Here is a 57,222-nt window from a genome sequence, read left to right as displayed (position 1 = left end):
GAAGATGTCAACCCCACCCCCCAATACATGCATGGGGGGTCGGGTCGGGACAGCTGGTCCCGTACCTTCAGAACCGCACAGTGGACGCGACAACTCCTTGGTGAACACACTCGCAGGACATGTTGGGTGTGTGGTCAAGCCCTCGGCCTATTAGTACCGGTCAGCTCCACGTATCACTACGCTTCCACTTCCGGCCTATCAACCCGCTGGTCTGGGCGGGGGCCTTACCCCATCAAGTGGGTGAGAGACCTCATCTTGAAGCAGGCTTCCCGCTTAGATGCTTTCAGCGGTTATCCCTGCCGAACGTAGCCAACCAGCAGTGCTCCTGGCGGAACAACTGGCACACCAGAGGTTCGTCCGTCCCGGTCCTCTCGTACTAGGGACAGCCCTTCTCAAGTCTCTTACGCGCGCGGCGGATAGGGACCGAACTGTCTCACGACGTTCTAAACCCAGCTCGCGTACCGCTTTAATGGGCGAACAGCCCAACCCTTGGGACCTACTCCAGCCCCAGGATGCGACGAGCCGACATCGAGGTGCCAAACCATCCCGTCGATATGGACTCTTGGGGAAGATCAGCCTGTTATCCCCGGGGTACCTTTTATCCGTTGAGCGACACCGCTTCCACATGCCGGTGCCGGGTCACTAGTCCCAGCTTTCGCTCCTGCTCGACCCGTCGGTCTCGCAGTCAAGCTCCCTTGTGCACTTGCACTCAACACCTGATTGCCAACCAGGCTGAGGGAACCTTTGGGCGCCTCCGTTACATTTTAGGAGGCAACCGCCCCAGTTAAACTACCCACCTGACACTGTCCCTGATCCGGATCACGGACCCAAGTTAGACATCCAATTCGACCAGAGTGGTATTTCAACGACGACTCCACGAACACTGGCGTGCCCGCTTCACAGTCTCCCACCTATCCTACACAAGCCGAACCGAACACCAATATCAAGCTGTAGTGAAGGTCCCGGGGTCTTTCCGTCCTGCCGCGCGTAACGAGCATCTTTACTCGTAGTGCAATTTCGCCGAGCCTGTGGTTGAGACAGCTGAGAAGTCGTTACGCCATTCGTGCAGGTCGGAACTTACCCGACAAGGAATTTCGCTACCTTAGGATGGTTATAGTTACCACCGCCGTTTACTGGCGCTTGAGTTCTGAGCTTCGCCGCGTAAGCAGCTAACCCGTCCCCTTAACGTTCCAGCACCGGGCAGGCGTCAGTCCGTATACATCGTCTTTCGACTTCGCACGGACCTGTGTTTTTAGTAAACAGTCGCTTCTCACTGGTCTCTGCGGCCACCCACCGCTACCCGCAGCACGTGCGGTCACAGCAGATGGCCCCCCTTCTCCCGAAGTTACGGGGGCATTTTGCCGAGTTCCTTAACCACAGTTCGCTCGATCGCCTCGGTATTCTCTACCTGACCACCTGAGTTGGTTTGGGGTACGGGCCGCTAAGAACTCGCTAGAGGCTTTTCTCGGCAGCATAGGATCATCCAATTCGCCTCAATCGGCTATGCGTCAGGCCTCACCCACATGCAAGGCGGATTTACCTACCTCACGGGCCACACCCTTGCACCGGTACTACCACTCACCGGTAGGACTACCTTCCTGCGTCACCCCATCGCTTGCCTACTACCAGTCCAGGTCCCACGCTCAACCCCGATCATCCCGAAGGACATCACGGAGCATCGGATGGTTAGTATCGCTGGGTCCAGCATGGGCGTTCTTTCGCGGGTACGGGAATATCAACCCGTTGTCCATCGACTACGCCTGTCGGCCTCGCCTTAGGTCCCGACTCACCCTGGGCGGATTAGCCTGGCCCAGGAACCCTTGGTCATCCGGCGGGGGAGTTTCTCACTCCCCTTTCGCTACTCATGCCTGCATTCTCACTCGTGTGGCGTCCACGGCTGGATCACTCCGCCGCTTCCACCGCCACACGACGCTCCCCTACCCACCCCCACCCCTGGCCCAGAACCCGAAAGGTTCCGGACAGGACATGTGGGAGTGCCATAGCTTCGGCGGTGTGCTTGAGCCCCGCTACATTGTCGGCGCGGAATCACTTGACCAGTGAGCTATTACGCACTCTTTCAAGGATGGCTGCTTCTAAGCCAACCTCCTGGTTGTCTCTGCGACTCCACATCCTTTTCCACTTAGCACACGCTTAGGGGCCTTAGCTGATGATCTGGGCTGTTTCCCTCTCGACTACGAACCTTATCGCCCGCAGTCTCACTGCCACGCTCTCACTTACCGGCATTCGGAGTTTGGTTGACGTCAGTAACCTTGTGGGGCCCCTCGGCCATCCAGTGCTCTACCTCCGGCAAGAAACACGTGACGCTGCACCTAAATGCATTTCGGGGAGAACCAGCTATCACCGAGTTTGATTGGCCTTTCACCCCTACCCACAGCTCATCCCCCAGGTTTTCAACCCTGGTGGGTTCGGTCCTCCACGCGGTCTTACCCGCGCTTCAACCTGGCCATGGGTAGATCACTCGGCTTCGGGTCTAGAGCACGCGACTCAGGCGCCCTGTTCGGACTCGCTTTCGCTACGGCTACCCCACACGGGTTAACCTCGCCACGTACCACTAACTCGCAGGCTCATTCTTCAAAAGGCACGCAATCACCCCCACGCACAAAGTGCGCATAAGGCTCTCACGGCTTGTAGGCACACGGTTTCAGGTACTATTTCACTCCCCTCCCGGGGTACTTTTCACCTTTCCCTCACGGTACTTGTCCGCTATCGGTCACCAGGGAGTATTTAGGCTTAGCGGGTGGTCCCGCCAGATTCACACCGAATTTCACGGGCTCGGTGCTACTTGGGATACAACCCGGGAGAGACACGGTTTTCGTGTACGGGGCTCTCACCCTCTACGGCGACCCCTTCCAGAGGCCTTCCACTAACACGCGTCTTTTCTGACTCCCCGACAGTTCGGCAGAACCATCTGGATCGTCCCACGACCCCGACCACACAACGCCTGCCGGCTTGACATGCGATCGGTTTAGCCTCATCCGCTTTCGCTCGCCACTACTCACGGAATCACGGTTGTTTTCTCTTCCTGTGGGTACTGAGATGTTTCACTTCCCCACGTTCCCTCCACACGCCCTATGTGTTCAAGCGCGGGTCACACCACATGACTGGTGCGGGGTTCCCCCATTCGGAAATCCTCGGATCAACGCTCGGTTGACAGCTCCCCGAGGCTTATCGCAGCCTCCTACGTCCTTCATCGGCTCCTGGTGCCAAGGCATCCACCGTGCGCCCTTAAAAACTTGGCCACACAAACACGCCTACAAAATTGCTAACAAGATGCTCGCGTCCACTGTGCAGTTCTCAAAGAACGGGAAGTCGCCCCACAACCCCCACCGCCAGCCCCGGACCCCACAACAGGACACCGGGCGGTACGACGAGCATGAGACCCTCCACGAGGCCAACAACCCGACCCCAACCTCGGGGCCGGCCCGTTCCCTCAGGACTCAACAGCGTGCCTACCACCACCACCCCACCCCGATCCCGTTCCCTGCCACCCCCGAGAGGGCAGCCGTACTAGGCACCAGACATGAGCCGGCGGCCGAACTGGTCAGCGTTCCACCCTCGAGCTCCACCCCAGACACCCGAGGCCCCCACCACTGTGGGGACCTTCCCGGCCTGGGCGTGGCTCTGGACCACCACACACAGTGTGGCGGCCAGTGCTCCTTAGAAAGGAGGTGATCCAGCCGCACCTTCCGGTACGGCTACCTTGTTACGACTTCGTCCCAATCGCCGATCCCGCCTTCGACGGCTCCCTCCCACAAGGGGTTGGGCCACCGGCTTCGGGCGTTACCGACTTTCGTGACGTGACGGGCGGTGTGTACAAGGCCCGGGAACGTATTCACCGCAGCGTTGCTGATCTGCGATTACTAGCGACTCCAACTTCATGGGGTCGAGTTGCAGACCCCAATCCGAACTGAGACCGGCTTTTTGGGATTCGCTCCACCTCACGGTATCGCAGCCCTTTGTACCGGCCATTGTAGCATGTTTGCAGCCCTAGACATAAGGGGCATGATGATTTGACGTCATCCCCACCTTCCTCCGAGTTGACCCCGGCAGTCTCCTATGAGTCCCCACCATCACGTGCTGGCAACATAGAACGAGGGTTGCGCTCGTTGCGGGACTTAACCCAACATCTCACGACACGAGCTGACGACAACCATGCACCACCTGTGCACGACCCTAAAAGGACCTGCCATCTCTGACAGATTTCCGTGCATGTCAAGCCTAGGTAAGGTTCTTCGCGTTGCATCGAATTAAGCAACATGCTCCGCCGCTTGTGCGGGCCCCCGTCAATTCCTTTGAGTTTTAGCCTTGCGGCCGTACTCCCCAGGCGGGGCGCTTAATGCGTTAGCTGCGGCACGGAGACCGTGGAATGGCCCCCACACCTAGCGCCCAACGTTTACGGCGTGGACTACCAGGGTATCTAATCCTGTTCGCTCCCCACGCTTTCGCTCCTCAGCGTCAGTTGTTGCCCAGAGACCCGCCTTCGCCACCGGTGTTCCTCCTGATATCTGCGCATTTCACCGCTACACCAGGAATTCCAGTCTCCCCTGCAACACTCTAGTTTGCCCGTATCGACTGCAGGCCCGAGGTTGAGCCTCGGGTTTTCACAGCCGACGCGACAGACCGCCTACGAGCTCTTTACGCCCAATAATTCCGGACAACGCTTGCACCCTACGTATTACCGCGGCTGCTGGCACGTAGTTGGCCGGTGCTTCTTCTGTAGGTACCGTCACTTCCGCTTCGTCCCTACTGAAAGAGGTTTACAACCCGAAGGCCGTCATCCCCCACGCGGCGTCGCTGCGTCAGGCTTTCGCCCATTGCGCAATATTCCCCACTGCTGCCTCCCGTAGGAGTCTGGGCCGTGTCTCAGTCCCAGTGTGGCCGGTCACCCTCTCAGGCCGGCTACCCGTCGTCGCCTTGGTAGGCCATCACCCCACCAACAAGCTGATAGGCCGCGGGCCCATCCTCAGCCGATGAATCTTTCCACCACCAGACCATGCGGTCAGCGGTCACATCCGGTATTAGCACCAATTTCTTGGAGTTATCCCAGAGCTGAGGGCAGGTTGCCCACGTGTTACTCACCCGTTCGCCGCTAGGGCACCACCCCGAAGAGCGGGCCTCGCTCGACTTGCATGTGTTAAGCACGCCGCCAGCGTTCGTCCTGAGCCAGGATCAAACTCTCCGTAGATGAACTTGATCACGGCTGAGACCAAGAGTTGGCACTCTCGTCAATCAACCAAAGGAACCCACCAGACCCCCAAAAGGAGCCCGGACAGGGACTTGTTACTTGGCACTGACTTTCGGCACGCTGTTGAGTTCTCAAGGAGCGGACGCGCGGGGAACCAGACCTTGGTAGGTCGTCGTCTCCGGCGGCTTGTCCCACGTTACGCCGTGCACGGCTCGCTGTCACACCCGGGGGTCTGGCAGCGGCTCCCGGGTCTTGCGACCCGGTCTCGCTCGGCGCACCGATGAAGTTACGCGCCCCTGGAGGGCTCGTCAAACCCGTCGGGGTCCCGATGCCGTCGATCGGGGCCCTCCGGGCGACGGCGGTCCGCGTTTCCGCAGGTCGGTCGGCTCGGCAGGCTACGGAGATGCGAGCCAGGTCACGCTGGAGACCGGTCCGCGGGGCCCCAGGGGCCCCGGCGGTCCCGCGGAGGCCCGGTCAGAGACCGAGCAGCGACTCGATGCCGACGGTCAGGCCGGGCCGGGAGGAGATCTCCCGGACGGCCAGGAGCACACCGGGCATGAACGACGCCCGGTCGTAGGAGTCGTGGCGGAGGGTCAGCGTCTCCCCGGCCGAGCCCATCAGGACCTCCTGGTGGGCGACCAGCCCGGTGAGCCGGACGGCGTGCACCGGGATCCCCTCGACGTCCGCCCCCCGGGCGCCGGGCAGGGAGTCGGCCTCCCGGGTGGCGTCCGGCGCCGGCGGCACCGCGGCGGCGCGGCGGGCGGCGGCCACCAGACGGGCGGTCCGGGCGGCGGTGCCCGACGGGGCGTCGACCTTGCCGGGGTGGTGCAGCTCCACGATCTCCACCGACGGGAAGAACCGGGCCGCCTCCTGGGCGAAACGCATGAGCAGCACCGCGCCGATGCCGAAGTTGGGGGCGATCAGCACACCCAGCTCGGGCTTGGGCTCCAGCCACTCCACGATGGTGGCGAGCTTCTGCTCGTCGAACCCCGTCGTCCCGACCACGCAGTGGATGTTCTGGTCGATGCAGAAGCGGATGTTGTCCATCACCGCGTCGGGCCGGGTGAAGTCCACGACGACCTGGGCGCCGGCGTCGGCGACGTTGAACAGCCACTCGCCGTCGTCGACCATCGCCACCAGCTCGAGGTCGTCCGCGGCGTCGACGGCCCGGCACACCTCGCTGCCCATCCGGCCGCGAGCGCCCAGCACGCCCACCGACACGAGCGGCGCCTCCCCGGACGGCGGGGGCGGCGGCTGCGGCGAGGCGGTCGGCGTGCTGATGGTCATGCCGCGATGCTCACGAACCGGGGTCCACGACGCAAGACGGCCGCCGGGCGAGGGGCAGCCGCGGCGGGGATCAGGCCTGGGCGGTCGACCGGCGGCGGACGACGGCAGACCACAGCGCCAGGCCGGCGAGCACCCCCACGACGTCGGCCAGCCAGTCCGCGACCGAGGCACTCCGGCCGACCACCTCCAGGCCCTGCACCACCTCGCTCGCGGCGGCGTAGAGGACCAGCAGCCCGGCCAGTACGGCCCGGCCGATCCCGGCCCAGCGTCCGGTGAGCGCGAGCGCCAGGAACAGCGTCGCGTGCACGACCTTGTCCACGCCCGGGGCGCTGTCCGGCACGTCCGAGGGAGGCGCGAACAGCACCGCGAGGGACACCAGGACGGCGACCGCGAACACCCCCCGGGACAGCGCCCCGTGCTCGGACCACGGTGAGGTCATGCCGGCCTCAGGCGGCGAGCCGGTCGAGGTCGCGCTCCTTGTAGGGGCCGACCACGGCCAGGCACAGCTCCCGGGCGAGCAGGTCGGCGGCGACCGCACGCACCTGGTCGGGGTCCACCGCGTCGAGCAGGTCCAGCACGGTGCGCACCGGCAGGTACTCCCCGTAGGACAGCTCGCTCTTGCCCAGCCGGCTCATCCGGGACCCGGTGTCCTCCAGGCCCAGGACCATGCCGCCCTTGAGCTGCCCGCGGCCGCGGACCACCTCCTCCTCGGTGAGGCCGGCGGCCGCCACCTCGGCGAGTTCGGCGCGCACCAGGCGCAGCACCTCGGGGACCCGCTTGGGCGAGCAGCCGGCGTAGACGGAGAAGGTCCCCGCGCCGGCGTAGTGGGTCAACGACGAGCCGACGCTGTAGACCAGGCCGCGCTTCTCCCGGACCTCCTGGAACAGTCGCGAGCTCATGCCCCCGCCGACCGCGGTGTCCAGCACCGCCGCGGCGTACCGGCGGTCGTCCAGCCGCCCCATCCCGACGCTGCCGAGCAGCAGGTGCGTCTGCTCGGTGCGCCGGTGGATCAGCCCGGTGGGCCGGGCCGGACGCCGGAGGTCGGCGTCCTCGCCGCGGCGCAGCGGCTCCGGACGCGCCGGACCCGCGAGCCGGTCGCCGAAGGCGGCGGTGACCAGCTCGAGCACCTGGGCGTGGTCCACCCGGCCGGCCGCGGCCACCACGATCGAGGGGACGGCGTAGCGCTCGCGGTACCAGCCGTCGACGTCGTCCCGGGTCAGGGACTCGATCGACTCCACCGTGCCCAGCACCGACCGGCCGAGCGGGGTGTCCCCGAACAGCGTCTCGGCGAACAGGTCGTGCACCGCGTCGCTGGGCTCGTCGTCGCGCATGGCGATCTCCTCGAGCACCACCGTCCGCTCGGACTCCAGGTCCGGTGCGGTGTTCAGCGCGTCGGTGACCAGGTCACCGAGCAGCGTCACGGCCAGCGGGAGGTCGCTGGCGAGCACGTTGGCGTAGTAGCAGGTGTGCTCCTTCGCGGTGAAGGCGTTCATCTCACCGCCGACGGCGTCCATCGCCGTGGCGATGTCCAGGGCCGTCCGGCTGCGGGTGCCCTTGAAGAGCAGGTGCTCGAGGAAGTGCGAGGAGCCGGCCAGGTGCGGCGACTCGTCCCGCGACCCCACGCCCACCCAGATGCCCAGGGTCGCGGACAGGACGCCGGGCATCGTCTCGGTGAGCACCCGCAGGCCGCCGGGCAGCTCGGTCCGCTCCACCCGGCCGCCGAACTCGTCGACGTCCAGCACCCGGGTCGTGCCGACCGCGCTCCCCCCGGTGGCGCCGACCGCACTCTCCTGGGCCGTGCCGACCGGGGCCGGGGCGGGCGCGTCGGCACCCACCCCGGCCCCGGTGGCCGACCCGCTGTCGATCCTCGTCACGCCTCCGCGGGGGCGGGGACGGCGTCACCGGCGGGAGCGTCCGAGGACGCCTCGCCGTCGGCGACCGGGACGAGGCTGATCTTGCCCCGGGCGTCGATGTCGGTGATCTCGACCTGCAGCTTGTCACCGACGTTGGCGACGTCCTCGACCTTGGCGATCCGCTTGCCGCCGCCGAGCTTGCTGATGTGCACCAGGCCGTCGCGGCCGGGCAGCAGGGACACGAAGGCACCGAAGGCGGTGGTCTTGACCACCGTGCCCAGGAACCGCTCCCCCACCTTCGGCAGCGTCGGGTTGGCGATGGCGTTGATCCGGTCCACCGCCGCCTGGGCGGAGGGCCCGTCGGAGGCGCCGACGTAGATCGTGCCGTCGTCCTCGATGGTGATGTCCGCGCCGGTCTCGTCCTGGATCGCGTTGATCATCTGCCCCTTGGGGCCGATCACCGCGCCGATCTTGTCGACCGGGATGCGGACCGTGGTCACCCGGGGGGCGAACGGGCTCATCTCGTCGGGACCGTCGATCGCCTCGAGCATTACGTCGAGGATGTGCAGCCGGGCCGCGCGGGCCTGGGTGAGCGCACCGGCGAGGACGTCGGAGGGGATGCCGTCGAGCTTCGTGTCCAGCTGGAGGGCGGTCACGAAGTCCTTGGTGCCGGCGACCTTGAAGTCCATGTCACCGAAGGCGTCCTCGGCGCCGAGGATGTCGGTCAGCGCGACGTACTCGGTCTTCCCGTCCACCTGGTCGGACACCAGGCCCATGGCGATGCCCGCGACCGGGGCGCGCAGCGGCACACCGGCGTTGAGCAGCGCGAGGGTGGAGGCACAGACGGAGCCCATGGACGTCGAGCCGTTGGAGCCCAGCGCCTCGGACACCTGCCGGATGGCGTAGGGGAACTGCTCGCGGTCGGGCAGCACCGGCATGAGGGCCCGCTCGGCGAGCGCGCCGTGGCCGATCTCGCGGCGCTTCGGCGAGCCGACGCGGCCGGTCTCACCGGTGGAGTACGGCGGGAAGTTGTAGTTGTGCATGTAGCGCTTGCGGGTCACCGGGGACAGCGTGTCCAGCTGCTGCTCCATGCGGAGCATGTTCAGCGTGGTGACGCCCAGGATCTGGGTCTCGCCGCGCTCGAACAGCGCCGAGCCGTGCACCCGCGGCAGCACCTCGACCTCGGCCGACAGCGGCCGGATGTCGGTCAGGCCGCGGCCGTCGATGCGCACCTTGTCGCGCAGGATGCGCTGACGGACGACCTTCTTGGTGACGGCGCGGAAGGCGGCGGAGACCTCCTTCTCGCGGCCCTCGAACTGGCCGGCGAGCGTGCTGACGACCTCGTCCTTCAGGGCGTCGGTGGCGTCGTTGCGCTCCTGCTTGGCGGCGATCGCCTGGGCGGTGGTGAGCCGGTCCAGAGCGGCGGACTCGACGGCGGCGTACACGTCGTCCTGGTAGTCCAGGAACCGGGGGAAGTGCGCCTCGGGCTTGGCGGCCTTGCCGGCCAGCTCGCTCTGCGCCTGGCACAGCGCCTTGATGAAGGGCTTGGCGGCCTCGAGGCCCTGCGCCACGACCTCCTCGGTCGGCGCGGTGGCCCCGCCGGCGACCAGGTCGATCGTCTTCTCGGTGGCCTCGGCCTCGACCATCATGATCGCCACGTCGCCGTCGGGCAGCACCCGGCCGGCCACGACCATGTCGAAGACGGCGTCCTCGAGCTGGCTGTTGGTCGGGAAGCCGACCCACTGGCCGTTGATCAGCGCGACCCGGGTCCCGCCGACCGGCCCGGAGAACGGCAGGCCGGAGAGCTGGGTGGACGCCGACGCGGCGTTGATCGCCAGCACGTCGTACAGGTGGTCGGGGTCCAGCGAGAGCACGGTGATGACGACCTGGACCTCGTTGCGCAGGCCCTTGGCGAAGGTGGGGCGCAGCGGCCGGTCGATGAGCCGGCAGGTGAGGATGGCGTCCTCGGAGGGCCGGCCCTCGCGGCGGAAGAACGAGCCGGGGATGCGGCCGGCGGCGTACATCCGCTCCTCGACGTCCACCGTCAGCGGGAAGAAGTCGAACTGCTCCTTGGGCTGGCGGCCGGCCGTGGTGGCCGACAGCAGCGTGGTGTCGCCCATGGTGGCGACGACGGAACCGGCGGCCTGCTTGGCCAGCCGGCCGGTCTCGAAGGTGACGGTGCGGCTGCCGAAGCTGCCGTTGTCGATCACCGCGGTGGCGGTGAAGACGCCGTCCTCGAAGTCGGTGTCGTTCTCGGTGGTGGGTGCGGACATCGTGTCCTCTTCCTACGTCGCATGCGGCGACGTCCTCTTCGCGGCAGGTGTGCCGGCGGCGTCCGGGGCGACCGGTCTTCGATCGAAGCCCTCGGGGGCGTTGGGTCCCGCTCGTGCGCAGGTGCGTCCCGGGGGCCACTACCGAGGACCGGCCCCTCACGGGGGCGGCCGGCGTTCCTCGCCGGTGGCCCGTGCGGCGGGTTGCCGCACGAGAGAGGGGACCGTCCCGGTGTGCCCGGAGCGGTCCCCTCGGAGTGCTAGCGGCGCAGGCCGAGCCGCTCGATGAGCGAGCGGTACCGGTTGATGTCGGTCTTCGCCAGGTAGTTCAGCAGCCGCCGGCGGCGGCCGACCAGCAGGAGCAGGCCCCGCCGGCTGTGGTGGTCGTGCTTGTGCTGCTTGAGGTGCTCGGTCAGGTCGCTGATCCGTCGGGTCAGCATCGCGACCTGCACCTCCGGCGAACCGGTGTCGCCCTCGACCGTCGCGTACTCGGTCATGATCTGCTTCTTCGTCGCGCTCTCCAGCGCCATGTGGTGCCTCCAGGGCAGGTCACGTGTGGCCCCCGGTCTGTGTCACGAGGGCAGCAATGCACACACGTCGGTCACCCGACGCCACCGTCCAGGTTACACAGGTGCTCCGCGGGGCCGTCCGGCTCACCCGGGCGGCGGCCCCGGCCGGCCGACCGGAGCTGGGACACCGAGGACGGCGCGGGTCCGCATGACGTCGTCCGCCATCGCCTCGAGCAGCTCGGGCACGCCGGCGAAGGTGGTCATCGGGCGCAGCCGCTCGACGAACTCGACACCCACGTGCTCGCCGTAGAGGTCGCCGGAGAAGTCGAGCAGGTAGGCCTCCACCGTGCGCCGGCTGCCGGCGAAGGTCGGGTTGCTGCCCACCGAGATCGCGGCCGGGTGGCTGCCGGTGCTGGCACCGGTGGTGTGGTCCCGCAGCACCAGCGCGCCGGCGTACACCCCGTCGGCCGGGACGGCGGTGAACGGGGCGCTCTCCACGTTCGCGGTGGGGTAGCCCAGCTCGCGGCCCCGGCGGTCACCGCGCACCACGATGCCGTCGACCCGGTGCGGGCGGCCCAGCGCCCGGGCCGCCGAGCGCATGTCGCCGGCGGCCACGCAGGCCCGGATGTAGGTGGAGGAGATGGTGACCGGCTCCTCCACCAGGCCGCCCGGGTCGGCCTCGGGGGCGACGCTGGTCAGGTCGACGCCCTCGACGCCGAACCCGAACCGGCGGCCCTCGGCGGCCAGGCTCTCCACGGTGCCGGCGGCCCGGTGCCCGTAGGTGAAGTTGCGGCCGACGACGACGTGGGCGGCGTGCAGGCGCTCGACCAGCACCGTGTGCGTGAAGCCCTCCGGGGACAGCCGGCTGAACTCCGGGGTGAACGGCAGAACGCACATGGCGTCGACGCCCAGCGCGGCCACCAGCTCGGCCTTGCGGTCGGCGGAGGTGAGGATCGCGGGGTGGGAGCCGGGCCGGACCACCTCGGCCGGGTGCGGGTCGAAGGTGAGCAGCAGCGAGGGACGGCGCATCGCCCGGGCCCGCTCGACGGCGGTGCCGATCAGGTGCTGGTGCCCGCGGTGCACCCCGTCGTACATCCCCACGGTGACCACCGTGCGGGCCAGGTCACCCGGGGTGGCCTCCAGCCCCCGCCAGCGCTCCACTCCCCTCCTCCCCGCCGCGCGACGTCAGGCGGCGGGCGCGACGCGGTGCAGCCAGCCGTGCGTGTCGGGCACCCGGCCGTGCTGGACGTCCAGCAGGTGGGCGCGCAGCTGCATGGTCAGCGGGCCGGGCTCACCGGTGCCGACGGTGAAGTCGCCGGTGCGCGCCTTCACCTCGCCGACCGGGGTGATCACCGCGGCGGTGCCGCAGGCGAAGGTCTCGGTGACCGAGCCGTCGGCGACGCCGGACCGCCACTCCTCGACGCTGAACCTCCGCTCGGTGACCCGGTGGCCGAGCTCGCGGGCCACGGTGATCAGCGAGTCGCGGGTGATGCCGGGCAGCAGGGTGCCGGTCAGCTCGGGGGTGACCAGCTCGGCGTCGGCCCCGGAGCCGAGGACGAAGAACAGGTTCATCCCGCCCATCTCCTCGACGTACCGCTTCTCCACCGCGTCGAGCCAGACGACCTGGTCGCAGCCGGCGGCGATGGCCTGCTCCTGGGCGAGCAGGCTGGCGGCGTAGTTGCCGGCGCACTTCACGTCGCCGGTGCCGCCGGGCGCGGCCCGGATGTAGTCCTCGGAGAGGTAGACGCTCACCGGGTGCACGCCGCGGGGGAAGTACGCCCCGGCGGGGCTGGCGATGACGATGAACAGGTACTCGTGGGCCGGCCGGACCCCGAGGAAGGGCTCGACGGCCAGCATGTAGGGCCGGAGGTACAGCGTCTGGTCCGCGCCGGTGGGCACCCACTCGCGGTCGGTGTCGACGAGGGCGTCGACCGCGGTGAGGAACGACTGCTCGGGCACCGGGGGCATGGCCAGCCGGACCGCGCTGCGGGCGAACCGGGCGGCGTTGGACTCCGGCCGGAAGGTCGCCACGCTGCCGTCGGGCTGGGCGTAGGCCTTCAGCCCCTCGAAGATCGACTGGGCGTAGTGCAGGGCCGCCGCGCTGGGGTCCAGCTGCAGTGGCGCGTAGGGGGTGAGCCGGGCGTCGCACCAGCCCTCGCCGGCCCGGTACCGGGCCACGAACATCGAGTCGGTGAAGTACCGGCCGAAGCCGGGGTCCTCCAGCAGCTGGGCGCGCTCGGCGGCGGGACGGCGCGGCACGTCCTCCACGACCAGCGGCACTCCCTCGGCGAACTCCCGGGAGGAGGTACGGCTGTCGGCGAGCGTGTCGGTCATGGCTCCCACCTGCTGGTGTCCGTGCCGGAGCGGGACCCGACGGTTGCCGGGCCGCCCCGCCACCCTAGCCCGCGCCCGGGCGGCGACCCCGGGCGCGGGCGCACCGCTCAGCCCTTCTCGCCGTGCGGCCCGGCTGACTCGACCACCTCGTAGCTCCACAGGTGGTTCTGCGAGCGCTCGGCGGCCGGGGCGAGGGTGTCGCCACCGCCGTCGTGCGCCCGGTCGAAGTCCTGGCTGGACTGCCAGGACCGGTAGGCCTCCTCGGTGGTCCACCGCGTGTAGACCAGGTAGGAGTCGGTGCCCTCGACCGGCCGGAGCAGCTCGAACCACTCGAAGCCCGGCGTGGTCTCCACGGCGCCGGCGCGGCCCTTGAAGCGCTCCTCGAAGCGGGACCGCTTGTCCTCCGGCATGGTCACGACGTTGATCTTGACGACGCTCATGGGGGGTTCCTGCCCAGCTGGCGCCGGTGCGACACGGCGGGTGCGGGAGACTGGCGGGGTGACCGAGCTGCGCCGCACCGCCGACGTGGGGATCGCCCGGCTGGACGTCGACCGCGAGGCCCGTACCGGGACGCCCGAGGTCGTCTACGCCGGGGGCAAGACCCCCGAGGAGACGGTCGCCTGCCTGGCCGGGCTGCTGGACGCCGGGGCGCCGCTGGCCTGGGCCACCCGGGTGGAGGGCCCGACCGCGGCCGCCATCCGGGACCGCTGGCCGACGGCCGGGTTCGACGACGCCGCCCGGGTGGCCTGGGTCGGGGAGCTGCCCGAGCCGGTGGGCCGGGTGCTGGTGCTCACCGCGGGGACCTCCGACCGGTCGGTCGCCGCGGAGGTGGCGGCGACGCTGACCGCCAGCGGGGTGGGCTGCCGGCGGGTGGACGACGTCGGGGTCGCCGGTGTGCACCGGGTGCTGGCGGTGGCCGAGGACCTCGCCGCGGCCGACGCGGTGGTGGTGGTCGCCGGGATGGACGGCGCGCTGCCCAGCGTGGTCGCCGGGCTGACCGACCGTCTGGTGGTCGCCGTCCCGACGTCGGTCGGCTACGGCGCGGCCTTCGAGGGGCTGGCCGCGCTGCTCACCATGCTCACTGCCTGCGCCCCGGGCGTGCTGGTGGTCAACATCGACAACGGCTTCGGCGCCGGTGTGGCGGCCGCCCGCATCGTGCGCAGCGTCCGGCCCCCTGCGGGGACCCAGCCCGAGCGTGCGAGGGACGGGGGGCAGGGGGTCCTTCACCAGCGGTAGCGGACGGGGTCGGGCAGCAGCTCGTTCATCGACCCGGAGCGGAACCCGCGCGGGTCGAGCTCGACCACGTCGAAGCCGGCGACCTCGCGCACCCGGTCCAGCACCGCCGGCCGGCCGGTGAGGTCGGGCACCAGCGCGGCGTCCACCTCGACCCGGGCGGTCTCCCGCCCGCGGACGGCGCCGAGGTCGCGGACCCGCAGGTCCCGCACCGCCAGCCCGGCCTCGGCGAGCGCGGCGCGCAGCGCGGTCTCGGCGGCCTCCACCCGGGCCAGCCGCTGCGCCGAGACGGGCACGCCGTAGGCGATCCGGCTGGCCAGGCAGGCCGCGGCCGGCTTGTCGGCCAGCGGCAGCTCCCAGCGCCGGGCGGCCGCGCGGACGTCGTCCTTGGTCATGCCCGCGCGGGCCAGCGGCGCCCAGGCGCCGCGCTCCGTGGCGGCCCGGATGCCCGGGCGGAACCCGGCACGGACGTCGTCGGCGTTGGTGCCGGTGACCACGTCGGCGATGCCGAGCCCGGCCGCCAGCGGGGTGAGCACGTCGAGCAGCTCGGCCTTGCAGAAGAAGCACCGGTCGCCGGCGTTGGCCACGTACCCCTCGCGGGCCAGCTCGTCGGTGCCCGGCTGCTCGTGCCGGACGCCGAGGGACCGGGCGAACCCGTGCGCGGCGGCCCGCTCGGCGGCGGGCAGGCTGGGCGAGACCGCCGTGGCCGCGACCACCCGGTCGGCGCCGAGGGCGCGCACCGCCGCGGCCAGCACCACGCCGGAGTCCACGCCGCCGGAGAAGGCGACCAGCACGCCGGGCAGCGCGGCCAGCTCGGCGTGCAGCGCCGCCAGCCGGTCCTCCAGAACGCTCACCCAGGCCAGCTTGCCACCCCTGGGCGCGGCCGCGTCACCGCACTGGTGCGACCGACCTTGGACCCAGCCGCCCACGAGCAGGAGGCTCGTGTGTCCACCCCTCCCACCGGGAGTCCTCATGTCCGAGACACCGACTCGCAGTGCCGTCGACATCGCCCACGACCTCGCCGTCAGAGACTTCCGACTGATGGAGGACTGGGACGACGAGAAGGCCTCGGCGATCATCGCGCCCACGATGCACAACGACGAGGCAGTGGCCGAACCACCGGCCGCGGCCCAGCCGGGCGTGGCCGGGGCCCGCGCGACCTACGACTGGCTGCACTCCGCCTACGCGGACCTGCGCTGGACCGTCCACACGGTCGTCGCCGAGGGCGACTGGGTGGTCGCCCGGACGACCATGTCCGGCCGCCAGACCGGTCCCTTCACGACCTTCACCCCCGACGGGGAGGTCGCGCAGACCTTCCCGGCCACCGGACGCAGCTTCGCCACGTCCCAGACACACTGGTTCCGCATCGCCGGCGGACAACTCGTGAGCCACAGCGCCGATCGTGACGACCTGGGCCAGGCGTTGCAGCTGGGATGGTTCGGGCCTCCACCCAGCACGTCCTAGCCGGGGCCGGCGCCCCTCAGTCGTCGCGGCTGGGCGGGAAGCCGACCGAGACCCGCGCGATGGAGCCGCTGTCCTCGACCAGGGCGACCAGCCGGTCCCCGGGGCCGACGGCGGCGTGCAGCCCGGGCGCCCCGGTCGCGGGCACCCGCTGGCCGTGCCCGAGCGCCACCGCCTCCTCGGGGGTGAGCTCGCGGACCGGGAAGACCCGCCGGGCGGCGTCGGTCAGCGGCAGCACCCCCGGCCCGCTCCCGGCCGTGGCCAGCGCCTCCGCGGCCTCCTCCACCGGTCGCGCGTCGGCGGTGCGGAACGGCCCGGAGGAGGTGCGGCGCAGGGCGGTGAGGTGCCCACCCACGCCCAGCGCGGCGCCGGCGTCCCGGGCGATGGCCCGCACGTAGGTACCGGTGCTGCAGGACACGGTGAGGTCGACGTCGACCAGGTCGGGGGTCGGCCGGACCACCCGGTGGACGTCGATCCGGTGCACGGTCACCGGCCGGGCGGGCAGCTCGAACTCCTCGCCCGCCCGGACGCGGTCGTAGGACCGCCGGCCCTCGACCTTCACCGCGCTCACCGAGGACGGGACCTGCTGCAGGTCCCCCACCTGGGCGGCCAGCGCGGCGCGGACGTCGTCCTCGGTGACCGCGGCCGCGGAGGTGGTCGCGGTGACCTCCCCCTCGCGGTCGTCGGTGACCGTGGCCTGGCCGAGCCGGACGGTGGCCTCGTAGGTCTTGTCCGAGCCGCTGAGGTGGCCGAGCAGCCGGGTGGCCGAGCCGACGCCCAGGACGAGCAGCCCGGTCGCCATCGGGTCCAGCGTGCCGGCGTGCCCGACCCGGCGGACCGACAGCACCCGCCGGGCCCGGGCGACGACGTCGTGCGAGGTCATCCCGCCGGGCTTGTCGACCAGCAGCAGGGCGGGCGGCACGTCGGCGTCCGGCTTCCTCGGGCTCATGCGGGCTCGCTCACGCCGCCACCGTCTCACCCAGCCACGCCGTCCCCCGCACCCGGAGCCCGACCGCGACCAGACGCAGCACGATGAACAGGGTCAGCCCGGTCCACACCCCGGCCAGCCCCCAGTCCAGCCGGCCGGACAGCAGGCTCAGCGGCAGGAACCCGAGCAGCGCCGCGAGCAGGGTGACGGTGCGCAGGTAGGCCACGTCCCCAGCCCCCATCAGCACGCCGTCCAGCGCGAACACGACACCGGCCAGCGGTTGCATGAGGGCGAGGAACCACCAGACGACGGCGGTCCGGGCGAGGACGGCGGGGTCGTCGGTGAACAGCCCCGGCAGCACCGGGCCCAGCGCGAGCAGGACCACCGCCACGACCACCCCGGTGCCCAGCCCCCAGGCCGTGACCCGGCGGGCGGTGCGACGGGCGTCGTCGGCCCGTCCGGCGCCGAGCGCGTGGCCGACCAGCGTCTGGGCCGCGATGGCGTAGGCGTCGAGCACCAGCGCGAGGAACAGCCACAGCTGCAGCGCGATCTGGTGGGCGCCGAGCTCGGCGGTGCCGCTGCGGGCCACCACCCCGGCGGCCGCGGCGAACGCCAGCTGGAGCACCGCCGCCCGCAGCAGCAGGTCGCGGCCGAGCACCAGCTGACCGAACACCCCGGTCCGTCCCGGGCGCCGGTCGACCCCGAGGCTGCGCACCTCCCGGGCCAGGGCGCGGACGAAGCAGGCCGCGGCCACCGCCTGGCCCGCGACGTTGGCCACGGCCGAGCCGACCAGGCCCAGGCCGGCGGTGTACACCAGCAGCGGGCAGAGCAGCAGGCTGACCAGGCTGCCGGCCAGCACGTACCGGACCGGGCTGCGCAGGTCCTGGACGCCGCGCAGCCAGCCGTTGCCGGCCAGCGCCAGCAGCAGCAGGGGGAGGCCCGTGCTGGCCACCCGCAGCCACTGCTCGCCGGCCTCGGCCACCGGGCCCGCGCCACCGGCCAGCAACCGGGTCAGCGGGCCGGCCAGCAGCTGGAAGACCAGGGCCAGCACGAGCCCGAGCCCGGCGGCCAGCCAGCTGGCCTGCACGCCCTCGGCGACGGCACCAGCGCGGTCCCCGGCACCGGCCCGGCGGGCGGCGCGCGCCGTGGTGCCGTAGGCGAGGAAGTTCAGCAGCGCCGCCACGTAGGCCAGCAGGCCCCCGCCGACGGCGAGACCGCCCAGGGCTACGGTCCCCAGGTTGCCGACGACGGCGGTGTCCACGAGCAGGTAGAGCGGCTCCGCGGCGAGCACCACGAGCGCCGGGGCCGCCAGCGCCGGGATGGACGGTCCCGCCCCCGGAGACGCGAGCTTGCGAGCTCGGCGGTCCGGGCGCGAGACCCGGAGGGCTTCCGCCGGGGACGCCGGGAGCGGCTCAGCGGCAGCCTGGGACGGCTCCTGGTCGCGGTGCGGCCCGGAGGGTCGCGAGGTACTCAGGTCGCGGACCCCGTCGCCAGCTCCTGGCTCAGCACCGCCACGGTCGCGGCCAGGTCGAGCCGGGAGGTGTAGCCGGCGGCGAGGCGGTGACCGCCGCCCCCGAGCCCGGTCGCCACCCGGGACACGTCGGTGGCCCCGCGCGAGCGCATCGACACGACCCAGGTGCCGTCGTCCTGTCCCTTCAGCACGCACGCGACGTCGGCCTCGCGGGTGGCCCGGACGACGTCGACCAGCGCCTCCAGCTGGTCGCCGGCCAGCCCGCGGTCCCGGGCCTCGGCGGCCGTGGCCCAGGTCCACACCAGCCCGGCGCCGACGTCGGGCTGGAGCTCGGCGCGTCCGGCGACCAGGGACAGCAGCGGCAGCCAGCCGAACGGCGCGGTGTCGAACAGCCGCTGGCTGATGGCCGCGTGGTCGATGCCGGTGCGCAGCAGCCGGGCGGCCAGCTCGTGCGTGCCGGGCGCGGTGTTGCCGAACCGGAACGAGCCGGTGTCGGCGGCCAGCCCGGCGTAGAGGCAGGTGGCGATCGGGGCGTCCCACTCGACGCCCAGCCCGTCCAGCAGCCCCGCGACGAGCACGACGGTCGCGGCGGCGCCGGGGTCGACGAGCCGCACGGTGCCGAAGCCGGGGTTGCTGGCGTGGTGGTCCACGACGATCGAGGTGCCGGCGGTGCAGAGCAGGCCGGCGAGGTCGCCGAGCCGGCCGGTGGAGGAGGCGTCGAGGCTGACGAAGACCTCCGGCGCGGCCGGCACCTCGTCGGGGGCCACCAGGGTGTCGGCGCCGGGCAGCCAGGACAGCGACTCGGGCAGCACGAACGGCGTGGGGAAGGTCGCCACCACCCGCGCCCCCCGCCGGCGCAGGCCCTCGGCCAGCGCGAGGGTGCTGCCCAGCGCGTCGGCGTCGGGCTGGACGTGCCCGGAGAGCACCACGGTCGCCCCGGCGGCCGCCGCCGCGTCCAGCACGTCGACGGCGGCGGCCTGCGGGGCCTCGATCGCAGCGGTCACCAGGTCAGTCCGAGTCGGCGGCCGCGGAGCCCGCGCCCGCGGAGGTGCCGTCGCCGGGCCCGGGTCCGGCCACCGGGGAGGCGTTGGGCTCCTCGGTGACGTCCCCGCCGCCGACCGGGATGGACGGTCCGCCGTCGTCGGGCTCGTCGGCGGCGATGCTGTCGGTCTCACCGATCTGCCCCCGCTTGCCGCCCATGGTGGGGTCGCCCTGCGGGTCGGGCTCGCGCCGGCCGCCCAGGGTGGTGCCCTCGGCGGAGGCGGCGCGGTCGTCTGGGTCCGGGTCCACGGCCTCGGTCATCGGACGCTCCTCGTCTCGGACGCGGTGTGCGGGTCGGCGTCGACCAGGTCGTCGTCGACCAGGTCGTCGTCCGTCAGGTCGTCGACGGCGCCGTCGACGGTGTCGTCGTCCTCGGCCGGACGGCGATAGGGGTCGGGCTCGCCGGCGTACTGGGCGCCCTCGCGGGCACGGGCCAGCTCCGCGTCGGCGTGCCGGACGCGCTCGAGCGCGACCTCGAGCTCGCGGGCGGTGTCGGGGACCATGTCGGCGACGAACGTCAGCGACGGGACGAACTTAATCCCGGTCTGCTTGCCGACCGTCGAGCGCAGCACCCCGGTGGCGCTGGCCAGCGCGCGGGCGGAGTCGGCGACGTGGGTCTCGTCGCCGTAGACGGTGTAGAAGACCGTGGCCTCCCGCAGGTCACTGGTGACCCGGGCGTCGGTGATGGTCACCATGCCGAGCCGCGGGTCCTTGATCTGCATCTCGATGGTGGCGGAGACGATCTGGCGGATGCGCACCGCCAGGCGGCGTGCCCGTGCCGGGTCGGCCATCGGAGGTCCTCCTGTGCTCGGCGCCGGCTCCGGGTGGGCGCCGGCGGCGGTGGACGTCGCCGGCCGGGGGCCCGGTGTCTGGGGCTCCCGGCCGGCTGGGTACGGCTCCCTCAAGGGCCCACCGCGCGTTCAGGCGCGGTGGGCCCCTGCGAGGGGTCCTTCAATCCGTGTCGGAGACGAGTTGCCGGTGCGTCGACAGCAGCGTCACCTCAGGCCGCTCCGCCAGCAACCGCTCGCAGGCGTCGAGGACGTCGGTCACCTGGCCGGCGTCCCCGGCCACGGTCGCGACACCGACCTGCGCGCGGCGGTGCAGGTCGGTGTCGCCGACCTCGGCCGCGGCCACGGCGAAGCGGCGCCGCAGCTCGGCCACGATCGGCCGGACCACGGCCCGCTTCCCCTTCAGCGAGTGCACGTCCCCGAGCAGCAGGTCGGCGGTGAGCGTGCCCGTGAACACGCTCACCGCCTCCTCACTGCTCAGTGCGTTGTCGCGGCCCCGTCCAGAGGCTCACGCCGAGCCTGCGAGGCGTGAGGAGGACGGGGTCCTTCAGGCGCGCGGCTTCTCGCGGAGCTCGAAGGTCTGGATCACGTCGTCGACCTTGATGTCGTTGAACGACCCCAGGCCGATGCCGCACTCGTAGCCCTCGCGGACCTCGGTCGCGTCGTCCTTGAACCGGCGGAGGGACTCCACCGTCAGGTTGTCGGCGACCACGGCCCCGTCACGGACGAGCCGCGCCTTGCTGTTGCGCACGATCGTCCCGCTGCGGACCAGCGAACCGGCGACGTTCCCGATCTTCGGCACCCGGAAGACCTCGCGGACCTCCGCCGTCCCGAGCTGGACCTCCTCGTAGACGGGCTTGAGCATGCCCTTGAGGGCGGCCTCGATCTCCTCGATGGCCTGGTAGATGACCGTGTAGTACCGGACGTCCACCCCCTCGCGGTTGGCCAGCTCCGTGGCCTGCCCCTCGGCCCGCACGTTGAAGCCCAGGACGATGACGTCGTCGGCCAGCGCGAGGTCGATGTCGCTCTTGGTGATGCCGCCGACGCCGCGGTGGATGACCCGCAGCGAGATGTCGTCGCTCACCTCGATCTTCATCAGCGCCTCTTCGAGCGCCTCCACGGTGCCCGAGTTGTCGCCCTTGATGATCAGGTTGAGCTGGCGGTTCTCCTTGAGCGCGGCGTCGAGGTCCTCCAGGCTGATCCGCTTGCGCATGGAGGCGTTCTGCGCGTTGCGGATGCGGGCCTGGCGGCGGTCGGCGATCTGCCGGGCGACGCGGTCCTCGTCGACGACGAGGAACGTGTCACCGGCCCGCGGCACCGAGGTGAGGCCGACGACCTGCACCGGGCGGGCCGGCAGGGCCTCCTTGAGCTTGTTGCCGTGCTCGTCGAGCAGCGACCGGACGCGACCGTAGGCGTCGCCGGCCACGATCGAGTCGCCCTGGCGCAGCGTGCCGCGCTGGACCAGCACCGTGGCGACGGGGCCCCGGCCCTTGTCGAGCTTGCCCTCGATGACGACACCCTGGGGGTCCTGCTCGATGTTGGCGCGCAGGTCCAGCGAGGCGTCGGCGGTCAGCAGGATCGCCGCGAGCAGGTCTTCCAAACCCTGCCGGGTGGTCGCGGAGACGTCGACGAACATCGTGTCGCCGCCGTACTCCTCGGCCACCAGGCCGTACTCGGTGAGCTGCTGGCGGATCTTGGCGGGGTTGGCCCCCTCCTTGTCGATCTTGTTCACCGCCACCACGATCGGGACCTCGGCGGCCTGGGCGTGGTTGAGCGCCTCGACGGTCTGCGGCATGACGCCGTCGTCGGCGGCCACCACCAGGACGACGATGTCGGTGACCTTCGCGCCACGGGCACGCATCGCGGTGAACGACTCGTGACCCGGGGTGTCGATGAAGGTGACCGGACGCTCGTTGCCCTCCAGCTCGGTGACGATCTGGTAGGCGCCGATGTGCTGGGTGATGCCGCCGGCCTCGCGCGCCACCACGTTCGTGTTGCGCAGCGCGTCCAGCAGCTTCGTCTTCCCGTGGTCGACGTGACCCATGACGGTCACCACCGGCGGACGGATGTCCCAGTCGCCCTCGACGCCCTCCTCGTCACCGAAGGTGAGGTCGAAGGTCTCGAGCAGCTCGCGGTCCTCGTCCTCGGGGCTGACGACCTGGATGACCCAGCCGATCTCGGCACCGAGCAGCTGCAGCGTCTCGTCGTTGACCGACTGCGTCGCGGTGATCATCTCGCCCAGGTGGAACAGGGCGGTGACCAGCGCGGCCGGCTCGGCGTTGATCCGCTCGGCCAGGTCGGTCAGCGAGGCGCCACGGGGCAGCCGGACGGTCTGCCCGTTGCCACGGGGCAGGCTGACGCCGCCCATGCTCGGCGCGGCCATCGAGTCGAACTCCTGGCGCCGCTGCTTCTTGCTCTTGCGTCCGCGGACCGGACCGCGGCCGCCGGGACGGCCGAAGGCGCCCGCAGTGCCGGCACCGGACCCGCCGCGACCGCGGCCACGACCGCCGCCGCCACCGCCGGGACGGAACCCGCCGGCCGGAGCGCCACCGCCACCGCCGGGTGCGCCACCGCCACCGCCGGGACGGAACCCGCCGCCACCGCCACCGCCGGGGGCGCCGGGACGGCCACGACCGGCCGGTGCGCCGCCGGGACGGCCGCCGGGGCCGGCCGGGCGCCCGGGCATCATGCCCGGGCTCGGACGCTGCGGCATCATGCCGGGGTTGGGGCGCGGGCCGCCGGGGCCTGCCGCGGGACGGGGCCCACCGGGACCGGCCGAGGGTCGCGGACCGCCGGCACCGGGGCCGGGGCGCGGACCACCGGCACCCGGGGCCGGACGGGGACCGCCCTGGCCGGGCGCACCCTGGCCCGGCACGGCCTGGCCGGGAGCACCGGCGCCCGGGCCGGCCGGACGGCCGGGGGCTGCCGGACGAGGGGCGCTGCTGAAGGGGTTGTTGCCCGGACGCGGTGCCGGACGGGGGCCGGGCCGCGGACCGGCCGCGGCCGGACGCGGACCGCCGGGGACGGCGCCGGACGGCGGGCCGGCCGGACGCGGACCCGGGGCAGCCGGGGGCTGCTGGGTCGGGGCAGCGCTGGCGGCCGGCTGCTGGACGGCAGGCTGCTGGACGGCGGGCTGCTGGGCGGCGGGCTGCTGCGGAGCCGGCCGGGGGCCGGGACGCGGGCCGGGCGCCGCCGGACGCACGCCGGGCGCGGGCGCCGGGCGGGAGGCGGCGGGAGCCGGTGCGACGGGCGACGGTGCAGCGGGCGCCTGGGCCGCAGGAGCCTGCGGTGCCGGGGCTGCCGGTGCAGGAGCGGCCGGTGCGGGCGCCGCCGGTGCCGAGGCGACCGGGAACGGCGCCGGGGCAGCGGGCTGCGGAGCGGGCGCCGACGGGCGCGGACCGGGGCGCGGTGCGGATCCACCGTTGCCGGTGCCGCCACCGGAGTACGCCTCGCGCAGCCGTCGGGCCACCGGGGCCTCGACGGTGGAGGACGCGGACTTCACGAACTCGCCCTGCTCCTTGAGCTTGGCGAGCACTGTCTTGCTGTCGATACCGAGCTCTTTCGCGAGCTCGTGTACGCGGGCCTTGCCTGGCACGGGTCTCCTCTTGGTGAGGCCGGCGGCTGGCCCGCTCGACCCCTAGGTCAGTGGTACATGGTCATCGTGACGACTTCACAGGTGGCTCATCCGAGGACGTCCTGCTCTCGACGTGCGGACCGGCCGGGTGCCGGTCCTACTGGTGTGCTGCCGTGGAACGCCCGCCCGGGACCCCCTCGGCAGCCGGTCGGCTGACCTGCTGCGCGAGGTGTTCCTCCAGCGGACCGGTCTCCAGCGGGGTGCTGCTGCGCAGCGCCCGCGGGAAGGCCCGACGCCGGACCGCTGCGCGCAGGCACTCCGCGGTGGGGTGCACGGAGGCGCCCCGGCCCGGGAGCCGTCGGCGCGGATCGGGGGTCAGCCCCCCGTCCCGCGCGACGACACGCAACAGTTCGGTGACCGGAGCGCGTCGCCGGCACCCCACACAGGTGCGGACCGGGATCGACGTGTCGGCCATCCAGCAGTCTAGCGCGCTGCGGGGCCGGGATGTTCCGCGCGTCGCGCAGGCGGGCGGGCCCCGCCCGGCGCGGGCCGGCCGGGTGCCCGGACCCCGGACCGCAGCGGTGCCCGACCGACTCCCGGGGAGACCGGGGCGGCGCCGTCGTCGGGCTGGGCGTCGCTGCGGATGTCGATCCGGCACCCGGTCAGCCGGGCCGCCAGGCGGGCGTTCTGCCCCTCCTTGCCGATGGCCAGGGACAGCTGGTAGTCGGGGACGACCACCTGGACGGCCCGGGCCGCGGGGTCGACGACGCGGGCACTGGTCACCCGGGCCGGGGAGAGCGCGGAGGCGACGAACGCGGCGTCGTCGTCCGACCAGTCGACGATGTCGATCTTCTCGCCGTGCAGCTCGCTCATCACGTTGCGCACGCGCTGCCCCATCGGGCCGATGCACGCACCCTTGGCGTTCAGCCCCGGCACCGACGTCCGGACGGCGATCTTGGACCGGTGCCCGGCTTCCCGGGCCACGGCCATGATCTCCACGCTGCCGTCGGCGACCTCGGGGGCCTCCAGGGCGAAGAGCTTGCGGACCAAGTTGGGGTGGGTCCGGGAGACGGTCACCTGCGGCCCGCGGAAGGTGCGGGCCACCGAGACCACGTAGGCCTTGATCCGGGTGCCGTGCCGGTAGTCCTCACCCGGGACCTGCTCGGTCGGCGGCAGGTTGGCCTCGACCTTGCCGATGTCGATCAGCACCATGCCCTGGGTGTTGCGGCGTTCGTGCGCCTGCACGATGCCGCTGACGATGTCGCCCTCCTTGCCGGCGTACTCGCCGAAGGTCTGCTCGTGCTCGGCGTCCCGGAGCCGCTGCACGATGACCTGCTTGGCGGTGCTGGCCGCGATCCGGCCGAAGTCGGTCGGGGTGTCGTCCCACTCGTGCACCACCTCGCCGTCGGGCCCCAGCTCCTGGGCCAGGACGGCGACCTCACCGCTCTTGCGGTCCACGTGCACCCGCACGTGCGGGGACGCCCCGTGGGCGTGCCGGTAGGCGGTCACCAGGGCGGTCTCGATCGCCTGGAGCACGGTGTCCGCGGGGATGCCCTTCTCCCGCTCGACCGCCTTCAGGGCGGTCACGTCGATGTTCACTGCTCTCCTCCGGATCCGGCCGGGTCGCGCTCGTCCAGCGCGCCCTCGTCCGGCTCGTCGATCTCGTCGCTGTCCGTGCCGTCCAGGTCGAACCCGTCGGTGTCGTCGTCGGTGTCGTCGTCGGTGTCGTCGTCGGCTGGGCCGGTGACCACCAGCGCGGCGTCCCGGTGCCCGGCCGGGCGGCTGAACTCGACCTGGACCCGGCCCTCGCCCAGCTCCGACCAGGGGACGGTGCGCTCGCCGACCGCGCGGCGCACCTGGCCCTTCTTCGCCCCGCCCTTCTCCACCGTGAGGACGACGCCGTCGTCCTCGACCCGCAGCAGCCGGGCGGTGACCTGCTCGCGGGCCCGCTCCGGTCCGACCTCCACGGCGACGAGCCGGCCGGTGTTGCGCCGCCAGTGCCGGGGGGCGGTGAGCGGGCGGTCGACGCCGGGGCTGGTGACCTCCAGGACGTAGGGCGCGCGGCCGGCGTCCTCCTCGGAGTCGAGCACCTCGGAGATGGCCCGGCTGAGGTCGGCCACGTCGTCGAGGCTGGTGCCCTCGTCGCGGTCGACCACGACCCGGAGCACCGAGCGCGTCCCCGCCGCGCGGACGACGAGCTCCTCGAGGTCGTAGCCGGCGGCGGTCACGACCGGTTCGACGGCGGCGACCAGCCGGTCGGTGGTGCGGTCGGCGGCACGGGGTGCTCGGCTGGACACCGGCTGCCTCCTCGCTGTGTACGTCGCTGCGCGGTCGGTCGCCCGGGCCGGCGCGGATCGCCGGAGCGACCCGGCGGTCTGCCGGCTCCGGTCGACGGGCCGGCGGCGTGCTGCGCAGGAGCCGTCAGGTTACCGCTCCGCACGCGGGCCGACCCGGTCGCACAGCCGGCCGCCGGCCGGGCCGCGGCGGCCGGCGGCCCGGCCGGCGCAGCACCGGGTCGTTACCGGGAGCGGCGGCTGCCGACTGCGAGGATGGTCGCGATGTCCGAGTCCTGCCCTGGCGCCGTCCCGCGGGCCTTCTCCCGGCGGACCCTGCTCGCGGCCGCCCTGGCCGGGACGACCGCTGTCGCCGCCGGGTGCACGGCCGGTGCCGGCGAGCCCGCCGACGCGGTCACCCCCGCGCAGGTCGACCAGCTCGCCGAGCAGCTGGCCGTGCAGACGGCGCTGGTGGCCGCCTACGACCGGGCCTTCGCGGCCGCACCCGAGCTGGCCACCGCGGCGGCGTCCCTGGCCGAGCAGGCCCGCGCACAGCTCGAGCGGTTGCAGGCCGCCTCCCCGGGCGCCACGTCCGCACCCGCTGCCGCCTCCGGATCGGCACCGGCCGTGCCGGCCGACCCGGTCGGGGCCCGGGCCTTCCTGCGCGCCGAGGTGGGCCGGGCCTGGACCTCTCACGCCGCGGCGTGCCCGGACTTCACCGGCGCCCGGGCCGCCCTGCTGGGCAGCATCGCCGCCGGGTTGCGCGGCGCCGAGGGGCAGCTGGCATGACGGCGGCGAGCGACGGGGAGGCGACCGGTGGCTGACGGGGACGACACGGCGACGGGGACCAGCGCCGAGGACACGGCACTGCAGGACGCCCTCGCCGCCGCGCACGTCGCGGTGTGGGGGTACGGCGTCGTGGGGGCCGCGCTGCCGGCGTCCGGGCGCGGTCCGGCCGACCTCGCGCTGGTCGCGAACCGCGACGTCCGTGACCAGGTGGCGGCGCTGCTCGACTCCCGCGGCGTCGAGCCGGCCCCGGCGCAGGCGGCCTACGCGCTGCCGTTCCCGGTGCTGTCCCCCGTCGACGCGGCCGCGCTCGCGGTCACCCTGGAGGACGGCGTGACGGCCGCGTGGGCGTGGGTGCTCGACCAGGCGGCCGAGCGCGGCACCCGGGAGGCGGCCGTGACGGTGCTGGGTGACGCGGAGGTACGGGCGGTGTCCTGGCGGACGGCTGCCGGCCGGGACGAGGTCACCACGCCCTTCCCCGGGCTGCCCCAGGGCTGACCCTCCCCCGGCCCTCTCCTGGGGGAGCAGCGCCTGAGCTGCACGTTCGGCTCGTGGCGATCCTGCTGGGCCGACCCGACCGAAGGCACGTTCGGCGTCGGGCCACGTGCCCTGGCCTCCGTCACGGACGCCCAGCAGCGCCAACCCCTCGGCGCCCGGGCCTGTCAGCTCGCCCCCGGGGGACCCACGTCGATCAGCCGGGCAGCGAGCCGACCCCCTGGCAGGTCCACCGGCGACCCGGAGCGGGTCGCCCGCGACTCAGCCGAGCGCGCCGAGGAAGGCGTCGGTGACGCCGACCGCCGCGCTGCTGGACTGCCCGGCCTCGACGAGCACGGCGAACGCGATGTCGCCCTGCGGGCCGGCCAGCTGGTAGCCCATGAACCAGCCGTGCGCGTCCGGCGGGGTGTTGCTGCCGTACTCCGCGGTGCCTGTCTTGCCGTGGACCTCGCCCCGGTCGCCCAGGGCCGTGGCGGTGCCCGACAGCACGACCTGCCGCATCATCGGCCGCAGCGCGTCGAGCACCCCGGCCGGCGGGCCGGCGGGTGCCGCACCCGCCGGCGGGCCGCCGAGCACCTCGACCGGCGCGGCCGCGGTGCCGCTCGCGACGCCCGCCGCGACGAGGGCCAGCTGTGCGGGGCTCATAAGCACCTGGCCCTGGCCGATGGCGTCGGCCGCCTTGGTGGTGCCGGTGCTCGTCGCCGGCACCGAACCGCTGAACACGTCGACCGGCAGCTGCCAGTCGGTGCCCACGCCGTAGGAGGCGGCGGCCGCGGACAGGGCGTCGTCGGGCAGGGTCAGCGCCTGCTGGATGAAGGTCGTGTTGCACGACTGGGCGAAGGTCTCGGTGAACGGCACCGTCCCCAGGTCGAACTGGTCCTGGTTCTCGAACTCCCGGCCCTCGACCACGGTGGTGCCGGGGCAGGGCACCGGGGTGGCCGGCGTGAGGGTGCCGGCGGACAGCAGGGCGGTCGCGGTGATCGTCTTCATGCTCGACCCCGGCGGGAACTGGCCGCTCAGCGCGTTCGCCGGGTTCGCCGCCTCGTTGGAGCTCACCGCGAGCAGCTCGCCGGTGCCCGGCCGCACGACCACCAGGTGGGTGGCCAGCGGCTGGCTCGCGACGGCGGCGTCCGCGGCGTTCTGCAGGGCGGGCACCAGCGGCGTCTGGACCGGCGTGCCGGGGACCGGCTCGACGGTGTCCACCACGACACCGGGGTCGTCGACCGCCTCGTCGCTGCTGACCACCGAGACGGTGAACCCGGGGGTGCCGGCCAGCTGCGTCTGGAAGGCCCGCTGCAGGCCGGAGGAGCCCAGCACGTCCCCGGCGGCGTACTGCGGCTCACCGTCGTCGTCCACCGCGTCCTCGAGGACCTCGGCAGTCGCCGGGCCCACCCGGCCCAGCAGCGCGAGCGCGAAGCGCGAGCTGGGCGCCAGCACCCGGGTCTCGGTGGGGAACACCGTACCGGGCAGGTCGAACACCTGGGCCCGGACGGCCTCGAAGTCCGGCCGGCGCAGCGTGATGACGGGGACGAACTGGCCGGCCGGGGCGGCCTGGACGTCGGCGGTGATCTCCTCGGCCGCCACGCCGGTGGCCGCCGACAACGCGGCGGCCAGCGCCGGCAGGTCGGTGACCTGCCCCGGGTCGACCCCGACGTTCACGACCTCGGTGGGCGTGAACAGCGGGGCGCCGGCGGCGTCGGTGACCGGTGCCCGCTCGGCCAGGCTCCGGGTCAGCTGCAGGTGCTGCCCGTCGCCGAGCTCGGGGTGGACGACCGTCGGCTGGGCCACCACCTGCCAGCCCTCGTCGGCCTCGGCCAGCTCGAGGGTGGCCGGGTACTCCCAGTCGGGAGCGGCCGACAGGTCCCAGGTGGCCGTCCAGTCGACGGTCGCCGTGCCGTCCTCGACGGTCACCTCACCGACCTCGGCGGCCAACGTGGCGTCGGGCAGGTCGGTGGCCGTCCGGCTCAGCAGGTCGGTGGTCGCCGCGGGGTCCGACGTCCGCCCCGCGGCCGACTCCAGCTCGCCCTGCGTCCAGTCCTGGAGGAAGGCCTCGGCGGCCGCGCGCACGTCGGCGGACGGGTCGCTGGAGCACCCGGTGAGCACCGGCGCGGCGACCAGCAGCGCCCCTCCTGCCGCTCCGACCAGCCGTGCCGTCCACCGTCGTCTCCCCACCGCTCCACCCTGGCAGACGCCGGCGACGGAGCCGAGCACCCGGCCTCGGGGCAGGGGCCCGCGCCGAGCCGGCGAGGCGTGGGGGGCAGGTGAGGTGATGGAGCGGCCCCTCAGCAGGGACCCGCTGCGAGCCTACGAGCAGTGGGGGGCAGGTGAGGTGATGGAGCGGCCCCTCTGCAGGGACCCGCTGCGAGCCTGCGAGCAGTGGGGGGCAGAGGGGTCCTTCCTCAGAAGAGGACCGAGGCGAAGGTACCGACCTGGGTGAAGCCCACCCGGGCGTAGGCGGCGCGGGCCGCACCGTTGAAGTCGTTGACGTAGAGGCTGACCACCGGGGCGATGGCCGTCCGGGCGTACTCGACGGCGGCCGCGGTGCCGCGCTGGCCGATCCCCCGGCCACGCCACTGCGGCGCCACCCAGACCCCCTGCAGCTGGCAGGCGTCGCGGGAGACGGCCCCGACGTCGGCCTTGAAGACGACCCGGCCGTCCTCGATCCAGGCCAGCGCCTGGCCGGCCCGGACCAGCTCGGCCACCCGGGCGCGGTAGCCGGCCCCACCGTCGATCCGCAGCGGGCTGACGCCGACCTCCTCGGTGAACATCGACACCGCGGCGGGCAGCAGGACGTCCAGCTCGCTCAGGCGGACCGGCCGGACGCGGGGCTCGGCCGGCACCGCCGGAGGGCCCTCGATGGCCAGCAGCGGCTGCCGCGCGCGGACCTCCCTCGCCGGGCCCCAGGACGGCGCCAGCAGCTCCCACAGCGGGTTGACCGCCGACGCCGGACCGACGACGGTCGAGCAGCGGCGCCCGGCCCGCCGTGCCCGGTCGGCGAAGGCCACCGCGGCAGCGCGCTCGGCGCCGGGGCGGGCGAACGGGATCAGGTTGGCGCCGGCCAGGCAGACCGCGTCGAGCTGCCGGCCGGAGTACAGGCCCCACAGCGGCGCACCCAGCGTCGCCGCGGCGGTGCCGTGCGACTCCACCCGCCCGGCGAGCATGCAGGCGCTGACCGGGTCGGTGGCCAGCAGCTCCCGGACCGCGGCCTCGTCGTCCTCGTCGAGGACGCGCGCCGACGCCGACCGCAGCACCTCTCGCGCTCCCGTCCCGTGCCCTGGGCTGCCGCCGTCCTCAGCTGACGGTGACGACCGGCGGACCGGACGGGGTCCCGGCGTCGACCTGCTCGGCGGCGATGCGCATGGCCTCCTCGATCAGCGTCTCCACGATCTGGGACTCGGACACGGTCTTGATGACCTCGCCGCGGACGAAGATCTGCCCCTTGCCGTTCCCCGACGCCACGCCCAGGTCGGCCTCGCGGGCCTCCCCGGGGCCGTTGACGACGCACCCCATGACGGCGACCCGGAGGGGGACCTCCATGCCCTCCAGCCCGGCGGTCACCTCGTTGGCCAGCTTGTAGACGTCGACCTGGGCGCGGCCGCAGGACGGGCAGCTGACGATCTCCAGGCCGCGCTGGCGGAGGTTGAGCGACTCCAGGATCTGGTTGCCGACCTTGACCTCCTCCACCGGCGGGGCGGACAGCGACACCCGGATCGTGTCGCCGATCCCCCGGCTCAGCAGCGCGCCGAAGGCCACGGCGGACTTGATGGTGCCCTGGAAGGACGGGCCGGCCTCGGTGACGCCGAGGTGCAGCGGGTAGTCGCACTGCTCGGCCAGCAGCTCGTAGGCGCGCACCATGACCACCGGGTCGTTGTGCTTGACCGAGATCTTGATGTCGCGGAAGTCGTGCTCCTCGAACAGCGAGCACTCCCAGAGCGCGGACTCGACCAGCGCCTCCGGGGTGGCCTTGCCGTACTTGGCCAGCAGCCGGCGGTCGAGCGACCCGGCATTGACCCCGATCCGGATCGGCGTGCCGGCGGCCTTGGCCGCCTTGGCGATCTCACCGACCTTGTCGTCGAACTTCTTGATGTTGCCGGGGTTGACCCGGACGGCGGCGCAGCCGGCGTCGATCGCGGCGAAGACGTAGCGCGGCTGGAAGTGGATGTCTGCGATGACCGGGATCTGCGACTTCCTGGCGATGATCGGCAGCGCCTCGGCGTCGTCGGTGTCCGGGACGGCGACGCGGACGATCTGGCAGCCCGAGGCGGTCAGCTCGGCGATCTGCTGGAGGGTGGCGTTGATGTCCGCGGTCTTGGTCGTGCACATCGACTGCACGCTGACCGGGGAGTCGCTGCCGACGCCGACCCCGCCCACGTCGAGCTGCCGCGTCTTCCGCCGCGGTGCCAGCACGGGCGGCGGAGCTGCGGGCATGCCGAGACTGACCGGGATCGCCATGCCGACCAGTATCCCCCGCGCCGGGGACGCTGCCGGTGCAGCGGGTGTGACGTGGTCCGGCCGCTCAGGGGCCCGCCGCTACCCCAGCGTGATCGGGTTGACGATGTCGGCGATGAACAGCAGCCCGGACAGCACGAGGAACAGCCCCGCGACGACGTAGGCGACCGGCATCAGCCGGGCGATGTCGAACGGGCCCGGGTCCGGGCGTCCGCGCAGCCGGGCGACGGTGGCGCGGGCCTTCTCGTACAGCGCGCCGGCCACGTGCCCGCCGTCCAGCGGGTAGATCGGCAGCAGGTTGAACAGGAACAGCACCAGGTTCACCCCGGCCAGCAGCTGGAAGAAGAAGCTGGCCTTCTCCGCCACGCTGAACCCCTCGAAGGAGAACACCTCGCCGGAGATGCGGCTGACGCCCACGACGCCGATCGGGCCGTTGGGGTCGCGCTCCTCCCCGAGGAACACCGCCCCGAACAGGGCCGGGATGCGCTGCGGGATCTCCGTCAGCCGGTCGACCGACCGGACGATCATGTCCCCGAGGAACCCGGGGACGGCGGTGACCGGCTGCTGCACGTAGGTCTGCGCCGGGCTGACCCCGACGTAGCCGACCTGCATCGTCCGCTCGCCCTCGGCGTCGGCGTACACGGTGTTCTCGATCGGGACGACGGTGAGGTCGCGCTCCGCGCCGTCCCGCCGGACGGTCAGCTCCACGGGCGTGTCGATGCTGCCGCGGATCGCCTGCTGCACCTGGAGCCACCCGGTGTCCGTCTCCTGCGAGACCGGTTCGCCGCCCACGGCGAGCACGGTGTCGCCGGGGCGGAGGCCGGCGGCGGCGGCCGGGCTCTCCGCCGGCAGGGCGCACCCGGGGCTGCCGGCCTCGCACCGCCGGCCGGCGGGGGTGATCGGGACCCGGCAGGGATCGGCGGCGCCGGCGCTTTCCGCGCCGGCCGGGAGCACGCAGGCCGGGATCGAGGCGATGGTCGTGGTGGACTCCGGCACCCCGAAGCCGACCAGCACCACGGTGAAGAACACGACGGCGAGGACCAGGTTGTGCAGCGGGCCGGCGGACATCACGACCACCCGCTGCCACCACGGCTTCTTCCAGAAGACCCGCTGGGCGTCTGTGGGGAGCACGTCGGTCTGCGCCTGGCCGCGGACCTCGGCGATGAAGCTGCGCATCCGGGTGGCGCGCTTGCTTTCGCCCTCCTCGGCCGGCGGGATCATGCCGACGATCCGGATGAAGCCGCCCAGCGGCACGGCCTTGATGCCGAACTCGGTCTCCCCGCGGCGGCGGGAGAAGACCGTCGGGCCGAAGCCGACGAAGAACTGGGGCACCCGCATGCCGAACCGGCGGGCCCAGAAGAAGTGGCCGAACTCGTGGAAGCCGATGGAGAACAGCAGCCCCACGGCGAAGGCGACGATCCCGAGGATCGTCAACAGGAACCCGCTCAGCTCAGCCTCCGGCGATCGCGGCGCGGGCGTGCTCCCGGGCCCACTTCTCCGCGGCCAGCACGTCCTCGACGCAGGTGGGTGCACCGAGGTCCGGCGCCTCGTCGAGGGTACGCGCGACGACCTGGACGATCGCTGGGAACGACAGCCGCCGCGCGGTGAACGCGGCGACCGCCTCCTCGTTGGCCGCGTTGTACAGCGCCGGGACGACGCCGCCGGCCTCCCCGGCCTGCCGGGCCAGCCGCACCGCGGGGAACGCGGTGGAGTCCAGCGGGGCGAACTCCCAGGAGCCGGCCGCCGACCAGTCCAGGGCCGGCTGGACGCCGGGCAGCCGGTCGGGCCAGGCCAGCGCCAGCGCGATCGGCAGCCGCATGTCCGGCGGACTCGCCTGGGCGATGGTCGCCCCGTCGGCGAAGGTCACCATCGAGTGCACGATGGACTGCGGGTGGACGACGACGTCGATGTCGGCGTACGGGACGCCGAACAGCAGGTGGGCCTCGATCAGCTCCAGCCCCTTGTTGACCAGGGTGGCCGAGTTGATGGTCACCACCGGCCCCATGTCCCAGGTGGGGTGGGCCAGGGCCTGCTCGGGGGTGACGTCGGCCAGCTCGTCGGCGCTGCGGCCGCGGAACGGCCCGCCACTGGCGGTGAGCACCAGCCGAGCCACCTCGCCTCGCGCGCCGCCACGGAGGCACTGCGCCAGCGCGGAGTGCTCGGAGTCGACCGGCACCAGCTGCCCCGGCGCCGCGGCCGCGGTGACCAGCGCGCCGCCGGCGACCAGGGACTCCTTGTTCGCCAGCGCCACCGTCCGGCCGGCTCCGAGGGCGGCGAGCGTGGGCCCCAGCCCGATCGAGCCGGTGATGCCGTTGAGGACGACGTCGGCCGGGCGGGCGGCCAGCTCCTCCGCGGCGCGCGGCCCGGCGAGGATCTCGGGCAGCGCGTACTGGCCCTTCGCCCAGCCGCGCTGGGACGCCGCGGCGTAGAAGGCGAGCTGGAGGTCCTGCGCGGCGGTGGCCCGGGCGACGGCGACGGTCCGGACGCCGAGCGCGAGTGCCTGCTCGGCCAGGAGGGCGACGTCCCCTCCCCCGGCGGCCAGGCCGGTCACCTGGAGCCGCTCGGGGAACTGCTGCGCGACGGCGATGGCCTGCCGGCCGATCGACCCGGTGGACCCCAGCACGGTGACACTCCGCGGCTCGCTCACGGCGTCATCCTGTCAACACGCGCACCCGGACCGCCGGTCGCCGGGTGGCTCCCGGGCCTGCCTGGCATCATCCCTGGTGCGACCCGGCGCGCCGGGTGGCAGCAGGGGACCACAGCGACAGCGCCGCCGACGCGGCCGACGATCATCAGCGGGGAGTGTGCGTGAACGAGCTCGCAGGTTCACCGATCAGCGCAGCAGCGTCGCGGACGCGGCTGACGAGCGCCAGCGAGGAGGCCAGGTGAGCGAGCACAGCGGCCGGGGGATGGGCCACCAGACCAGCGCCGGGGTGGTCGAGCAGTCCGCGCGCGAGGAGGGCATCCAGCGGGCCGGCGCCGTCCCGATCCAGCACGAGAGCCCCGAGGAGTGGGGCTGGCACCACGAGATGGGGAAGTACGGGCGGCTCGCGCTGGTGCTGCCGATCGTCTTCCTGTTCGCCATGGTGTTCGGCAACCACCAGGGCGACGTGGAGAACCTGTGGCTGATCGGCTCCGGGCTCACGCTGGTCGTCATCCTGATCTGGGACGTCCGCCGCCGGAAGAACGCCTGGCGCTCGCGCTGACCCCGCCGCCGCCTGCCGGGCGGCACACGACCACGGGCCGCCTCCCCTCGGGGAGGCGGCCTCGGTCGTCCCGGGAGCTGGACGATCCGGCAGCCGGTCGGGCAGCTGGGACCCTGCGTCAGCGTGTCGTCGCTGCCCGGGAGAGGTCGGCGGGCGACGCCCCGTGGACACGGTCGCCGCAGGCCCGGGTCACCGGGCCCCCGATCCCGACCGGAGACCCGATGACCCGTCTGTCCCGTTCCCGCGCCGCCGTGGCCACCGGGAGCGCCCTGGCCACCGTGACCGCCGGGCTGCTGCTCGGCGCCTCGCCCGCGACGGCCGCGCCGGCCACCGCCGCTCCCGCGCCGCTGCCGGCGCCGATCGTCTTCCCCAGCGTGGTCGTCCGCGGCCAGGAGTTCACCGTCACGGTCACCGGCTGCTCCCAGGACGACCCCGCGGCCCCGCCGGCCGGCGCCTGGATCGTCAGCACCGACGAGCCCGCGATCGGGGACGGCGCCCAGGTACACGAGGACGGCAGCTACACGTTCACCGAGCGCTTCTCGTCGACCGATCCGCTCGGCCGGTACACCCTCCAGGCGACCTGCGACCGCTACCACGACGACCAGGCGTACCCGCCGGTCCGGGTGGTCCTGGCGGCCGCGACGCCTCCCGTCCAGGACCGCGGACCGGCGGAGGTGCGCACCGGACGACCGATCCGGATGTGAGCGACCGCCCCCCCGGCCCCCCCGGACGCCGGCCAGGACCTCCTGGCCGGCGTCCGGCGCGTCCGGGGTCGCCCGGCTCGGGCCTGGTCGATCACACACTCGCCATCGGAGCGACCAGAAGTGGACAGATCGACACACATCCGTCGTCTTCCGATCTGGACGATCCGTGGGACGTGTGTGACGAGTTGGTCGGCATCGCGGGCGTGTCGTAGCAAGGAGTGCCATTCCGGCCATTGTCCGTCCATTAGACAGACGGCAGCAGGTCCGGACGTCCGGGCCGACGACCTCGAACCGGAGATCCCGATGACCCGCCTGTTCCGCTCCCGCGTCGCCGTCGCGACCGGCCTCACCGTCGGCACCGCGGCCGCCGGCCTCGCGTTCGCGACCGTCGCCTCCGCCGCCGAGCTGACCGCTCCGGTCGCGCCCGCCACGATCGCCGCCGGCGCGGAGTTCACCGTCACCGGCACCGGCTGCATGACCGTCGAGGAGGACTACCCGGCGTACGCGGTCGTCCTCACCGACGCCGCGAATGACACCGACGAGATCGCCGTCGGCGAGGCCGACGCCGAGGGGAACTGGTCGGTGACGCTGTCCTTCCCGGCCGACGTCGAGCTGGGCGCGCACGAGCTGGGCGCCCTGTGCGACAACACCTACGCCGGCGAGCCACTCGAGTACCCGATCGTCGGGATCACGGTCACCGCCGCGGGCACGAACCCGGCCCCGGCCCCGGCCCCCGACCAGAAGCAGACGGTCGACACCCCGGCCCCGGCCAGCACCCCGGTGCCCGCCGCCATCCGCGGCGCGTCGGCCAACACCCCCGGCATCGTCGCGAAGACCTCCTCGGCCTCTGCGTCCGAGCTGGCCCCCGGCAAGCAGGTCACCCGGGTCCTCACCGGCTTCAAGCCGAACGAGCAGGTCACCCTGACCATGCACTCGACCCCGGTCGTGCTGGGCACCTTCACGGCCGACGCCAACGGCGTCGTCACCGCCACCTTCACCATCCCGGCCGGCACGGCCCTGAGCGACCACACCTTCGTCTACGTGGGTGCGGACGGCAGCTACTTCCAGGAGACGCTGCGGGTCGGCTCCGGCGCCGCGGTCGCGACCGCGGGCAGCGGCCTGGCCTACACCGGCGCCGACGTCGCCGTGCCGCTGGCCCTCGGCGGGGCGCTCGTCCTCGCCGGCGGCGGCGCGCTGCTGGTCGCCCGTCGCCGCAACACCGGGGCCACCCAGGCCTGAGCATGACCGCACCGGACACCACGGCGGACGCCGGCCAGGGACCTCCTGGCCGGCGTTCGCCGCGTCCTGACCCGGCTGCCCGGCGGCACCGCCGCCGGGCAGCCCTCGCCGTCCTCGCCGCCCTGGCCGTCCTGCTCGCGGCCGACGCGACGCTGGTGGCCTCCCGCATCGGCGGGCTCGAGGCGGACCTGCGCGCCGGCGAGGGCACCACCTGGGTGCTGGTCGGGCTGGACTCCCGCGCGGAGCTCCCGGCCGGCGCCTCGGTCGCCGACTTCGGGACGGCCGAGGACGTCCCCGGCAGCCGCGCCGACGTGGTGGTGGTCGTGCACGAGACGGCCGACGGCGTGACCGCCCTGTCGGTCCCCCGCGACCTCGTCGTCCGCTCGGGGACGTCGGCCTCCCGGCTGGCCCTCACCTGGCTGGACGGCCCGCAGCGGACGGTCGACGCGCTCTGCGGTCTCGGCATCCCCACCGACCACCTGGTCACGGTCGACCTGGCCGGCTTCGCCGCGGTGGTGGACGCCGCCGGCGGCCTGGACGTCGACGTCCCCGCCGCGGTGCGCGACCCGGCCGCCGGGCTCCAGCTGAACGAGGCCGGGAGGCAGCACGTGGACGGCGCGACCGCGCTCGCCCTGGTGCGGTCCCGGCACCCCGAGCACCGGGTCGACGGCCGGTGGGTGCCCGCCGACGTCGACCCCGACGGACGGGCCGCGACGGCCGGCACGGTGCTCTCCGCGCTCACCGGTGCCGTCCAGGGCTCGCTGGTCCGGCCGTGGCGGCTGCAGAAGGTGGCCTGGGCGGCCTCCGGCGCGGTGACCGTGGACGCGGGCACGTCCGTCCCGGACCTGGTGTCGCTGGCCCGCACGGACGTCGGCCCGATCGGGGTCCTGCCGGTCAGCGACCCGGTGGGCGACACCATCGCCCGGCTGGGGACCGAGGAGACCCGCGCCGCGGTGACCGCCGCCGGGATGTCCTGCGCCCCCTGACGTCAGACGGGGCCCGAGCCGATCGCCAGTCCGATCAGGTAGGTGGCCCCGGCGGCCGCGGCACCGAACAGCAGCTGGCGCAGCCCCGCCTGCCACCAGGGGCGGGCGGTGAAGCGCGCGGAGATCGCACCGGCGGCGACGAGCCCCAGGCCGCCGCAGAGCAGCGCCAGCCACAGCACCGGCACCCCGAGCAGGAACGGCAGCAGCGGGATGACGGCGCCGACGGCGAAGCACAGGAAGGAGGACACCGCCGCGGTCATCGGCGACGGCTTCTCCTCGGGGTCCAGGCCCAGCTCGTTCACCGCGTGCACCCGCAGCGCCTGCTCCGGGTCGCGGGACAGCTGCTCGGCGACCTCCCGGGCCAGCGCCGGGTCCAGTCCCCGCGCCTCCCACAGCTCGGCGAGCTCTCGCTGCTCGCCGGTGGGGTTGGTGGCCAGCTCGTGCCGCTCCTTGGCGACCTCGAGGTCCAGCTGCTCGTTCTGGGTGCTCACCGAGGTGTACTCGCCCAGCGCCATCGAGATGGCGCCCGCGGCCAGCCCGGCGACCCCGGACAGGACGACGGCGTGCGGGCCCACCCCGCCACCGGCCACCCCGGCCACCAGCGCGGTGTTGGTCACCAGACCGTCCATGGCGCCGAACACCGCGGCCCGCAGCCACCCGCCGGAGACGTCGGCGTGCGTGTGCGAGTGCGCTTCCGCCTGCTCCGTGCCCCCCGCGGTCATCCCTGGTCCGACTCGGCGCCGAGCGCGACGCCGTCCTCGACCCCAGGCACCGGCAGCGCGACGCTGGGCACCCCGTCGACCTGGTCGGCCGCGGCCAACTGCCCGCAGGCGCCGTCGATGTCCGAGCCGCGGGTGTCGCGCACCGTCGTCGGCACGCCGGCGGCGCGCAGGCGGGCGACGAACTCGCGCTGCGCGGGCAGCGGGCTGGCGTCCCAGGGGCTGCCCGGGGTCGGGTTCAGCGGGATGAGGTTCACGTGCGCCAACCGGTCGCGGAGCAGCGAGCCGAGCAGGTCGGCCCGGAACGGCTGGTCGTTGACGTCCCGGATGAGCGCGTACTCCACGGAGTAGCGGCGGCCGGTGCGGACGGCGTAGTCGTCGGCCGCGCCGAGCACCTCGCCGACCTTCCAGCGGGTGTTAATCGGCACCAGGGTGTCCCGCAGCTCGTCGTCCGGGGCGTGCAGGCTCACCGCGAGGGTGACGTTGAGGCGCTCCTCGGTGAGCCGCCGGATGGCGGGCACCAGCCCCACCGTCGAGACGGTCACCGACCGCTGCGACAGCCCCAGCCCGTGCGGCGCGGCGCTGAGCAGCGCGTCGAGGGTCTTGCGCACCCGGGGATAGTTGGCCAGCGGCTCCCCCATGCCCATGAAGACGACGTTGGACAGCCGGCCGGGACCCCCGGCGATCTCCCCGCCGGCCATCGCGGCGGCCGCGGCGACGGCCTGGCCGATGATCTCGGCGGCGGAGAGGTTCCGGGTGAGCCCGCTCTGGCCGGTGGCACAGAACGGGCAGGCCATCCCGCAACCGGCCTGGCTGGAGATGCAGACGGTGGCCCGCTCGGGATAGCGCATCAGCACGCTCTCGACCAGGGCACCGTCGTGCAGGCGCCACAGCGTCTTGCGGGTGCGCCCGCCGTCGGCCGACTGGTGCCGCACCGGCGTGAGCAGCCCGGGCAGCAGGGCAGCGGCCAGGTCCGCACGGGCGGCGGCCGGCAGGTCGGTCATCAGCGCCGGATCGGTCACGCCGGCGTAGTAGTGCCGGGCCAGCTGGTCGGCACGGAAGGCCGGCTGACCGAGCTCGGCCACGGCTGCGCGTGCCTCCTCGCGGGTGAGATCGGCGAGGTGGCGGGGCGGCTTGGTGCGCCGCGGGGCGTCGAAGACGAGTGGCAGGGCAGTCATGGCTTCCCCATGGTCCCACCGGCAGGCACGGCGCGAACGCCCCGTGAGCCAGTTCACCCGTGGCTCAGGCCACGCGGCTGCCCTCGGGCTCCACGAAGGCCACCGTCCGGGTGGGCAGCGAGAGCCCGTGCGCACCGACCGGCCGGCGCAGCTGCGCCCAGACGACGGCCACCAGGTAGGCGAGCACGGCGGCGAGCACGCCGACCCAGGACTCCAGCAGCACGGCCAGGACGGCGGCCACCACCGCCCACGGCAGCACGCGGAACGGCCCGATGACGAACAGCTGCACCGCGCCGACGGCCGCCATCTCCAGCAGCCCGCCGCGGACGCCGAACGCCGGGACCCCGAGCGCCATCTTCTGCGCGAACACCCGGACGATGAACAAGCCCAGGAGTGACCGGCGGGCGATCAGGACCAGGGGGACGGCGAGCACGCCCACGTCCGGCATCACGCTCAGCACGAGCAGCCGGGGATGGCGGAGGAAGCCCATCAGCACCGCGGCGAGCAACCGCAGCACCGGTGCCACCAGCGCGGGCCCAGCCAGCCACCAGCGGCCGGTCGCCAGCGCCAGCGCGAACCAGACGGCGCTGGGACCCAGGAGCGAGTGCTTGAGCGCGCTGATGGACAGGTGCACGACGAACAGCCCGGCCAGGTCGGCGGTCTCCCGGTCGTCCTGGACCTCCCGCCGCATGGCCACGGCCTCGGGCTCGGACAGCCGGCCGAGTCCGCGCTCCTCCTCCACCCAGCCGCCGACCCGCGCGTAGAACGTCCGCATGCGCAGCGAGCGGCTGGTCAACTGCTGGACGAGGGCGACCGCCACCGCGCACACGCGCCGGCCCAGCCGCCACGGGAGCCTGGCCACGGCGCGCGCCGCGCGCAGCGCCGTCCAGGGCAGCCGCCGCAGCAGTCGGGCCGCGTACACCCGGTCGACGAAGGCGAGGTGCAGGGCCAGCGGCGCCATCTTCAGCAGCGTGTGACGCCGCCGGGCGGGGAACGTGCCGGTGCCGGCCAGCTCGCGGCGGTACACGTGCGCCTGGTCGGCGGTCAGCGCGCCCTTCACCTCGAGGTGGGTCAGCAGCGCCGCTCGGGTGGCGGCCCGGACCCGGTGGTCGCGCAGCAGCTCCAGCGGGCGGCGGGGCGAGGCGACCAGGCGTGGCTCGCTGGCCTGCCAGAGGTCGAGGCTGTGCCGCAGGAGAGGGAGGTCGGCGCTCAGGTCGTCCCGTTCCGAGGGCCCGTCGGCGACCCAGCGCTCCAGCCGGTCGACGTGCACGGCGTCGGCGAACGGCGGGAACTGACCGTGGCGCAGTCCCCACCAGATGTAGCGGGGCTCCAGGAACCCGGGCACGCCGGGGACGAGGTCGAGCAGCAGCGGCTGCTGGTCCGGTGTGATCCACACGTTGCTGAAGGCGTTGACGTTCGCGGGGTCCACCTGTCGGGCGAGGCCCCACAGTCCGAGGTCCCGGGCCAGGAAGTCCCGCCACCTGCGCATCGTGGGCAGGACCACCGACGCCTCGCCGAGCAGCGGTCGGCCCGCCGCGGCCGGCCGCAACGGCCGGCCGTCCACGAAGGCGAAGGCCTGGACGTATCCGCCCGTCCGCGCGTCGTAGCGGGTGTAGAGCAGAGCCGGGGTCCGCGGGGCGTCGACGTGCCGGTGGGACGCGGCCACGACGACGCGGTTGATCAGGTGCATCGCCACCACGGCCTCGGGGCGCTCCCGGAAGGACAGCGGCGCCTGGCGGAACAGGGAGAAGACCGCGGCCGTGACGAGCCGTCCGAGCCGGTGCGCGCCTTCGGCGGGGATCTCGCCGAAGTGCTTCTCCACGTACCTGGTGCCGTCCTCGTCCTCGACCTCGTAGACGGTGCCGGCCAGCCCCGCGCCGAGCAGCCGCCAGGTCCTGATGCGACGGACGGCGAACTCACCGGACGCCTCCCAGACGCGGACCTCCTGGGGGGTGCCGAACTCCGGGGTCCGCGGCACCAGCCGGCCCCGTCCCTCCGGCCCGCCGATCCAGCCGACGATCCCGGCGAGCCGCTCGTCCGGGGCGCCACCGGGCGCGACCTGGTCCGCCGTCGTCAGCGGAGCGGCTCCCTGCGTGGTCGCGCGCAGCGACCGGCCGGACGGGGACGACTGCAGCAGCGCCCAGCACCGGACCAGGAGCTGCAACAGGAGCCCGGGCCACGCGGCGACCGACCGCCTCACCGGCCGGAGCGCTCCCACCGGTGGCTCTGCAGCCGCCACGGCGCGCCGGGAAGGCAGCTCCACTGGACTCCTCGGGGACGGATGACGGGGACAGCAGCGGCACCCTACCGACGGAATCCGCAGGTGGTCAGCCTCTTGACGACGCGCCTTGTCCCCTTCCCGGGTGACCTCGGCGGCGCCCCGTAGCCAGTCGTAACAGCAAGTGAGCCGACGATGACGGTCCGCAGAGCCTGGTGGTCAGCGGCTGGTCGCCGCCACTGTGCGGCGGTGCCTCAGCCGAGCCGGGCCGGTGCCACGGCTCCCGGGGGGCCGTCGGCCGGCGGCTCGACCGGCTCAGGCGTCGGCTCCCCGGGTCCCGGGCCGCCGGGGTCGGTCGGGACGGTGGGGGCGTCGGGCGGCACCGGGTCGGCCGGGTCCGTCGGGATGCCCGGGTCGGCGGGTCCACCCGGGTCGACGGGGAGCGCGGGCGGCTGCGGGTCGGTCGGGGCAGGCGGGACGCCGCCGTCCGGGCCCTGGGCCGGTGGCGGGAGGGGAGCCGGTGGCGGGGCGGGAGCGGGGAGTGGGGCGGGAGGCGGAGGCGGCACGGCGGGCGGTGGCGGCACGGCGGGCGGCGGGACGGGGACGCCGAGGTCGGCCGACGGGCCCGCGGGCAGCCCGCCCACCGGCGGGCCGGGGGGTGGGCCGGCCGGCGCGGGCGGGTCGGCCGGTGCTGCCGGCACGGCCGGCGCCGGACCGCCCGCGGGCACCCTCGGCGTGCCCACCGGCGCGCCCGAGCGCGGGCGGACGACGGCGACCGGCGCGACCTGGTCCGCCGGTGCGACCGGTCCGGTCGCCGGTCCGGCGGTCGGCTGGGTCCCGGTCACGACCGGGGTCGGTGCGGCGGGGGGTGGGGACGGCGAAGCGCCGACCGGCACCCGTGCGGTGCCGGGCGCCGGCGGCGCCGCCGGACCGGGCGTCGGGATGGTCTCCCGCTGGGCCGCCGCCGCGGCCGGCCGCTCGGCGCCGGTCGAGCCGAACGAGGTGAGCGTGGCGATCAGGGCGCCGACGGCCAGCAGCACCAGCGGGACGAGCACCCGAGCCAGCCGCCGGGGACGGACGTCGACCGGAGCCGGGTCCGGGCGGGCGCTGCCGATGGGGTGGTGCACCTGCCGGTCGGCGTCCGGCCCGGTGCTGGGGTCGTCCGCGTAGTGGTCGTCCGCGTACCCGTCGTCCGCGTACCCGTCGTCCGCGTACCCGTCGTCCGCGTCCCGGCCGTCGAACCGGTCGTCCCGCGCAGCGTCGACCAGGCTCTCGTCCACCAGCGCCTCGACGACCGGGGCCTCCACGACCGGGGCCTCGCCGTCCTCGTCGTCGTCCTGACCGTTCTCGACGTCGTCCTCGCGGAGGAGGTCGTCGACGACCGCGGGCGCGCCATCGGTGTGCTCGGGCGGCGCGTGGTCGGCCGGGGTCCCGACCTGTCCACGGGCCGTCGTCGCGTCGGCCTGCGACGAGGGAGCGGACTCCGGTCCGGCCGAGGCGAGCCAGGCCGGGAGCCACGCCTCGTCCCAGCCCTCGGGGACGTCGGCCGGCGGCCCGTCCACCGGATCGGACGGCGCGGCGGGGACGGCGTCCCGGGATCGACCGGTGTCCACGAACGCTCCTCCCCCGGTGGGACGGCCTGCCCGGCCGCCCGCCGCGGCCGGCTCCGAACGGCCGGACCCGACCCGCCATGCTGCCCGACGACGGGGGTCCGGCCCGGCAGGCGCGGCCGGGAGGGCGTCACTTTCCGCTGACGCGACCTGCCTGTGAGTCACTGGACGGAGCGGTGCCGAGCCCACCCGGGACCGCGTGCTGCCGCACCCAGGCGTGCATCGCGATGCCGGCGGCCACTCCGGCGTTGAGCGAGCGGGTGGACCCGAACTGGGTGATGGAGACGGTCAGCGTGGCCGCCGCCCGCGCCTCCGCGGTCAGGCCCGGCCCCTCCTCGCCGAACAGCAGCACGCACCGCCGGGGCAGGTCGGCGGTCTCCAGGGGCACGGCACCGGGCCCGTTGTCGACCGCCACCACGGCGAGGTCCTCGCCCGCGGCGAAGGAGGACAGGGCGGCGACCGTCGGGTGGTGCCGCAGGTGCTGGTACCGGTCGGTGACCATGGCGCCCCGCCGGTTCCAGCGCCGGCGGCCGACGATGTGCACCTCGGCGGCGAGGAAGGCGTTGGCGGTGCGGACCACCGTGCCGATGTTCAGGTCGTGGCCGAAGTTCTCGATCGCGACGTGGAAGGGGTGCCGGCGCCGGTCCAGGTCGGCGACGATCGCCTCGAGCGTCCAGTAGCGGTACCGGTCGACGACGTTGCGCCGGTCGCCGGCGGCGAGCAGCTCCGGGTCGTAGCGGTCGTCGTCGGGCCACGGTCCCGGCCACGGGCCCACGCCGACCGGCTCCCCCCACTCGGTGGGGCCGGGCGCTCCCTCAGCAGGCACCGGCGCATGCTGCCACGGCCCGGGGCGCCCCCTGGCCCCCGGTCGAGGCCCGGCGGACGGTAGGCAGATGCCATGAGCGACGGCGTCCTGCTGCACCTCACCACGCCGGCCGAGTGGCGGGACGCGATGCGGACCGGCGCACTGGTGCCGCCGTCGCTGGCCGAGGTGGGATTCGTGCACCTGTCGGCGCCCGGCCAGGTGCACCTGCCCGCAGCGGCGCTGTTCGCCGGGCGCCGGGACGTCGTCGTCCTGGTCGTGGACCCGGCCCGGGTGGGTGCGCCGGTACGGCTGGAGCCGGGCGTCCCCGCCGACCCGGCGGGCATGCGGTTCCCGCACCTGTACGGGCCGCTGCCCGCCGCCGCGGTCGTCGCGGTCCTGCCCTGGCGCGCGGACCGGCCGCTGCTGCCGCCCGACCCGGACGACGCGGGAGGCCGCCCCCGCGCGCTGGCCGTGTCGCTGCCGCTGCGCCGGGCGGCCACCGTGGTCGACCTGCCGGTGGGGTTCGCCGTCAGCGACCCCGCCGTCCGGCACTCCCGGGACCACAACCGGGTGATCGTCACCGGCCCGGCCGACGCGGACACCGTCGTCGCCGCCACCGGCCGCGCGGCCGGCGAGGCCCGCTGGGCTGAGCCGGCGGCGACGTTGCTTTACCCGGCCGCCGCGCCGGTCGCCGACGAGCTGGCGCGGCGGGGCTGGGAGGTCTCGCCCTGGGTGGTGATGGCCCGCCGGGCGGCCGGCGGGGTCCTGCCGGCCGGAGGAGGCGGGCCGGCCGTGGAGGTGGTGGCGGACCTGACCGGCCGCGAGCGCCGCGACGACCGGGTGGTCCGGGTGGTCGACCTGGCAGTCCGGGACGGCGGCCGGGTGGTCGCCGCCGGAGAGCTGCGGATCGACGGGGCGACGGCCGTCCTCGACCCGGTGCCGACCGGGGCCACCGGCCACCGGCGGGCCTCTGCCGACGCCGTGCTGCGCCGTGCGGTCGAGCTCGCCGGGGAAGCGGGTTGCGACCTGGTGGTGGTGGACGCGGCGGCACAGGACCGGTCGCAGCAGTGGTACGCCCGCCGCGGGCTCGTGCCGGTGGGCCGCAGGTGGGACCTGGTCCGCCCCTAGGTCGGGGCGACGACCGACAGCAGCAGGTAGGCGACGGCGGCCGAGGGCAGCAGCGAGTCCATCCGGTCCATGAGCCCGCCGTGGCCGGGGAGCATCGCGCCCATGTCCTTGATCCCGAGGTCGCGCTTGAGCAGCGACTCGCCGAGGTCGCCCAGGGTCGAGGTGAGTGCGATCGCCACCCCGAACAGCACCCCGCCCCACCAGGGCCCGTCCAGGCCGAGGGTGATCAGCAGCGTGCCGGCCAGCGCGCACGCCGCCACCGAGCCGGCCAGCCCCTCCCACGACTTCTTCGGGCTGACCGACCGCGCCAGCGGGTGCTTGCCGAACAGCACGCCGGCGGCGAAGCCACCCACGTCGCTGCAGACCACGGTGACGATGAAGGTCACCACCCGGACGGCGCCGTCGTCGGGGACCAGCATCAGGACGGCGAACCCGGCCAGCAGCGGCACGTACAGCGCCACGAAGGCGGCCGCCGACGCGTCCCGGAGGTAGCCGACCGGTCCGTCACCCAGCCGCCAGAGCAACACGGCGAAGACCGTCAGCAGGAAGGCGACGACCAGGCCGGTGGGGCCCCGGGTCCAGGCCAGCGCCACGATCGCCAGCGAGCCGACCAGCAGCGGCGGCAGCGCCGGGCGGTGCCCGCCGTCCTCCAGGGCCCGACTGAGCTCCACCACCGCGATCAGCACCGCGACGGTCAGGACGAGCAGGAACGCCGGGCGCCACACCAGCAGCGAGGCCAGGATGACCGCGCCCAGGCCCAGTCCGACGCTGACCGCGGCGGCCATGTCGCGGCCGGCCCGGCCGCTGGCCGGCGCCGGGGCGCCGCTGGGCGTCTCGTGCGGGGGGACACCGGTCGCCTCGGCGCCCAGCGCGCCGGGCAGCGCCGTGGCCGGGGGCTCGTCGCCGTCGGCGTCGTCCTGCTCGTCGCTCCAGGCGCCGTACCGGTCGTCGGGGTCCGGATCGTCGTCCGGGCCGTCGATGGCCCAGGTGTCCGGGCCGGTCGCCGGGATCTCCGCGGTCGGCGGTGCGGGCGGGACCGGCGGTGGTTCGACCCGCCGCAGCGGTCCGCTGTCCGCACGGTGGTGCCCGGCGGAGGGCCGGGGGCGCAGGTCGGCGCCGCCCCGGTCCAGCGGCCGGGCGGCCCGGTCGTCGTCCCAGTCCAGGCCGGGGACGAACCCGGCCAGTCCGCGGGCGCGCTCGTTGCCCGGGCCGGGCGGCTCGGGGCGGGACTGGTGGCGGGCCATCGGGCTGCGGCGCGTCGGCTCAGACGTCCAGCAGCTCGGCCTCCTTGTTCTTCATCGCCTCGTCGATGCTGGCCACGTGGGTGGCGGTGAGGTCGTCGAGCTCCTTCTCCGCGCGGCGGACGTCGTCCTCGCCGGCCTCGCCGTCCTTGGCGATGCGGTCCAGCTCCTCCTTGGCCCGGCGGCGGACGTTGCGGATGGCGACCTTGGCGTCCTCGCCCTTCGACCGGGCGACCTTGACCAGCTCGCGCCGGCGCTCCTCGGTCAGCTGCGGGAAGACCACGCGGATCAGCGATCCGTCGTTGGTCGGGTTGACGCCGAGGTCGGAGTCGCGGATGGCCCGCTCGATCGCCTGGAGCTGGCTGGCGTCGTAGGGCTTGATCACCGCCATCCGCGCCTCGGGGACGTTGATCGAGGCCATCTGCGGCACCGGCGTGTAGGCGCCGTAGTAGTCGACGACGATCTTGTTGAACATGGACGGGGCGGCGCGGCCGGTGCGGACGGAACCGAGGTCCTCGCGGGCGACCGACAGGGCCTTGTCCATCCGCTCCTCGGCGTCGAGCAGGGTGTCGTCGATCACGGGAGGCTCTCCTTCTGCGGCAGGTGCTGCCGCGCTGGCCGGCGGGTGGTGACGGTGCTGCGGTGCGGGCGGCGTCCGGCGAGCGCCGTCCGCACCGGTGTCCGGGCCGGTGGTCAGGCCGGCTGGCTGATCAGCGTGCCGATCTTCTCACCTGCGACGGCGCGGGCGATGTTGCCGTCGCGGAGCAGGTTGAAGACCACGATCGGCATCGCGTTGTCCATGCAGAGGCTGATCGCGGTGGCGTCGGCGACCTTGAGCTGCTTGGCCAGCACGGTGCCGTAGTCGAGGTCGTCATACATCGTCGCGTCCGGGTTGGAGCGCGGGTCGTCGTCGTAGACGCCGTCCACCCCGTTCTTGGCCATCAGCAGCACCTGGCAGCCGATCTCCAGGGCCCGCTGCGCGGCGACGGTGTCGGTGGAGAAGTACGGCATGCCGGCCCCGGCGCCGAAGATGACCAGCCGGCTCTTCTCCAGGTGCCGGACGGCCTTGCGCGGGATGTAGGGCTCGGCGACCTGGCCCATGGTGATCGCGGTCTGCACCCGCGTCTCCAGGCCCACCTGCTCGCAGAAGTCCTGCAGGGCCAGGCAGTTCATCACGGTGCCCAGCATGCCCATGTAGTCGGCGTGCCGGCGGTCCATGCCGGCCTGGGACAGCTCGGCGCCACGGAAGAAGTTCCCTCCGCCGACGACGACGGCGACCTGCGTGCCGGCGTGGACGACGGCAGCCAGCTGCTCGGCGATGCTGCGGACGATGCCGGCGTCGACGCCGACCTTGCCGCCGCCGAAGGCCTCACCGGAGAGCTTGAGCATCACCCGGGAGTAGCCCTGGCCGTCCGGGGGCGCGAAGGCGGTGGGCGCGGACGTCAGTCCCTCCGGGTTGCTGGCAACGCTGGTGTCGGTCACTGATGTCCTTCGGCTCGGTGTCGTCTGCGTCGATCCTGCCGCATCGGCGCCCAGCGAGCGGGGCGACCGGTCTGGACAGCAGAAGGGCCCCGCTGCCCCCCACGCCGAACGAGCTCGGCGCGGGTCCCTGCAGCGGGGCCCGACTACTGCTGTGTCGTGCTGGTGTCAGCTCTGGCCGACCTCGAACCGGGCGAACCGGTCCACGGTCAGGCCCTGCTCGCCGATGACCTGCTTGACGGTGCGCTTCGGCTCGGTGATCGAGGGCTGCTCGAGGAGGACGAAGTCCTTGTAGTAGGCGTTGACCCGCCCCTCGACGATCTTGCTGATCGCCTGCTCGGGCTTGCCCTCCTCCTTCGCCGTCTGCTCGGCGACCCGGCGCTCGGTCTCGACCGTCTCGGCCGGGACCTCCTCGCGGGTCAGGTAGCGCGGGCGGGCCGCGGCGATGTGCATCGCCAGGCTGCGCGCGGCGTCCTCGCTGCCACCGGAGTACTGCACCGCGACACCGATCGCCGGGGGCAGGTCGGTGGCGCGCTTGTGCAGGTAGGTGGCGGTCGGGCCGTCGAAGGCGACGAAGCGGGACAGCACCAGCTTCTCGCCGATGCGCGCCGACTCCGACTCGACCAGCGCGGCGACGGTCTGGCCGTCGACCTCGGTGGCCAGCAGCGCCTCGGCGTCGGCCGGCTTCTGGGCCAGCGCGACGTCGAGCAGCCGGTCGGCGAGCGTGACGAAGTCGGCGTTCTTGGCGACGAAGTCGGTCTCGCAGTCCAGCTCGAGCAGGGCGCCGTCGCGGCTGACGACCACACCGTTGGTGGTCGAGCGCTCCAGGCGCTTGCCGACGTCCTTGGCGCCCTTGACCCGCAGGAGCTCGACGGCCTTGTCGTAGTCGCCGTCGGCCTCGGTGAGGGCCTTCTTGCAGTCCATCATGCCGGCGCCGGTGGCGTCGCGGAGACGCTTCACGTCGGCTGCGGTGAACGCGGGCATGTCACTTCCTTCCGGTCTGTGGTGGCGGCGCGGGCGCACGGCCCGACGCGACGTGCGGATGGCCCGGTCGGCCCCGCCCCCCGCCGCGCGCGGTGAGGGGCGAGGTCAGGCCCCGTCCCGAGGCTCACCCCGAGCCTGCGAGGGGTGAGGAGGACGGGGTCCTTACCCGTTCTGGGCGCCCTGGGTGCCCGTGGTGGTGTCGCCGGTGGCGGGGACGCCCTCGACCGGGGCGACCTCGGTCGCGGTGACCGTCGGGGCCTCGGCCGGGGTCTCCGGCAGCGCGGTGGCCTCGGCCGGCGCGGCCGCGGCGTCGCCCTGCTGGCCGGTGAGCAGCTCGCGCTCCCAGTCGGCCAGCGGCTCGCCGCCGCCGATGGCCGGCGCCTCGGCGCCGTCCTCGCTGCGACCGGCGTTGGCCTGCGCGGCCGAGCGGGCCATCAGGCCCTCGGCCACGGCGTCGGCGATCACGCGGGTGAGCAGACCGGCGCTGCGGATGGCGTCGTCGTTGCCCGGGATCTTGTAGTCGACCTCGTCGGGGTCGCAGTTGGTGTCGAGGATCGCGACGACGGGGATGCCCAGCTTCCGGGCCTCGCCGACGGCGATGTGCTCCTTCTTGGTGTCCACGATCCAGACGGCGCTGGGCACCTTCTGCATGTCGCGGATGCCGCCCAGGGAGCGCTCGAGCTTGGCCTTCTCGCGGGAGAGGACCAGCTGCTCCTTCTTCGACAGGCTGACCAGCGCGCCGGTCTGCTCGAGGTCCTCGAGCTCCTTCATGCGCGCCAGCCGCTTGTAGACGGTCTGGAAGTTGGTGAGCATGCCGCCCAGCCAGCGCTGGTTGACGTAGGGCATGCCGACGCGGGTGGCCTGCTCGGCGATGGCCTCCTGCGCCTGGCGCTTCGTGCCGATGAACATGATCGACCCACCGTGGGCCACGGTCTGCTTGACGAACTCGTAGGCCTGGTCGATGTAACCCAGCGTCTGCTGGATGTCGATGATGTAGATGCCGTTGCGCTCGGTGAAGATGAAGCGCTTCATCTTCGGGTTCCAGCGACGGGTCTGGTGCCCGAAGTGGACCCCGCTGTCGAGCAGGTTCTTCATGCTGACGACTGCCACGTGGCGCCGCCTCTCTGTGCGCGCGCGGCAGGCCACGCTGGGCCGGGGCCGCGCTCCTCGGTTGACGCGGGCGCCGGCTGGCGCACCGCCCTGGTGTCCGGACCGCGCCACCGACCCGCCGGGGAGGCGGGACCGAGGTGGCGACCGCCCCGCTGCTCGAGCGGGAAGACGGACACGCGAAGTCGATCCGCCTGGGCGGACCGCATCGACGAGCATACCCGCTGGGCGAGGGCCGCCTCGCCGGGTCGTCCCCAGGGCGGTCCGCCGTGCACAGGGCCGCTCCGGCCCGCTCAACCGCGGCGCCGTCCGGGGACGCTGTGCCGGTGTCGAGACCCCGGGTGCTGGCGGTCGTCCTGGTGCTCGGCGTGCTGGTCCCGGGGCTGCTGTCCGGCCCGGGGGCGTCCGCCGCTCCCCCAGCACCTGCTCCGGAGCTCGCGCTGTGGGGGTGGCCGCTGGACGGCGGGCCGGTGGTGTCCCGGGCCTTCGAGCAACCGCCCACGCCGTACGCGGCCGGGCACCGGGGGGTCGACCTGCTCGGGGCGGCCGGGAGCACGGTGCTGGCAGCCGGCGCCGGCGTCGTCGTCTTCGCCGGGATGGTGGCCGGACGGCCGGTGGTCAGCGTCGACCACGCCGGGGGCCTGCGGACGACGTACGAGCCGGTGACCCCGACCGTGGCCGCCGGTCAGGCGGTGGCGCGCGGCTCGCCGCTGGGGCTGCTCGCCCCCGGCCACGCCGGGTGCCCGGCCGAGGCGTGCCTGCACTGGGGCCTGCGGCGCGGCGACACCTACCTGGACCCGCTCACCCTGCTCCGCCCACCGCGCGTCCGCCTGCTGCCGTGGCACTGAGCGCACCACCTGGCCGCGGCCCGGCCCTGCGTGCCACGGTGTCCCCTGACCGTCCCGGGGAAGACACAGGAGCACGCCGGATGACCCAGGCCGACAAGGACGTCGTCCGCCGCTGGGTCGACGGCGTCGTCAACCAGGGGCGCATCGAGGTCGCGGACGAGCTCTGTTCCCCGGAACTCGCCGAGCACGTCAGGCGGTGGGTGCCGCCGTTCCGGGCCTCGTTCCCCGACGTCCACATGCGGGTGGTCACCCTGGTCGCTGAGGCCGACCAGGTCGCCGGGCGGTTCACCTGCTCGGGCACCCACACCGGCCATTGGCTCGGCCACCCCCCGACCGGCCGCCGCTTCGAGGACGTCGACGAGGTCTGCTTCTTCCGGCTGGCCGGCGGCCGGATCGTCGAGATGTGGGGCCTCGAGGACACCGCTGACCGACTACGCCAGCTGGGCCTCGCCTGACGGGGCCGCCGCGAGAGGGGCTCAGGCGATGTCGGCGAGCTTCGTGCGCAGGTGCAGGACGGCCTTGGTGTGCAGCTGGCAGATCCGGCTCTCGGTCACCCCGAGCACCCGCCCGATCTCGGCCAGGGTCAGGCCCTCGAAGTAGTAGAGGCTCACCACGACCTTCTCCCGGTCGGGCAGCTGCTCCACGGCGCGGGCGAGCAGCTGGCGAGCCTCGCCGTGCTCGGCCATCGCCTGCGGGTCCAGTGCGCTGGTGTCCTTGAGGGTGTCGACCAGTCGCGGGGCGGACCCGTCGTCGTCCACCAGCAGCTCGTCGAGGGCGACCACGTTGACCAGGGACAGCTGGCCGAGGAACTTGCGGATCTCCTCGACGTCCATGTCCATCTCGTCGGCGATCTCCTCCTCGGTCGGGCTCCGCTGGAACCTGCTCTCCAGCGCCGCGACCGTGCGCTCGAACTGCCGCGCCTTGGTGCGCACCGACCGCGGGATCCAGTCGGTGGACCGGAGCTCGTCGATGATCGCGCCGCGGATGCGCGCCATCGCGTAGCTCTCGAACTTGATCTCCCGGGAGGGCTCGAAGCGGGTGATCGCGTCGATCAGCCCGAAGGTCCCGTAGGACACCAGGTCGGCCTGCTCGACGTGCGCCGGGAGACCGCTGCCGACCCGGCCGGCGACGTACTTCACCAGGGGCGCGTAGTGCAGGATCAGCCGGTCGCGCAGCGAGCTGTCGCGGTCCCCCACGTACCGCGCCCACAGGTCGGCCACCGCGGCGTCGGGGTCGTCCTCCACACCCAGGGCGTGCACCGTCGTGTCGGTCACCGCTCGTCCTCCCCGTGCGGTCGTCGACCGCCGCTGCTGCCCGTCACTGCGGCACCCCTTCAGGCTCGTGGATGTGCTCGCGCATGGACCGCGCGGAGCCGCTCGACCGTCACGTGCGTGTAGACCTGCGTCGTCGCGAGGCTAGCGTGGCCCAGCAGCTCCTGGACCGACCGCAGGTCAGCGCCGCCCTCCAGGACATGGGTGGCCGCCGAGTGCCGCAGCCCGTGCGGGCCGATGTCGGGGGCGCCGGGCGTCCGGGCGACCGCAGCGTGCACCACCCGGCGCGCCTCCCGGGGGTCCAGCCGCCCGCCGCGCAGACCCAGCAGCAGCGCCGGTCCGCTGTCGGGGACGGCGAGCACCGGCCGGCCGCGGGTCAGCCACGCGTCCAGGGCGGCCGCGGCCGGCGCACCGAAGGGCACGCTGCGCTCCTTGCGGCCCTTGCCCAGCACCCGCAGCAGCCGGCGGGCGGGGTCGACGTCGTCGACGTCCAGGCCGACGAGCTCACCGACCCGGATGCCGCTGGCGTACAGCAGCTCGACGACCAGCGCGTTGCGCAGCGCGAGCGCCGCGTCCGCCGGGTCCGCCGCGTCGGTCGGTCCGGCAGCGGCCTCGGGTTCCTGGCCGGCCCGGTCGAGCACGTCCCGGGCCTGGTCGACGCCGAGCACCCCGGGCAGGGTGCGGTGGGCGCGCGGGCTGGCCAGCCGCAGTCCGACGTCGGCGGGCACCTGCCCGGTCCGGCGCAGGTGCGCGGTGAACGAGCGGGCCGAGGCGGCCCGCCGGGCGGTGGTGGCCCGGCTGTCGCCGGTGGCCCGGCGCTGGGCGAGCCAGCTGCGCAGGGTGGCCAGGTCGAGATCGGTGACCGTGGCACCGCGGCGGCGGACCAGGTGGTCCAGCAGCGAGACGACGTCGCCGACGTAACCGCGCACGGTGTGCTCGGAGAGGTCCCGCTGCAGGCGCAGGTGCTCCTCCCAGCCGGCCAGCGGCTCGGCCAGGGCGGGCGGCAGCGCAGCACGGAGCTCTGCGGTGCCGGCGGCCATGGACTGAGCCTGCGTCGGGACGACGACCGGGTCAACGGGCCACGCCGGACGGGTCGTGCACCGCCCATCCCGCTCCGCGGCCGCGAGGGCGACCATGGGGAGCCGGTACACGGCCGGCGCCGGCTGTCCGACAGCACGGGAGAGGGCGGGCGTGGAGAGGGTGGGCGTGGAGACGGTGGGCGCAGAGAGGGTGGGCGCAGAGAGGGTGGGCGCGAAGACGGTGGGCGCAGGCAGGGTGGGCGCGGAGCGGATCGCGGAGCGCGCGGTGGTCGTCGGTGGGAGCGTGGCCGGGCTGCTGGCCGCGCGGGTTCTCGCCGACGCGTTCGACGAGGTGGTGCTGGTCGAGCGCGACGAGTGGCCGACCGACCCCGACCCCCGGCGCGGCGTGCCGCAGGGGCGGCAGCCCCACCTGCTGCTGGGGCGCGGGCGGGAGGTCCTGGAGAGCCTGCTCCCGGGGTTCACCGCGGAGGTCGTCTCGGCCGGGGGCTACGAGTGGGACCTGCACGGCGACGGGCGCTACTTCAGCGACGTGGGGCTGCTGGCCTCCCGGCGCAGCGGGATGGTCGGGGTGGCGGGGAGCCGTCCGCTGCTGGAGTCGGTGCTGCGGCGGCGGGTCACGGAGCTCCCCGGCGTGACCACGGTCGCGCCCGCCACCGCCGAGCCGGTGCTGCGGGGCGATCGGGTGGCCGGGGTCCGGGTGCGGCGGTCCACCGGCGAGGAGCAGGAGGTGACGGCCGACGTCGTCGTCGACGCGACCGGGCGCGGCTCGCACACGCCGGCCTGGCTGGAGCAGCACGGGTACGGCCGGCCACCGGAGTCCTCGCACCGGCTCGGGCTGTCGTACACCTCCTGGACCTTCCCCCGGGACCGGGCCGACCTGGGCGGGGCGGCGCTCTGCCTCGCCTCCGCCGCCCCGCACCTGCCCCGCGGCGGCCTGGCCGTCGCCCTGGAGGGCGGCCGGTGGCTGGTGACCGCCTCGGCGTACCACGGCGTCACCGCTCCCCGTGACCTCGCCGGGTTCCGCGACTTCCTGGACGGTCTGGTCAGCCCCGCGGTCGGCGCCCTGGTCCGGGACCGCGAGCCGCTGGAGCCCGCCCCGGTGGTCCACCGCGTCCCGTTCAGCATCCGGCGGCACTACGAGCGGCTCCGGCGCCGGCCCGAGGGGCTGCTGGTGCTCGGCGACGCGTACGCCAGCGTCAACCCCGTCTACGGACAGGGCATGACGGTGGCCGCCCTCGAGGCCGCAGCCCTCCGCGCCGACCTCGCCCACGGGCTGGACGGCCTGGCGGCGCGGAGCGCGCGGTCCACCGCCCGGGCGGCGTCCGTCCCGTGGGACATGGCGGCCAACGGGGACCTCCGGTTCCCCGGTGTGCCGGGCAGGCGACCGGCGCACACCCGGGTGCTCAACGCCTGGGTCCGGCGCGTGGTGCAGGCCGGGACGGCGGACCCGCAGGTGGCCGAGGCGTTCTTGCGCACGGTCAACCTGATGGAGCGCCCGGAGTCGCTGCTGTCCCCCCGATTGGCCCTGCGGGTGCTGCGAGGAAGGGCTGCAGCGGAGCTGGGGGTGCCGTCGGCGGCGCAGGCCTGAGCCGTCTGTCCCCTGTCCGCGAGGACTCACCCGGGTGCGCCGTCCGCCGAGCCGCCGGGGTGCAGCCGCCACCCGGTGCCGGTCCACAGCACCAGGTCGGCGAGCTCGAGCGCGGGCAGCACCCGGAGCACGTCCAGGACGTCGCAGCCGGCCACCGCCGCCAGCCGCTCCGGCGGCACACCGGTCCGCACCGGGCAGGCGTCGAGCACCCGACGGGCCACGTCGGACAGCGCGTCCCGGACGGTGCCCGGGGTGGCCGGTCGTCCGGCCAGGTCGCTGCCCAGCGACCCGACCCGGTCGAGCACGTGGGCCGCGGTGGCGACCAGCGTGACCCCCTCCTCCGGCTCGCGCAGGAGCTCGTGGCAGCCCACCGACATCGCCGAGGTGACCGGCCCCGGCACCGCCATCACCGCCTTGCCCAGCCTCCCGGCCCGGCGCGCGGTGGCCTGCGCCCCCGACCGGGCGGCCGCCTCGACCACGACCGTGCCGCGGGTGAGGGCGGCGATCAACCGGTTGCGGACCAGGAAGCGGTGCCGCAGCGGCGCGCAGCCCGGTGCCCACTCGCTGATCAGCAGCCCGTCGTCCAGGACCCGGGCGAACAGCGTCGAGTGCGCCGCGGGATAGGCCCGGTCCACCCCGCAGGCGAGCACCACCACGGTGGGCGCCCCGGCCGCCAGCGCGCCCCGGTGCGCCGCGGCGTCGATGCCGTAGGCGCCACCGGAGACGGTCGTCCACCCCCGCTCCCCCAGCCCGTGGGCCAGCTCGCCGGCGACGTGCTCGCCGTAGGCGGTGGAGGCCCGCGCACCCACCACGGCCACCGACCGGTCGACCGACCCGTCCAACCGCGGGCGACCGCGGACCCACAGCGCGATCGGGGGCACCAGCACCTGGGTCCGTTCGGATGGCGGGCCCTCGTCCGGCTCGTCGGCCGCCGCCAGGGTCAGGCAGTGCAGCGCTTCGGCCGGCCACTCGTCGTCCTCGGGGCAGACCAGCCGCGCACCGCACCGGTCGGCCCGCTGCAGGTCCGCGGCGCTCTCGTCCGCGCCGGCACGTGCGCCCACCCGCGCCTGGACCGACGGCGGCGCGGTCCCCGCCTGCAGCGCTGCCACGGCGGCGACCGGGCCCTCCCGCTCGACGTACCGCCACACCGGGACCGTGCCGGGCTCGACCGCCCGGGACAGCCACGCCCGGGCCCGGCGCACCTCCGGGGACGCCGCCGGCCGGGCGCCGGTCATGCCGCCACCCGCTGCAGCCGCATGCCCAGGGCCTCCGCCACGTCGTCGCCGTCCGGCGAGACATGGCCCGCCAGGTCCGCGACGGTCCAGGCGACCCGCAGCACCCGGTCGAAGCCACGCACCGACAGCGCCCCCCGCTCCAGCGCGCGCTCGGGGAGCACCAGGGCACTGCGGGACACCGGCCAGCGCTCGCGCAGCAGCCGCCCCGGCACCTGGCTGTTCAGCTCCAGCCCGGTGCCGGCCAGCCGGTGCGCGGCGGCCACCCGCGCGGCGGCGACCCGCCCGGCCACCACGGCCGTGGACTCCGGCGGGGCCAGCCCGTCCAGCCACGCCGCCCGGGTGACCGGGGGGAGGTCCACCCGCAGGTCGACCCGGTCCAGCAGCGGTCCGGACAGCCGCGACTGGTAGCGGCGGCGCTCCAGCGCGCTGCACGTGCACGCGGTGTCTCCCGCCGCGCTGGCACACGGGCAGGGGTTGGCGGCGAGCACCAGCTGCGCCCGACACGGGAAGCTCGCCGAGCCCCCGGCCCGGTGGATGGTGACCTGCCCGCGCTCCAGCGGCTGACGCAGCGTGTCCAGCACCGCCCGGGGGAACTCCGGCGCCTCGTCGAGGAACAGCACCCCGCGGTGCGCCCGGCACAGGGCGCCCGGGCGGATCTGCCCCGACCCGCCACCGACC

The 57,222-nt window shown here is 73.9% G+C and carries 50 protein-coding genes, 2 rRNA genes and 1 pseudogene (1 of these 53 cut by a window edge); 12 read left to right on the top strand and 41 right to left on the bottom strand.

What is annotated here, in order from left to right; translation table 11 throughout:
* Positions 1–130: 130 nt before the first annotated feature.
* From ACWIX6_RS06475 to ACWIX6_RS06430, 10 genes are all read right to left on the bottom strand, one after another.
* Positions 131–3,260 (bottom strand): 23S ribosomal RNA (locus ACWIX6_RS06475).
* Between the two features lie 422 nt (positions 3,261–3,682).
* Positions 3,683–5,206: ribosomal RNA gene (locus ACWIX6_RS06470) — 16S ribosomal RNA — on the bottom strand.
* The 16S and 23S rRNA genes sit together here, the layout of an rRNA operon.
* A 474-nt stretch (positions 5,207–5,680) precedes the next feature.
* A complete protein-coding gene (gene dapB / locus ACWIX6_RS06465) occupies positions 5,681–6,493 on the bottom strand; it encodes a 4-hydroxy-tetrahydrodipicolinate reductase (protein WP_448616015.1) in 813 nt (270 codons plus the stop codon).
* Between the two features lie 70 nt (positions 6,494–6,563).
* Complete coding sequence (locus ACWIX6_RS06460) at positions 6,564–6,932, bottom strand: VanZ family protein (RefSeq protein ID WP_448616014.1); 369 nt, start codon at positions 6,930–6,932, stop codon at positions 6,564–6,566.
* 7 nt (positions 6,933–6,939) lie between these two features.
* A complete protein-coding gene (locus ACWIX6_RS06455; protein ID WP_448616013.1) occupies positions 6,940–8,367 on the bottom strand; it encodes a M16 family metallopeptidase in 1,428 nt (475 codons plus the stop codon).
* Positions 8,364–10,619 carry a polyribonucleotide nucleotidyltransferase gene (locus ACWIX6_RS06450; protein WP_448616012.1) on the bottom strand — a complete coding sequence of 752 codons (2,256 nt, stop codon included), beginning with the start codon at positions 10,617–10,619 and terminating at the stop codon, positions 8,364–8,366. The genes ACWIX6_RS06455 and ACWIX6_RS06450 overlap by 4 nt, the downstream gene beginning before the upstream one ends.
* Before the next feature lie 257 nt (positions 10,620–10,876).
* Positions 10,877–11,146, bottom strand: a complete 270-nt coding sequence (gene rpsO / locus ACWIX6_RS06445) for a 30S ribosomal protein S15 (protein ID WP_091066175.1) — start codon at positions 11,144–11,146, stop codon at positions 10,877–10,879.
* Between the two features lie 123 nt (positions 11,147–11,269).
* On the bottom strand, positions 11,270–12,286 hold the full coding sequence (locus tag ACWIX6_RS06440; RefSeq protein WP_448616011.1) for a bifunctional riboflavin kinase/FAD synthetase: 1,017 nt from the start codon (positions 12,284–12,286) through the stop codon (positions 11,270–11,272).
* Between the two features lie 24 nt (positions 12,287–12,310).
* A complete protein-coding gene (locus ACWIX6_RS06435; RefSeq protein WP_448616010.1) occupies positions 12,311–13,459 on the bottom strand; it encodes a branched-chain amino acid aminotransferase in 1,149 nt (382 codons plus the stop codon).
* A gap of 107 nt (positions 13,460–13,566) precedes the next feature.
* On the bottom strand, positions 13,567–13,899 hold the full coding sequence (locus ACWIX6_RS06430; RefSeq protein ID WP_448616009.1) for an antibiotic biosynthesis monooxygenase family protein: 333 nt from the start codon (positions 13,897–13,899) through the stop codon (positions 13,567–13,569).
* A 58-nt stretch (positions 13,900–13,957) separates the two neighbouring features.
* Here ACWIX6_RS06430 and larB point away from each other — a divergent pair, with 58 nt between their 5' ends.
* Positions 13,958–14,695, top strand: coding sequence for a nickel pincer cofactor biosynthesis protein LarB (gene larB, locus ACWIX6_RS06425; RefSeq protein WP_448616008.1), 738 nt, complete (start codon positions 13,958–13,960; stop codon positions 14,693–14,695).
* On the opposite strand, the gene larE is transcribed toward larB, so the two are convergent.
* A complete protein-coding gene (gene larE, locus ACWIX6_RS06420; protein WP_448616007.1) occupies positions 14,683–15,546 on the bottom strand; it encodes an ATP-dependent sacrificial sulfur transferase LarE in 864 nt (287 codons plus the stop codon). The genes larB and larE overlap by 13 nt on opposite strands.
* Positions 15,547–15,664: 118 nt before the next feature.
* Between larE and ACWIX6_RS06415 the strand changes: the two genes are divergently transcribed.
* A complete protein-coding gene (locus tag ACWIX6_RS06415) occupies positions 15,665–16,156 on the top strand; it encodes an ester cyclase (protein WP_448616006.1) in 492 nt (163 codons plus the stop codon).
* A 16-nt stretch (positions 16,157–16,172) separates the two neighbouring features.
* On the opposite strand, the gene truB is transcribed toward ACWIX6_RS06415, so the two are convergent.
* The 11 genes and pseudogenes from truB to rimP all read right to left on the bottom strand — a co-directional run bounded on the left by truB (position 16,173) and on the right by rimP (position 26,252).
* The gene (gene truB / locus ACWIX6_RS06410; protein ID WP_448616005.1) at positions 16,173–17,102 is read right to left on the bottom strand and encodes a tRNA pseudouridine(55) synthase TruB; all 930 of its coding nucleotides are present in this window, start codon (positions 17,100–17,102) and stop codon (positions 16,173–16,175) included.
* 10 nt (positions 17,103–17,112) lie between these two features.
* The gene (locus ACWIX6_RS06405) at positions 17,113–18,375 is read right to left on the bottom strand and encodes an MATE family efflux transporter (protein WP_448616004.1); all 1,263 of its coding nucleotides are present in this window, start codon (positions 18,373–18,375) and stop codon (positions 17,113–17,115) included.
* Between the two features lie 176 nt (positions 18,376–18,551).
* Complete coding sequence (locus tag ACWIX6_RS06400; RefSeq protein WP_448616003.1) at positions 18,552–19,556, bottom strand: DHH family phosphoesterase; 1,005 nt, start codon at positions 19,554–19,556, stop codon at positions 18,552–18,554.
* 4 nt (positions 19,557–19,560) lie between these two features.
* The gene (locus tag ACWIX6_RS06395) at positions 19,561–19,854 is read right to left on the bottom strand and encodes a hypothetical protein (RefSeq protein ID WP_448616002.1); all 294 of its coding nucleotides are present in this window, start codon (positions 19,852–19,854) and stop codon (positions 19,561–19,563) included.
* Positions 19,851–20,384, bottom strand: coding sequence for a 30S ribosome-binding factor RbfA (rbfA, locus tag ACWIX6_RS06390; RefSeq protein ID WP_448616001.1), 534 nt, complete (start codon positions 20,382–20,384; stop codon positions 19,851–19,853). The genes ACWIX6_RS06395 and rbfA overlap by 4 nt, the downstream gene beginning before the upstream one ends.
* A 160-nt stretch (positions 20,385–20,544) precedes the next feature.
* Positions 20,545–20,844 carry a DUF503 domain-containing protein gene (locus tag ACWIX6_RS06385; protein WP_448616000.1) on the bottom strand — a complete coding sequence of 100 codons (300 nt, stop codon included), beginning with the start codon at positions 20,842–20,844 and terminating at the stop codon, positions 20,545–20,547.
* Positions 20,845–20,928: 84 nt separating this feature from the next.
* The gene (infB, locus tag ACWIX6_RS06380) at positions 20,929–23,094 is read right to left on the bottom strand and encodes a translation initiation factor IF-2 (RefSeq protein ID WP_448616980.1); all 2,166 of its coding nucleotides are present in this window, start codon (positions 23,092–23,094) and stop codon (positions 20,929–20,931) included.
* 741 nt (positions 23,095–23,835) lie between these two features.
* Positions 23,836–23,976, bottom strand: a pseudogene (locus ACWIX6_RS06375) (translation initiation factor IF-2 N-terminal domain-containing protein); the annotation flags it as partial.
* A 136-nt stretch (positions 23,977–24,112) separates the two neighbouring features.
* Positions 24,113–24,430, bottom strand: coding sequence for a YlxR family protein (locus tag ACWIX6_RS06370; protein WP_448615999.1), 318 nt, complete (start codon positions 24,428–24,430; stop codon positions 24,113–24,115).
* A gap of 8 nt (positions 24,431–24,438) precedes the next feature.
* Entirely contained in the window at positions 24,439–25,554 is a 1,116-nt protein-coding gene (gene nusA / locus ACWIX6_RS06365; protein WP_448615998.1) for a transcription termination factor NusA, read from the bottom strand.
* A complete protein-coding gene (rimP, locus tag ACWIX6_RS06360; RefSeq protein ID WP_448615997.1) occupies positions 25,551–26,252 on the bottom strand; it encodes a ribosome maturation factor RimP in 702 nt (233 codons plus the stop codon). The genes nusA and rimP overlap by 4 nt, the downstream gene beginning before the upstream one ends.
* 261 nt (positions 26,253–26,513) lie before the next feature.
* Here rimP and ACWIX6_RS06355 point away from each other — a divergent pair, with 261 nt between their 5' ends.
* On the top strand, positions 26,514–27,017 hold the full coding sequence (locus ACWIX6_RS06355; protein ID WP_448615996.1) for a hypothetical protein: 504 nt from the start codon (positions 26,514–26,516) through the stop codon (positions 27,015–27,017).
* A gap of 27 nt (positions 27,018–27,044) precedes the next feature.
* Positions 27,045–27,512: a ferritin-like domain-containing protein gene (locus ACWIX6_RS06350; RefSeq protein ID WP_448615995.1), complete on the top strand. Its 468-nt coding sequence runs from the start codon at positions 27,045–27,047 to the stop codon at positions 27,510–27,512.
* Between the two features lie 258 nt (positions 27,513–27,770).
* Here the strand turns inward: ACWIX6_RS06350 and ACWIX6_RS06345 are convergent, their stop codons facing one another.
* The 5 genes from ACWIX6_RS06345 to dxr form a co-directional block, all read right to left on the bottom strand.
* Positions 27,771–29,681, bottom strand: a complete 1,911-nt coding sequence (locus ACWIX6_RS06345) for a penicillin-binding transpeptidase domain-containing protein (RefSeq protein ID WP_448615994.1) — start codon at positions 29,679–29,681, stop codon at positions 27,771–27,773.
* Positions 29,682–29,908: 227 nt separating this feature from the next.
* Complete coding sequence (locus ACWIX6_RS06340; protein ID WP_448615993.1) at positions 29,909–30,760, bottom strand: GNAT family N-acetyltransferase; 852 nt, start codon at positions 30,758–30,760, stop codon at positions 29,909–29,911.
* Between the two features lie 40 nt (positions 30,761–30,800).
* Positions 30,801–31,961, bottom strand: a complete 1,161-nt coding sequence (gene ispG, locus ACWIX6_RS06335; protein ID WP_448615992.1) for a flavodoxin-dependent (E)-4-hydroxy-3-methylbut-2-enyl-diphosphate synthase — start codon at positions 31,959–31,961, stop codon at positions 30,801–30,803.
* A gap of 78 nt (positions 31,962–32,039) precedes the next feature.
* Positions 32,040–33,392, bottom strand: a complete 1,353-nt coding sequence (locus ACWIX6_RS06330) for a M50 family metallopeptidase (protein WP_448615991.1) — start codon at positions 33,390–33,392, stop codon at positions 32,040–32,042.
* 16 nt (positions 33,393–33,408) lie between these two features.
* On the bottom strand, positions 33,409–34,605 hold the full coding sequence (gene dxr, locus ACWIX6_RS06325) for a 1-deoxy-D-xylulose-5-phosphate reductoisomerase (RefSeq protein WP_448615990.1): 1,197 nt from the start codon (positions 34,603–34,605) through the stop codon (positions 33,409–33,411).
* Between the two features lie 238 nt (positions 34,606–34,843).
* Between dxr and ACWIX6_RS06320 the strand changes: the two genes are divergently transcribed.
* From ACWIX6_RS06320 to ACWIX6_RS06305, 4 genes are all read left to right on the top strand, one after another.
* The gene (locus ACWIX6_RS06320; RefSeq protein WP_448615989.1) at positions 34,844–35,164 is read left to right on the top strand and encodes a DUF2631 domain-containing protein; all 321 of its coding nucleotides are present in this window, start codon (positions 34,844–34,846) and stop codon (positions 35,162–35,164) included.
* A 221-nt stretch (positions 35,165–35,385) separates the two neighbouring features.
* Positions 35,386–35,868, top strand: a complete 483-nt coding sequence (locus ACWIX6_RS06315) for a hypothetical protein (RefSeq protein WP_448615988.1) — start codon at positions 35,386–35,388, stop codon at positions 35,866–35,868.
* Positions 35,869–36,171: 303 nt separating this feature from the next.
* Entirely contained in the window at positions 36,172–37,107 is a 936-nt protein-coding gene (locus ACWIX6_RS06310) for an LPXTG cell wall anchor domain-containing protein (protein ID WP_448615987.1), read from the top strand.
* Positions 37,108–37,109: 2 nt separating this feature from the next.
* Positions 37,110–38,093, top strand: a complete 984-nt coding sequence (locus ACWIX6_RS06305; protein WP_448615986.1) for an LCP family protein — start codon at positions 37,110–37,112, stop codon at positions 38,091–38,093.
* Positions 38,094–38,095: 2 nt separating this feature from the next.
* Here ACWIX6_RS06305 and ACWIX6_RS06300 read toward each other — a convergent pair whose 3' ends face one another.
* The 5 genes from ACWIX6_RS06300 to ACWIX6_RS06280 all read right to left on the bottom strand — a co-directional run bounded on the left by ACWIX6_RS06300 (position 38,096) and on the right by ACWIX6_RS06280 (position 44,644).
* Positions 38,096–38,815: a VIT1/CCC1 transporter family protein gene (locus ACWIX6_RS06300; protein ID WP_448615985.1), complete on the bottom strand. Its 720-nt coding sequence runs from the start codon at positions 38,813–38,815 to the stop codon at positions 38,096–38,098.
* Entirely contained in the window at positions 38,812–39,990 is a 1,179-nt protein-coding gene (gene rlmN / locus ACWIX6_RS06295; protein ID WP_448615984.1) for a 23S rRNA (adenine(2503)-C(2))-methyltransferase RlmN, read from the bottom strand. The genes ACWIX6_RS06300 and rlmN overlap by 4 nt, the downstream gene beginning before the upstream one ends.
* Before the next feature lie 64 nt (positions 39,991–40,054).
* Entirely contained in the window at positions 40,055–42,190 is a 2,136-nt protein-coding gene (locus tag ACWIX6_RS06290; protein ID WP_448615983.1) for a hypothetical protein, read from the bottom strand.
* A 272-nt stretch (positions 42,191–42,462) separates the two neighbouring features.
* Positions 42,463–43,821 (bottom strand): hypothetical protein, encoded by a 1,359-nt coding sequence (locus tag ACWIX6_RS06285; RefSeq protein ID WP_448615982.1) that lies wholly within the window; start codon positions 43,819–43,821, stop codon positions 42,463–42,465.
* Positions 43,822–43,948: 127 nt separating this feature from the next.
* A complete protein-coding gene (locus ACWIX6_RS06280; protein WP_448615981.1) occupies positions 43,949–44,644 on the bottom strand; it encodes a TrmH family RNA methyltransferase in 696 nt (231 codons plus the stop codon).
* A gap of 72 nt (positions 44,645–44,716) precedes the next feature.
* Here ACWIX6_RS06280 and ACWIX6_RS06275 point away from each other — a divergent pair, with 72 nt between their 5' ends.
* Positions 44,717–45,751, top strand: coding sequence for a DUF952 domain-containing protein (locus tag ACWIX6_RS06275; RefSeq protein WP_448615980.1), 1,035 nt, complete (start codon positions 44,717–44,719; stop codon positions 45,749–45,751).
* On the opposite strand, the gene ACWIX6_RS06270 is transcribed toward ACWIX6_RS06275, so the two are convergent.
* The 5 genes from ACWIX6_RS06270 to rpsB all read right to left on the bottom strand — a co-directional run bounded on the left by ACWIX6_RS06270 (position 45,748) and on the right by rpsB (position 50,565).
* Positions 45,748–46,995 (bottom strand): phosphatidate cytidylyltransferase, encoded by a 1,248-nt coding sequence (locus ACWIX6_RS06270; protein WP_448615979.1) that lies wholly within the window; start codon positions 46,993–46,995, stop codon positions 45,748–45,750. The two genes, ACWIX6_RS06275 and ACWIX6_RS06270, sit on opposite strands and share 4 nt — an antisense overlap.
* 19 nt (positions 46,996–47,014) lie before the next feature.
* Complete coding sequence (gene frr, locus ACWIX6_RS06265) at positions 47,015–47,572, bottom strand: ribosome recycling factor (RefSeq protein WP_448615978.1); 558 nt, start codon at positions 47,570–47,572, stop codon at positions 47,015–47,017.
* A 113-nt stretch (positions 47,573–47,685) separates the two neighbouring features.
* Positions 47,686–48,474 (bottom strand): UMP kinase, encoded by a 789-nt coding sequence (gene pyrH / locus ACWIX6_RS06260; protein ID WP_448615977.1) that lies wholly within the window; start codon positions 48,472–48,474, stop codon positions 47,686–47,688.
* Between the two features lie 165 nt (positions 48,475–48,639).
* On the bottom strand, positions 48,640–49,455 hold the full coding sequence (gene tsf, locus ACWIX6_RS06255) for a translation elongation factor Ts (RefSeq protein ID WP_448615976.1): 816 nt from the start codon (positions 49,453–49,455) through the stop codon (positions 48,640–48,642).
* 162 nt (positions 49,456–49,617) lie between these two features.
* A complete protein-coding gene (rpsB, locus tag ACWIX6_RS06250; protein WP_448615975.1) occupies positions 49,618–50,565 on the bottom strand; it encodes a 30S ribosomal protein S2 in 948 nt (315 codons plus the stop codon).
* Positions 50,566–50,888: 323 nt separating this feature from the next.
* On the opposite strand from rpsB, the gene ACWIX6_RS06245 reads away from it, so the two are divergent.
* Both ACWIX6_RS06245 and ACWIX6_RS06240 read left to right on the top strand, forming a co-directional pair.
* Entirely contained in the window at positions 50,889–51,410 is a 522-nt protein-coding gene (locus ACWIX6_RS06245) for a M23 family metallopeptidase (protein WP_448615974.1), read from the top strand.
* An 80-nt stretch (positions 51,411–51,490) separates the two neighbouring features.
* Entirely contained in the window at positions 51,491–51,865 is a 375-nt protein-coding gene (locus ACWIX6_RS06240; RefSeq protein ID WP_448615973.1) for an ester cyclase, read from the top strand.
* 21 nt (positions 51,866–51,886) lie between these two features.
* Here the strand turns inward: ACWIX6_RS06240 and whiG are convergent, their stop codons facing one another.
* On the bottom strand, positions 51,887–52,684 hold the full coding sequence (whiG, locus tag ACWIX6_RS06235) for an RNA polymerase sigma factor WhiG (protein WP_448615972.1): 798 nt from the start codon (positions 52,682–52,684) through the stop codon (positions 51,887–51,889).
* 59 nt (positions 52,685–52,743) lie between these two features.
* Positions 52,744–53,721: a tyrosine-type recombinase/integrase gene (locus tag ACWIX6_RS06230; RefSeq protein WP_448615971.1), complete on the bottom strand. Its 978-nt coding sequence runs from the start codon at positions 53,719–53,721 to the stop codon at positions 52,744–52,746.
* 190 nt (positions 53,722–53,911) lie between these two features.
* Between ACWIX6_RS06230 and ACWIX6_RS06225 the strand changes: the two genes are divergently transcribed.
* A complete protein-coding gene (locus tag ACWIX6_RS06225) occupies positions 53,912–55,309 on the top strand; it encodes an FAD-dependent oxidoreductase (RefSeq protein WP_448615970.1) in 1,398 nt (465 codons plus the stop codon).
* A gap of 26 nt (positions 55,310–55,335) precedes the next feature.
* On the opposite strand, the gene dprA is transcribed toward ACWIX6_RS06225, so the two are convergent.
* Both dprA and ACWIX6_RS06215 read right to left on the bottom strand, forming a co-directional pair.
* Positions 55,336–56,544 (bottom strand): DNA-processing protein DprA, encoded by a 1,209-nt coding sequence (gene dprA, locus ACWIX6_RS06220; protein ID WP_448615969.1) that lies wholly within the window; start codon positions 56,542–56,544, stop codon positions 55,336–55,338.
* Positions 56,541–57,222, bottom strand: the 3' end of a protein-coding gene (locus ACWIX6_RS06215) for a YifB family Mg chelatase-like AAA ATPase (RefSeq protein WP_448615968.1). Its footprint extends 839 nt past the window's final position; 682 of the gene's 1,521 nt are visible here — the last part of the coding sequence; its start codon lies off the right edge, out of view; it ends in the stop codon at positions 56,541–56,543. The genes dprA and ACWIX6_RS06215 overlap by 4 nt, the downstream gene beginning before the upstream one ends.

The organism is Modestobacter sp. URMC 112 (assembly GCF_053502575.1).
Note: the sequence above shows the minus strand (reverse complement) of the source record. Positions and strands in the feature narration are given on the sequence as shown.

Excerpts from the sequence above, each read along its gene's own strand:
- ACWIX6_RS06300 (WP_448615985.1), bottom strand. The coding sequence starts at position 38,815 with ATGACCGCGGGGGGCACGGAGCAGGCGGAAGCGCACTCGCACACGCAC.
- ACWIX6_RS06370 (WP_448615999.1), bottom strand. The coding sequence starts at position 24,430 with ATGGCCGACACGTCGATCCCGGTCCGCACCTGTGTGGGGTGCCGGCGA.
- ACWIX6_RS06460 (WP_448616014.1), bottom strand. The coding sequence starts at position 6,932 with ATGACCTCACCGTGGTCCGAGCACGGGGCGCTGTCCCGGGGGGTGTTC.
- ACWIX6_RS06435 (WP_448616010.1), bottom strand. The coding sequence starts at position 13,459 with ATGACCGACACGCTCGCCGACAGCCGTACCTCCTCCCGGGAGTTCGCC.
- ACWIX6_RS06315 (WP_448615988.1), top strand. The coding sequence starts at position 35,386 with ATGACCCGTCTGTCCCGTTCCCGCGCCGCCGTGGCCACCGGGAGCGCC.
- ACWIX6_RS06355 (WP_448615996.1), top strand. The coding sequence starts at position 26,514 with ATGTCCGAGTCCTGCCCTGGCGCCGTCCCGCGGGCCTTCTCCCGGCGG.
- dapB (WP_448616015.1), bottom strand. The coding sequence starts at position 6,493 with ATGACCATCAGCACGCCGACCGCCTCGCCGCAGCCGCCGCCCCCGCCG.
- ACWIX6_RS06240 (WP_448615973.1), top strand. The coding sequence starts at position 51,491 with ATGACCCAGGCCGACAAGGACGTCGTCCGCCGCTGGGTCGACGGCGTC.
- rpsO (WP_091066175.1), bottom strand. The coding sequence starts at position 11,146 with ATGGCGCTGGAGAGCGCGACGAAGAAGCAGATCATGACCGAGTACGCG.
- ACWIX6_RS06230 (WP_448615971.1), bottom strand. The coding sequence starts at position 53,721 with ATGGCCGCCGGCACCGCAGAGCTCCGTGCTGCGCTGCCGCCCGCCCTG.
- ACWIX6_RS06310 (WP_448615987.1), top strand. The coding sequence starts at position 36,172 with ATGACCCGCCTGTTCCGCTCCCGCGTCGCCGTCGCGACCGGCCTCACC.
- ispG (WP_448615992.1), bottom strand. The coding sequence starts at position 31,961 with ATGGCGATCCCGGTCAGTCTCGGCATGCCCGCAGCTCCGCCGCCCGTG.
- ACWIX6_RS06395 (WP_448616002.1), bottom strand. The coding sequence starts at position 19,854 with ATGACCGAGGCCGTGGACCCGGACCCAGACGACCGCGCCGCCTCCGCC.
- rbfA (WP_448616001.1), bottom strand. The coding sequence starts at position 20,384 with ATGGCCGACCCGGCACGGGCACGCCGCCTGGCGGTGCGCATCCGCCAG.
- infB (WP_448616980.1), bottom strand. The coding sequence starts at position 23,094 with ATGCCGCAGCGTCCGAGCCCGGGCATGATGCCCGGGCGCCCGGCCGGC.
- ACWIX6_RS06275 (WP_448615980.1), top strand. The coding sequence starts at position 44,717 with ATGAGCGACGGCGTCCTGCTGCACCTCACCACGCCGGCCGAGTGGCGG.
- ACWIX6_RS06305 (WP_448615986.1), top strand. The coding sequence starts at position 37,110 with ATGACCGCACCGGACACCACGGCGGACGCCGGCCAGGGACCTCCTGGC.
- dprA (WP_448615969.1), bottom strand. The coding sequence starts at position 56,544 with ATGACCGGCGCCCGGCCGGCGGCGTCCCCGGAGGTGCGCCGGGCCCGG.
- ACWIX6_RS06415 (WP_448616006.1), top strand. The coding sequence starts at position 15,665 with ATGTCCGAGACACCGACTCGCAGTGCCGTCGACATCGCCCACGACCTC.
- truB (WP_448616005.1), bottom strand. The coding sequence starts at position 17,102 with ATGAGCCCGAGGAAGCCGGACGCCGACGTGCCGCCCGCCCTGCTGCTG.
- tsf (WP_448615976.1), bottom strand. The coding sequence starts at position 49,455 with ATGCCCGCGTTCACCGCAGCCGACGTGAAGCGTCTCCGCGACGCCACC.
- rlmN (WP_448615984.1), bottom strand. The coding sequence starts at position 39,990 with ATGACTGCCCTGCCACTCGTCTTCGACGCCCCGCGGCGCACCAAGCCG.
- ACWIX6_RS06450 (WP_448616012.1), bottom strand. The coding sequence starts at position 10,619 with ATGTCCGCACCCACCACCGAGAACGACACCGACTTCGAGGACGGCGTC.
- ACWIX6_RS06430 (WP_448616009.1), bottom strand. The coding sequence starts at position 13,899 with ATGAGCGTCGTCAAGATCAACGTCGTGACCATGCCGGAGGACAAGCGG.
- ACWIX6_RS06270 (WP_448615979.1), bottom strand. The coding sequence starts at position 46,995 with ATGGCCCGCCACCAGTCCCGCCCCGAGCCGCCCGGCCCGGGCAACGAG.